The sequence below is a fragment of the Streptomyces sp. NPDC049040 genome (genome assembly GCF_043197715.1).
GTDB lineage: Bacteria > Actinomycetota > Actinomycetes > Streptomycetales > Streptomycetaceae > Actinacidiphila.
The window spans coordinates 1-57,671 of sequence record NZ_JBICTO010000022.1; the positions used below are offsets into that span (position 1 = coordinate 1).

General features: G+C 70.2%; 51 protein-coding genes, 1 tRNA gene and 1 pseudogene (1 of these 53 running past the window's edge). 42 read left to right on the forward strand and 11 right to left on the reverse strand.

All coding sequences use genetic code 11. The features are described from left to right. The first annotated feature begins 488 nt into the window (after positions 1-488). The 4 genes from ACGFMP_RS32625 to ACGFMP_RS32640 are packed head-to-tail and all read left to right on the forward strand — an operon-like array spanning position 489 to position 6,266. Positions 489-1,643, forward strand: a complete 1,155-nt coding sequence (locus tag ACGFMP_RS32625; protein ID WP_393677068.1) for a DNA cytosine methyltransferase — start codon at positions 489-491, stop codon at positions 1,641-1,643. Then, on the forward strand, positions 1,640-3,997 hold the full coding sequence (locus ACGFMP_RS32630; protein WP_393677069.1) for an ATP-binding protein: 2,358 nt from the start codon (positions 1,640-1,642) through the stop codon (positions 3,995-3,997). The genes ACGFMP_RS32625 and ACGFMP_RS32630 overlap by 4 nt, the downstream gene beginning before the upstream one ends. Then, a complete protein-coding gene (locus ACGFMP_RS32635) occupies positions 3,994-5,646 on the forward strand; it encodes a helicase-related protein (RefSeq protein ID WP_393677071.1) in 1,653 nt (550 codons plus the stop codon). The genes ACGFMP_RS32630 and ACGFMP_RS32635 overlap by 4 nt, the downstream gene beginning before the upstream one ends. Next, positions 5,646-6,266 carry a hypothetical protein gene (locus tag ACGFMP_RS32640; protein WP_393677073.1) on the forward strand — a complete coding sequence of 207 codons (621 nt, stop codon included), beginning with the start codon at positions 5,646-5,648 and terminating at the stop codon, positions 6,264-6,266. The genes ACGFMP_RS32635 and ACGFMP_RS32640 overlap by 1 nt, the downstream gene beginning before the upstream one ends. Here ACGFMP_RS32640 and ACGFMP_RS32645 read toward each other — a convergent pair. Then, complete coding sequence (locus ACGFMP_RS32645; RefSeq protein ID WP_393677075.1) at positions 6,217-6,666, reverse strand: very short patch repair endonuclease; 450 nt, start codon at positions 6,664-6,666, stop codon at positions 6,217-6,219. The two genes, ACGFMP_RS32640 and ACGFMP_RS32645, sit on opposite strands and share 50 nt — an antisense overlap. 748 nt (positions 6,667-7,414) lie before the next feature. After that, positions 7,415-8,152, reverse strand: a complete 738-nt coding sequence (locus ACGFMP_RS32650; RefSeq protein ID WP_393677077.1) for a GntR family transcriptional regulator — start codon at positions 8,150-8,152, stop codon at positions 7,415-7,417. Positions 8,153-8,354: 202 nt separating this feature from the next. Here ACGFMP_RS32650 and ACGFMP_RS32655 point away from each other — a divergent pair, with 202 nt between their 5' ends. From ACGFMP_RS32655 to ACGFMP_RS32685, 7 genes and pseudogenes are all read left to right on the forward strand, one after another. Continuing rightward, positions 8,355-8,711 (forward strand): hypothetical protein, encoded by a 357-nt coding sequence (locus ACGFMP_RS32655; RefSeq protein ID WP_393677079.1) that lies wholly within the window; start codon positions 8,355-8,357, stop codon positions 8,709-8,711. Positions 8,712-8,761: 50 nt separating this feature from the next. Then, positions 8,762-10,099, forward strand: a complete 1,338-nt coding sequence (locus ACGFMP_RS32660; protein ID WP_393677081.1) for an FtsK/SpoIIIE domain-containing protein — start codon at positions 8,762-8,764, stop codon at positions 10,097-10,099. 13 nt (positions 10,100-10,112) lie between these two features. After that, on the forward strand, positions 10,113-10,307 hold the full coding sequence (locus tag ACGFMP_RS32665) for a hypothetical protein (protein ID WP_393677083.1): 195 nt from the start codon (positions 10,113-10,115) through the stop codon (positions 10,305-10,307). A 158-nt stretch (positions 10,308-10,465) separates the two neighbouring features. Continuing rightward, positions 10,466-10,714, forward strand: a complete 249-nt coding sequence (locus ACGFMP_RS32670; protein WP_393677084.1) for a hypothetical protein — start codon at positions 10,466-10,468, stop codon at positions 10,712-10,714. Continuing rightward, a complete protein-coding gene (locus ACGFMP_RS32675; RefSeq protein ID WP_393677086.1) occupies positions 10,711-12,066 on the forward strand; it encodes a replication initiator in 1,356 nt (451 codons plus the stop codon). Before ACGFMP_RS32670 ends, ACGFMP_RS32675 begins: the two co-directional genes overlap by 4 nt. After that, positions 12,056-12,255, forward strand: a pseudogene (locus ACGFMP_RS32680) (helix-turn-helix transcriptional regulator). Before ACGFMP_RS32675 ends, ACGFMP_RS32680 begins: the two are co-directional and overlap by 11 nt. Continuing rightward, complete coding sequence (locus ACGFMP_RS32685; RefSeq protein ID WP_393677088.1) at positions 12,252-13,631, forward strand: tyrosine-type recombinase/integrase; 1,380 nt, start codon at positions 12,252-12,254, stop codon at positions 13,629-13,631. Before ACGFMP_RS32680 ends, ACGFMP_RS32685 begins: the two are co-directional and overlap by 4 nt. A 323-nt stretch (positions 13,632-13,954) precedes the next feature. Here the strand turns inward: ACGFMP_RS32685 and ACGFMP_RS32690 are convergent. Beyond that, positions 13,955-14,026: transfer RNA gene (locus ACGFMP_RS32690), tRNA-Arg, on the reverse strand. Between the two features lie 170 nt (positions 14,027-14,196). Between ACGFMP_RS32690 and ACGFMP_RS32695 the strand changes: the two genes are divergently transcribed. The 26 genes from ACGFMP_RS32695 to ACGFMP_RS32820 all read left to right on the forward strand — a co-directional run bounded on the left by ACGFMP_RS32695 (position 14,197) and on the right by ACGFMP_RS32820 (position 43,753). Then, entirely contained in the window at positions 14,197-14,622 is a 426-nt protein-coding gene (locus ACGFMP_RS32695; RefSeq protein WP_393677090.1) for a response regulator transcription factor, read from the forward strand. 287 nt (positions 14,623-14,909) lie between these two features. Then, positions 14,910-15,908, forward strand: coding sequence for an ArgS-related anticodon-binding protein NrtL (gene nrtL / locus ACGFMP_RS32700; protein WP_393677092.1), 999 nt, complete (start codon positions 14,910-14,912; stop codon positions 15,906-15,908). Between the two features lie 31 nt (positions 15,909-15,939). Further along, positions 15,940-17,331 (forward strand): diaminopimelate decarboxylase, encoded by a 1,392-nt coding sequence (lysA, locus tag ACGFMP_RS32705; protein WP_393677094.1) that lies wholly within the window; start codon positions 15,940-15,942, stop codon positions 17,329-17,331. Positions 17,332-17,599: 268 nt separating this feature from the next. Then, a complete protein-coding gene (locus ACGFMP_RS32710) occupies positions 17,600-18,931 on the forward strand; it encodes a homoserine dehydrogenase (RefSeq protein ID WP_393677095.1) in 1,332 nt (443 codons plus the stop codon). 7 nt (positions 18,932-18,938) lie between these two features. Then, complete coding sequence (thrC, locus tag ACGFMP_RS32715) at positions 18,939-20,030, forward strand: threonine synthase (protein ID WP_393677097.1); 1,092 nt, start codon at positions 18,939-18,941, stop codon at positions 20,028-20,030. 556 nt (positions 20,031-20,586) lie between these two features. Further along, the gene (gene thrB / locus ACGFMP_RS32720; RefSeq protein ID WP_393677099.1) at positions 20,587-21,510 is read left to right on the forward strand and encodes a homoserine kinase; all 924 of its coding nucleotides are present in this window, start codon (positions 20,587-20,589) and stop codon (positions 21,508-21,510) included. A gap of 359 nt (positions 21,511-21,869) precedes the next feature. Further along, complete coding sequence (gene rho / locus ACGFMP_RS32725) at positions 21,870-23,882, forward strand: transcription termination factor Rho (protein ID WP_393677100.1); 2,013 nt, start codon at positions 21,870-21,872, stop codon at positions 23,880-23,882. 344 nt (positions 23,883-24,226) lie between these two features. Continuing rightward, the gene (locus ACGFMP_RS32730) at positions 24,227-26,017 is read left to right on the forward strand and encodes a trypsin-like serine protease (RefSeq protein WP_393677101.1); all 1,791 of its coding nucleotides are present in this window, start codon (positions 24,227-24,229) and stop codon (positions 26,015-26,017) included. A gap of 650 nt (positions 26,018-26,667) precedes the next feature. Further along, positions 26,668-28,479, forward strand: coding sequence for a trypsin-like serine protease (locus ACGFMP_RS32735; protein WP_393677103.1), 1,812 nt, complete (start codon positions 26,668-26,670; stop codon positions 28,477-28,479). 122 nt (positions 28,480-28,601) lie between these two features. After that, positions 28,602-29,726, forward strand: coding sequence for an LCP family protein (locus tag ACGFMP_RS32740; RefSeq protein WP_393677105.1), 1,125 nt, complete (start codon positions 28,602-28,604; stop codon positions 29,724-29,726). A 157-nt stretch (positions 29,727-29,883) separates the two neighbouring features. Further along, a complete protein-coding gene (rpmE, locus tag ACGFMP_RS32745; protein ID WP_393677106.1) occupies positions 29,884-30,108 on the forward strand; it encodes a 50S ribosomal protein L31 in 225 nt (74 codons plus the stop codon). Between the two features lie 104 nt (positions 30,109-30,212). Continuing rightward, the gene (gene prfA / locus ACGFMP_RS32750; RefSeq protein WP_393677196.1) at positions 30,213-31,292 is read left to right on the forward strand and encodes a peptide chain release factor 1; all 1,080 of its coding nucleotides are present in this window, start codon (positions 30,213-30,215) and stop codon (positions 31,290-31,292) included. 10 nt (positions 31,293-31,302) lie between these two features. After that, positions 31,303-32,148 (forward strand): peptide chain release factor N(5)-glutamine methyltransferase, encoded by an 846-nt coding sequence (prmC, locus tag ACGFMP_RS32755; protein WP_393677108.1) that lies wholly within the window; start codon positions 31,303-31,305, stop codon positions 32,146-32,148. Between the two features lie 61 nt (positions 32,149-32,209). Further along, positions 32,210-32,857, forward strand: coding sequence for an L-threonylcarbamoyladenylate synthase (locus tag ACGFMP_RS32760; RefSeq protein ID WP_393677110.1), 648 nt, complete (start codon positions 32,210-32,212; stop codon positions 32,855-32,857). After that, positions 32,854-33,528, forward strand: coding sequence for a protein-tyrosine-phosphatase (locus ACGFMP_RS32765; protein ID WP_393677111.1), 675 nt, complete (start codon positions 32,854-32,856; stop codon positions 33,526-33,528). The genes ACGFMP_RS32760 and ACGFMP_RS32765 overlap by 4 nt, the downstream gene beginning before the upstream one ends. 159 nt (positions 33,529-33,687) lie before the next feature. Further along, positions 33,688-35,031, forward strand: coding sequence for an MraY family glycosyltransferase (locus ACGFMP_RS32770; RefSeq protein WP_393677112.1), 1,344 nt, complete (start codon positions 33,688-33,690; stop codon positions 35,029-35,031). A 256-nt stretch (positions 35,032-35,287) separates the two neighbouring features. Beyond that, the gene (locus ACGFMP_RS32775; protein WP_393677113.1) at positions 35,288-35,704 is read left to right on the forward strand and encodes a hypothetical protein; all 417 of its coding nucleotides are present in this window, start codon (positions 35,288-35,290) and stop codon (positions 35,702-35,704) included. Between the two features lie 298 nt (positions 35,705-36,002). Next, positions 36,003-36,809, forward strand: a complete 807-nt coding sequence (atpB, locus tag ACGFMP_RS32780; protein WP_393677115.1) for a F0F1 ATP synthase subunit A — start codon at positions 36,003-36,005, stop codon at positions 36,807-36,809. Positions 36,810-36,915: 106 nt separating this feature from the next. Continuing rightward, positions 36,916-37,161 (forward strand): ATP synthase F0 subunit C, encoded by a 246-nt coding sequence (atpE, locus tag ACGFMP_RS32785; protein WP_205043386.1) that lies wholly within the window; start codon positions 36,916-36,918, stop codon positions 37,159-37,161. A gap of 45 nt (positions 37,162-37,206) precedes the next feature. Next, complete coding sequence (locus ACGFMP_RS32790; protein WP_393677117.1) at positions 37,207-37,776, forward strand: F0F1 ATP synthase subunit B; 570 nt, start codon at positions 37,207-37,209, stop codon at positions 37,774-37,776. Beyond that, positions 37,773-38,588 carry a F0F1 ATP synthase subunit delta gene (locus ACGFMP_RS32795; protein WP_393677118.1) on the forward strand — a complete coding sequence of 272 codons (816 nt, stop codon included), beginning with the start codon at positions 37,773-37,775 and terminating at the stop codon, positions 38,586-38,588. Before ACGFMP_RS32790 ends, ACGFMP_RS32795 begins: the two co-directional genes overlap by 4 nt. A gap of 121 nt (positions 38,589-38,709) precedes the next feature. Next, a complete protein-coding gene (gene atpA / locus ACGFMP_RS32800) occupies positions 38,710-40,281 on the forward strand; it encodes a F0F1 ATP synthase subunit alpha (RefSeq protein ID WP_393677119.1) in 1,572 nt (523 codons plus the stop codon). 4 nt (positions 40,282-40,285) lie between these two features. Continuing rightward, the gene (locus tag ACGFMP_RS32805; RefSeq protein ID WP_393677120.1) at positions 40,286-41,212 is read left to right on the forward strand and encodes a F0F1 ATP synthase subunit gamma; all 927 of its coding nucleotides are present in this window, start codon (positions 40,286-40,288) and stop codon (positions 41,210-41,212) included. A 5-nt stretch (positions 41,213-41,217) separates the two neighbouring features. Next, a complete protein-coding gene (gene atpD / locus ACGFMP_RS32810; RefSeq protein WP_393677121.1) occupies positions 41,218-42,657 on the forward strand; it encodes a F0F1 ATP synthase subunit beta in 1,440 nt (479 codons plus the stop codon). A gap of 111 nt (positions 42,658-42,768) precedes the next feature. Then, positions 42,769-43,143: a F0F1 ATP synthase subunit epsilon gene (locus ACGFMP_RS32815; protein ID WP_393677123.1), complete on the forward strand. Its 375-nt coding sequence runs from the start codon at positions 42,769-42,771 to the stop codon at positions 43,141-43,143. 163 nt (positions 43,144-43,306) lie between these two features. After that, complete coding sequence (locus ACGFMP_RS32820) at positions 43,307-43,753, forward strand: DUF2550 domain-containing protein (protein WP_393677198.1); 447 nt, start codon at positions 43,307-43,309, stop codon at positions 43,751-43,753. 28 nt (positions 43,754-43,781) lie between these two features. On the opposite strand, the gene ACGFMP_RS32825 is transcribed toward ACGFMP_RS32820, so the two are convergent. Beyond that, positions 43,782-44,354, reverse strand: a complete 573-nt coding sequence (locus ACGFMP_RS32825; RefSeq protein ID WP_393677125.1) for a cob(I)yrinic acid a,c-diamide adenosyltransferase — start codon at positions 44,352-44,354, stop codon at positions 43,782-43,784. A 135-nt stretch (positions 44,355-44,489) separates the two neighbouring features. Here ACGFMP_RS32825 and ACGFMP_RS32830 point away from each other — a divergent pair, with 135 nt between their 5' ends. From ACGFMP_RS32830 to ACGFMP_RS32840, 3 genes are all read left to right on the forward strand, one after another. Beyond that, a complete protein-coding gene (locus tag ACGFMP_RS32830) occupies positions 44,490-45,338 on the forward strand; it encodes a 3-hydroxyacyl-CoA dehydrogenase family protein (RefSeq protein ID WP_393677127.1) in 849 nt (282 codons plus the stop codon). Between the two features lie 123 nt (positions 45,339-45,461). Continuing rightward, positions 45,462-45,761: an STAS domain-containing protein gene (locus tag ACGFMP_RS32835; protein ID WP_033176582.1), complete on the forward strand. Its 300-nt coding sequence runs from the start codon at positions 45,462-45,464 to the stop codon at positions 45,759-45,761. A gap of 176 nt (positions 45,762-45,937) precedes the next feature. Beyond that, entirely contained in the window at positions 45,938-48,736 is a 2,799-nt protein-coding gene (locus ACGFMP_RS32840) for an ATP-binding protein (RefSeq protein ID WP_393677128.1), read from the forward strand. A gap of 73 nt (positions 48,737-48,809) precedes the next feature. On the opposite strand, the gene ACGFMP_RS32845 is transcribed toward ACGFMP_RS32840, so the two are convergent. Together ACGFMP_RS32845 and nucS are read right to left on the reverse strand one after the other, a co-directional pair. After that, positions 48,810-49,901 carry a glycoside hydrolase family 11 protein gene (locus ACGFMP_RS32845; protein ID WP_393677130.1) on the reverse strand — a complete coding sequence of 364 codons (1,092 nt, stop codon included), beginning with the start codon at positions 49,899-49,901 and terminating at the stop codon, positions 48,810-48,812. Positions 49,902-50,517: 616 nt separating this feature from the next. Continuing rightward, positions 50,518-51,180, reverse strand: a complete 663-nt coding sequence (gene nucS, locus ACGFMP_RS32850) for an endonuclease NucS (RefSeq protein ID WP_393677132.1) — start codon at positions 51,178-51,180, stop codon at positions 50,518-50,520. 250 nt (positions 51,181-51,430) lie between these two features. Here nucS and ACGFMP_RS32855 point away from each other — a divergent pair, with 250 nt between their 5' ends. Further along, positions 51,431-51,823 (forward strand): SCO5389 family protein, encoded by a 393-nt coding sequence (locus tag ACGFMP_RS32855; RefSeq protein ID WP_393677133.1) that lies wholly within the window; start codon positions 51,431-51,433, stop codon positions 51,821-51,823. A gap of 99 nt (positions 51,824-51,922) precedes the next feature. On the opposite strand, the gene ACGFMP_RS32860 is transcribed toward ACGFMP_RS32855, so the two are convergent. After that, positions 51,923-52,951, reverse strand: a complete 1,029-nt coding sequence (locus ACGFMP_RS32860; RefSeq protein WP_393677135.1) for an LLM class flavin-dependent oxidoreductase — start codon at positions 52,949-52,951, stop codon at positions 51,923-51,925. 173 nt (positions 52,952-53,124) lie between these two features. Here ACGFMP_RS32860 and ACGFMP_RS32865 point away from each other — a divergent pair, with 173 nt between their 5' ends. Then, positions 53,125-53,442, forward strand: a complete 318-nt coding sequence (locus ACGFMP_RS32865) for an ATP/GTP-binding protein (RefSeq protein ID WP_393677136.1) — start codon at positions 53,125-53,127, stop codon at positions 53,440-53,442. Between the two features lie 9 nt (positions 53,443-53,451). Here the strand turns inward: ACGFMP_RS32865 and ACGFMP_RS32870 are convergent, their stop codons facing one another. The 4 genes from ACGFMP_RS32870 to scy form a co-directional block, all read right to left on the reverse strand. After that, positions 53,452-54,225, reverse strand: coding sequence for an ABC transporter permease (locus ACGFMP_RS32870; protein WP_393677138.1), 774 nt, complete (start codon positions 54,223-54,225; stop codon positions 53,452-53,454). Position 54,226: 1 nt separating this feature from the next. Next, complete coding sequence (locus tag ACGFMP_RS32875) at positions 54,227-55,345, reverse strand: ABC transporter ATP-binding protein (RefSeq protein WP_393677139.1); 1,119 nt, start codon at positions 55,343-55,345, stop codon at positions 54,227-54,229. A 157-nt stretch (positions 55,346-55,502) separates the two neighbouring features. Next, complete coding sequence (locus ACGFMP_RS32880; protein WP_393677141.1) at positions 55,503-56,438, reverse strand: cellulose-binding protein; 936 nt, start codon at positions 56,436-56,438, stop codon at positions 55,503-55,505. 105 nt (positions 56,439-56,543) lie between these two features. Continuing rightward, positions 56,544-57,671 carry the 3' portion of a polarized growth protein Scy gene (gene scy / locus ACGFMP_RS32885; RefSeq protein ID WP_393677143.1) on the reverse strand. Its footprint extends 2,436 nt past the window's final position, so 1,128 of the gene's 3,564 nt are visible here — the last part of the coding sequence; the start codon falls outside the window, past its right edge; it ends in the stop codon at positions 56,544-56,546.

A 57,671-nucleotide genomic window follows, 5' to 3' on the forward strand; every position in this document is an offset into this window, starting at 1 on the left:
CACCGACGAAACCGCCCTGCCCACCGAACTCACCGCATAGCCTCGCAACAAGATCACCGAGTGGCCGTCGATACACCACTCCAGCGGACGTGACCGGCCGCTGGACGCCCTGGCGCTGGGCGGGCGACACGTTGAACTATGCCGTTGGCAATTCGCACGCCCAGTCGTTGACTTGCTCATACCAGGCATCGCAGGTGCCAGCAATGTCGTTGAGAGTCCAAGGGCGGCGCGGAGGCGGCCCCGCGCATCCCATCGCCGGATACCTCCGCAACACCGCCCAACCGGGGTGCCAAGTAGTCACAGCCCAGAGGGCGTTGAGAAACCGTGAGTCCTGGCGAGGTCGTCGGATCATGCGGCATCATGATGTTCAGACTATGACTAAGGTTGGAAAGAAGTGCATGTCTGACACTGCGGTTGTTCCTGCGCGCGTTACTGCTCGCCCCCCCTCCCTCCTGTTGATGAGGACCTCGCACGCTCGGCTCGCGAGCGTGGAGTTGTTCGCTGGCGCTGGCGGGCTCGCACTGGGTTGTCAGGAGGCTGGGTTCGACCCTCTGGCGACCCTGGAGTTGGACAAGTGGGCCTGTGACACGGTGCGACAAAACCAGGCCCGGGGGAACGAGCTCGTCGCGAACTGGCATGTCGAGGAGGGCGATGTGCGGGACTTCAACTGGTCCCGCATCACCGACGAGGTCGATCTCGTCGCCGCTGGCCCCCCGTGCCAGCCGTTCTCCATTGGCGGCCGCGGCAAGGCGGACGACGACGAACGTGACATGTTCCCGGCCACGGCGGAGGCGATCGCCCATCTGAGGCCCCGCGCGTTCATCGTTGAGAACGTGAGGGGTTTGGCGCGCCCGAGGTTCGCCGACTATTTTCAGTACATCCAGGCGAGGCTCTCGCTGCCGCTTCTCGCTGCTAGGCCCGACGAATTATGGGGGGATCACCTGCTGCGGCTCCGGGTAGCAGGCAAGGACGTCAGCAACCAAGAGTTGGCCTATCGGGTCACTCCCGCCTTCGCTAACGCGGCGGACTACGGCGTACCGCAGCAGCGCCAGCGCGTCTTCCTCGTCGGTTTTCGTAACGATCTGGACGTACCTTGGGAATTTCCGCGTGTCACACACTCAAGGCGCGCTCTTCTACATGCTCAGTGGACAACTGGCGAATACTGGCAAGAACATGAAGTGCCCAAGGCGCAACGCCCGGAGCGGCCTAACGTCCCCATACCTGCAGAACTGCGGCCAGACGAGGTCCAAGCGCGCTGGCGCACCATACGCGACGCGCTGGCTGGCCTTCCCGAGCCAACGCTGACAGGTATTAAGGGTGTCCTCAACCACGTCCTTCAACCCGGAGCTCGTTCCTACCCTGGCCACACCGGTAGCCCTATGGATTGGCCAGCGAAGACGTTGAAAGCGGGGCGTCACGGGGTTCCCGGTGGCGAGAACATGCTGCGTGCGACGGACGGCTCTATCCGCTACTTCACGGTCAGGGAAAGCGCCCGCTTGCAGACCTTCCCAGACGATTACGAGCTGCATGGCCCCTGGGGCAAGGCGATGCGACAGCTCGGCAACGCAGTCCCAGTCGAGTTGGCACGGGTTGTGGCCGACAGTGTCCAAGCCGCGCTGCGCGCGGAGGGAGCCGAAGCATGACGGAGACGGAGACGCACCCCGGCACCCTCAACCTGACGCCATCTCCACGCATTCTGGAGATGATCGCGGAGGTCGACCTACAACTTCATCAGTGCCTATGCGAGTTGATCGACAACTGTCTTGACGAGCTCGTCGAGGCCGCTGGTGTCGATGAAGCGTTGGAGCCTCGAATAGACATCACTCTGCCCACGGCGAGCAAGGCGAATAGGGTTGCCAAGGTCGCCGTAAGCGACAACGGCCGGGGGATGTCTCAGGCGGAGTTGCGAAGCGCCCTGAGCGCCGGCACTTCGGGTAAGCAGCGATTCGGCAGCCTCGGCCTGTTCGGCATGGGCTTCAATATCGCCACGGCCCGCCTTGGCACGGTAACGGAGGTCCGTACGGGACGGCGTGGCGACGACCAATGGATCACCGCCACCATCGACCTTAGAGAGATGCAGCGGCTGTCGTCGTATGACGTGCCCCTTCGCTACGAGCGGAAGGATGCCGACGAGCATGGAACTCTCGTCTCGGTGACGAACCTCCGCGAAGACGTGGTCGTCAAGTTGAAGTCGCCAAGTTCGATCCGAGAGGTGAGCAGGAACCTAGGGCGGATCTACACTTACATGCTGCGTAATCCCGATGGCCCTCATTCAGGCGCGCAGCTGATGGGCGGTTTGAATCAGCGTCTGTACGTCAACTCTCGCCAGGTAATCCCCCTCGTGCCGTGCATCTGGGACCCGACTCGGTCGGGCATGTACAAGGGCGCGGAGGCGCCTGCTGCGGAACGAATCCACGTGCCGCTCACCAATGCTTTCGCCTGTATGAACTGCGGGCGCTGGTACACCTCAAAGTACGACCAGTGCGTTGATTGCGAGAGTACCGACATCCAGGAGCGAGAGCGCGAGATCGTGGGGTGGTTGGGCGTGCAGAGGTTCGCTGACAAGTCCGACTTCGGTCTGACGTTCCTTCGGAGCGGGCGCGCGATTACGACAAGGGACAAGTCCCTGTTCGACTGGGAGGGGCCAGAGGGGGACACTGAGCTGGAGTATCCGATCGAACTCGGCATGGGTCGCATCGTTGGTGAGATCCATCTCGACCACGCGCCGGTCAACGTTCGCAAGACAAATTTCGACACCTCGTCGTCGGAGTGGCGATATATGGTCGAGAAAGTGCGAGGAGAACTGCCTTTGCGCCCAAATCTCGCCAAGCGCCTGTACAATCGCGAGAACGAATCTCCGATGAGTCGGTTCTTCAACGCCTTCCGGGAGAACAAACCGGGTCTCCGGTACCTAATGCCCGGCAACGGCAACACTGCCATCCACACTGATGCGAAAGGGTGGGCACAGAAGTTCCGCAGCGGGGATCCGGAGTATCAGACTGACGAGAAATGGTACGAGGCCGCAGCTGATCATGATCGAGTCAAGCTTGGACCACCGCCGGAGCCGGCGCCGCCATCTGACGAGGATGACTGGCTCAAGGGGGAGGGGCTCGGACATCTGGGGACGGGGGCGGCCGACGGTCAATCACCGTCCAAAGATCAGAAGCAGCCGGAACCAGACGCAGAGATACGGCCGGAGACAGAAGAGCAACGCTTCGCGAGGTACAGAGAGCACGCGATGCTGCTTCCTGACACTGACCGGGAAGTTCGCCTCGGTACCGCTCAGGCGATCCTTCGCGTCTACGTCACCTCCGGAGTCGAACTGGTCAAGGACGGCGACCGGCAGCCGGGCGTGGTTCGGATCGTGGGTGGAGAAATCGAGATTTACGTGGACTCCGGTACCGCGCTCATTGCGCGGTACGGATGGTCTCCGCTGAACGTCGCGCTCGTCTGCGCGGCACCGCGGTTGAAAGACGTGTACTCCATACCGGGCTCCATCTACGAGTTGGTCACCTCGATCCTGGAGCAGTTCCCGGACCGGCGGGTGAATTCAAGCGCGGTGCGTAGTCGTGCGGAGATGCTGCTCGAGGGCTTACGTGATCGGCTCGCCGACCTCACCTCGAAGGACGGGGCGACGTTCTGGTCCGCACTGTCCGGCCAGTCGAAGCGGTCCGCCGAGTCGTACGCCATCGCGGTTGCGCCGGACGTCGATTGGAAGGCAGCGGTGGAAAACGGCGAGTTCGCGCGCTACGTGGGCGTCGAGGGTGTCCTCGATCTCGTTACGAGCGGTCCCGAGCTGGTGTTGGACGGGGGCTTGTTCCGCACTACTTACGCTGTGCTCGGCGAGGAGACGCAGGCGGACCAAGTCGCCCGTGTTAGCGCCTTTCTCACCGACCTTAAGCGGATGGTGGTGGGCCCACCCCTGCAGAACACCCTGGAACTTTCCCGCCTGCTCCTTACTGCGGACCTACTGGACGCGGAGATCGTTCAGGCATGAACAGATCATTTCTAGAGCCGGCGTTCCTTGTCGAGGAAGGCCCAAAGGGCTTCACGCGCCAGCTGGAGCGGTTGCTCGGCCTGATCTCGTTTACAGACGTGGTCAACATCGATGGTCCCGGGGATAAAGGTGCTGACCTCCTTGGCCGACTAAACGGCGAGGATTGGATCTTCCAGTCTAAATGGAAGAAATCGGGTAGTGTGGATCGCGAGGCCGTTGACGAAACCCACGCGGCTATGCGGCATTACGCGATCCACCGTGCAGTTGTGGTCACCAATCGACTGTTCACCCAGAAGGCCAAGGATCGGGCGGACGCGCTTAGGGACGTCGGAGTTAACGTGACCCTCTGGGACGGACAACGGCTGGCGACGATCTACGATCGCGCTCCGGAGCGAATCGCACCGTTCGTACTCCACCCTTATCAGGACCGTGCCGTGGAAGCGGCCTGGGCCGCCCTAGAGGACGCTGGCGAGGCACTCATCTACCTCGCTACGGGCCTTGGTAAGACAGTGGTCGCCGGCAGGTTGCTGCGACGATTCCTCCTCGCCAATCCGGGAACCAAGGTGCTGGTTACCGCGCACATGATCGATCTCGTGGAGCAACTCGAACGGGCGATGTGGCGGGACGTTCCTAAGGAGGTACCGACCCGTCTGCTGCACGGCGATTCGAAACCCGATTCCCTGCCAGGCGTCACCTTCGGCGTATCGAACACAGCACGTGACTACATCCAAGCGGGCTACGCCCCCGAGTTGGTGATCGTAGACGAGGCGCACCATGTGGGGGAGACCGGGAACTACGCCACCATGATGGGTCTGCTGCCCAAGGCCAAACGGATGGGTGTGACGGCCACGCCCTGGCGAGGCGATCGGTACGACATTGAGCGGACCTTCGGCGAACCAGTCGAGCGGGTGTCCATCTCGGAGGGCATGAGACTGGGCTACCTCGCGGACGTGAAGTACTGCGTGTTCGCTGACAACATTGACTGGGACTTCGTCCGTCATGCCTCGGAGCACGGCTACTCCATCAAGGACCTGAATAAGCGTCTCTTCATCCCCGAGCGCGACGAGTCGGTTCGGGGACACCTCGAGCAGGTCTGGGATCAGACCACGAACCCGCGGGCCATCGTCTTCTGTCAGACGATCGAGCACGCTGAGCGGATGCGCGACCTGCTCGCCCGACGTCCTGGCTGGGAGCGGTCCGAGACGCTGCATGCCAAGCTCAAGACACGGGAGCGGCGGGCACGGCTGCTCAAGTTCCGTACCGGAGAGGTGCCCATCCTCGTCGCCGTGGACATCCTCAACGAGGGCGTCGACGTACCCGACGTCAACATTCTCTGCTTCGCCAGGGTGACCCATAGTCGACGCATCTTCGTGCAGCAGCTCGGCCGCGGGCTCCGCCTTCGCAGGGGGAAGACCCACGTGGAGGTACTGGACTTCGTCAGCGATATCCGAAGGCTGGCCGAGGTATACAACATGCGAGAACAGGTATCCGATGGCGAGATCGAGCAGGTATCGGTCGGACGGAACCAGTTCGAGTTCGAGGACTTGAGGGTAAAGGGACTCCTGGACCAGTGGATGGCCGACGTGGGTGACCTCGGGGGAGCCGACGACAGCGTCCGTTTAGAGTTCCCGCCCATTGAGGGGGTCTGATGGGGACCCTTCCGGAACCGATCCGTTTGGAGATCTTTGCGGATCTAACTCGCCACTTCGACGCCATGCGGTGGGAGGAGGTCTCTTCGCCGGCGGCGACTGAGATGTACGACCGGTTCGTCAAGGATCCCAAGATCGGCGGGCGACTCGCTATGTTCATGCCCATGGAGAAAATACGCCCGTGGATCAAGGACGGACCAGCGAAGCAGTACCGTCGGGCGCTCGAAGGAGTCGGGCCGATGGCTCAGATGACGATACGCGAGTACCCCGGTCCGCAGTCAGTCGTTCGGCTGGCCATGGGCTCGGAATGGACCCTTCGTCCGCAGACACTGGACGTCAAACCGATGCGTGGCCTCGCCGATGGACCTGATGGTGAGTCGGCCTTCATCACTTGGGGCCCACCGAGCGGCCTGCAGGGGATGGTCTGGCACGCTTGCCTACGCCGGGCGGTGTCGGAGTCGCAATTGATCACTATCGCCGTCACCAAGCCCAACACCGCACCACTACCCGACGACGATTGGCACCTCGTGCTTGCCCTCGCCACCATCTTGAGGGCACGATGCGAGCAAGTCACCTACGCGGTCTCTCGGAAGGTGACCGCCGACTCACAAACCGCCTGATCACCTCGTCTTCGATCTTGTCGGCTACCTCGAGCGGGTCAGCGTGTTCCCAAAAACGAAGAACGGTCCATCCCGCCAACGTGAACGCCCTGGTGGAGTCCTGGTCACGCCTTTGATTCTCAGCGACCTTGGTCGCCCAAAACTCCCTCCGATCTCCCTTGGCCGGCCGAAAGTGCTCCGGACAGCCATGCCAGAAGCATCCGTCGATCAAGACAGCGACCCGTTGTCTTGTGAAGGCAATGTCGACCGTCCGCTTCAATGTGGACACGGGTTTGAAATTCACGCGGTAGCGGAGGCCGCGCCGATGCAACTCCCGACGCACTTTCATCTCCGGTACGGTGTCGCGCCCTCGGATTCGGGCCATACGCGCACTGACGACCGGGTCAACACCCGCAGACATCTGACCTCTCCACTCGAACCTTAGTTTCCAGCGGCATCCTCGAAAATCCCTACGTCCCTCAAGGCGTCACGAGATCTACCATACAAAGTTCGCGATGAGGTCGACACCCGAGGCTCATCAGTCGCCGGTCGTATGTGGCGAAGCGAGGAACCCATCGTCAGGCTTCCTCTGGCGCTGAAAGTCAGCCTGCAAGTGAACCGCTCTGAGCTGGGGGAGGTGGTCTGCGTGCCCCCGTGTACTCGGTCGGGCTCTCGAATTGGTCCGGTGGCACTAGAGGCACGTGAGATGCCGATCCTGAGCCCAAATCCCACTACCCCAGCTCCCATCCCGTCTGCCGTCGGCCCGCACTCCCGTGGAGCGGGCGTGGTTCAGGGCGTCAAGGTGGAGCGCGCTACTGTACGAACGACCTTGACGCCCTGGGCCGCGACTGCTCGGCTTGCCCGGGCTGATGGCAGGTGGGATGGGAGCTCCCCCATCCGCCCACGATGCTCGCGCGGTCGCTGGCCGGGCCTGGTCCATCCTGGAGCCTGAGCGCCCCCGCCGGAGGCATCGTCGTGACCTCGGCTGTGCGGTATCACCTCATGTTGCCGGCCAACCCACCCGCGGGCGCGCGCGGCGCTGGCCGTGCCGAGCGGGGCGGAGACATAAGCGACGGCGCGGCCAAGCGCCGGACGCGCGCCCGGCGGAGCGACAGCGACGCCGGGTGCCTTGAAGACGTAGAGAAAGTTTGAGCCAGGAGCCCCGCGTGTCAGAGGGGGTAGGCGAGTTCGAGGTCGTCGCCGGGGAGTTGGAACTCCTCCAGGGCGAGGGGCTTGTCGTGATCGTTCAGGGTCACGCGAAGGATGATCAGGACCGGGACGCCGTCAGGCAGGCGGAGAGCCTGCGCCTGGTCGGGGAGGGGCATCCGTGGGCGTAGGTACTCCGTGAAGTGGAGTTCGTGGCCCAGGTCGGCGAGCGCGGTGTAGAGCTGGGGAGCCGGCGGGGGCGCTTCTTCCTCGTACTTTGTGCCGATCAGGATGGAGAACGGCACGTAAGTGCGGTGGAGTTGGCGGAGGCCAGGCTCGGCTGTCTGCAAGGCGTCGTACGTGTAGAGCGGTTCGCCCGGTGGGATGCGGAGGAGATCGGCTAGTGCGAGCGGGGCGTCGGTACGGACGGCGATCGGTTCCTCTGGCTCCGTCCACTTGATGCCGTCTGCCTCGGCGAACGTTCCATCTGGGCTGCGACGGACACCGCGGGGGCGGGTCACGCTGGGGCGGCTGTGGGGCGATCGGACGAAGGTGCCGCGGCCCATGATGGCCTCGACCAGGCCGGAGGCCCGTAGCTCCGTGAGCCCCTGACGAACCGTGGGGCGCGTCACGCCGAACTGCTTCGCCAGCGCTTCCTCTGACGGGAGCGGCTGGCCGGCCGGGAACGTGCCGTCCAGGATGCCGCGTCGCAGGTAGTCGGCAATCTGCCGGTACTTGGGCTGCGTGTTCTCGGCTGGCATCTGCTCTCCGCTGCTGACTCGGCTGGCCTGTCGTTCGTCCTGCGGGACGCACGTACGTCCCGCAGAACGAACAGCGTCTCGCGTTCCAAGTCACTTGACAACCCGTACTACGGGTCGCACTCTGGATCCGCGCCCGTACTACGGGTTGTAAATCAGTGTGGGAGATCGCCTCCCGCCCGTCACCCCAGAGGAGTTCAGAACAGTGGCAACCCTTCCGATCGACACCGCCAAGTACACGGCGATCATCTGCGCGGTCCCTCCGTCCCCGCGCGTCGCCAACCGCGAGACCGGACAGCTCCGCGTCGACCGCGACACCGGACGGACCGTGTTTCAGGTCGGCCTGTGCCTCATGTCCATGGGATCGGCCGACGTGGTGAACGTGAGCGTGGCCGGTGAGCCGAGCGGCATCCAGCTCGGGATGCCCGTGCAGGTCCGCGACCTCGTGGCCGTCCCGTGGGAGAACGAGGGACGGCACGGCATCGCCTTCCGGGCATCCGAGATCCGGCCGCTCTCCGCCCCGCCCGCGTCCGCTCCCGCGAGCAAGGGGGCCAGCCAGTGAATCGCTTAGCCGAGTCCTCGCCAGCGCACACCTGGCCGACGCTCCTCCTGATGGTCGTACTCGCAACGGTCGCGGGACTGATCATCTCCGGCCCGGTGCTGCGTCGCCGGTTCCCGGCCGCGTGGTGGCTGCTCCTCGGGTTCCCGGTGGCGGCCGTACGCGTAAGCCGCACATGGCGGCCACTGATGGCCGGCTGCGGGCTCGCCGTAAGCCGCAAGGCCGCACTGACGGTCGTGTCCGGGCTCGTCGGCAACGGTGCGCCTCCACCGCAACCGCGTGTTCCTCGCCGGGGTCCGGTTCGCCCGACGGCCGGCGGCTTCTGGTTCGTCGTACGGCTGCTGCCCGGCCAGGTACCGCAGGACTTCGCGAAAGCCGCGCCTGCGATAGCCGAGACCTGGCAAGTGCACGCGGTGCGTGTGACGTCGTGGAAGCCGGGATTCGTACGAGTGGCAGCCTCGGCTGCGGACCCGTTGGCGGCGCCGCGAATACCTCCGCAGCGGGGGAGCGGCGTTCTGCTGAACGTGGCCGTGGGCGTGCTGGAGACCGGCGCCGAGTGGGTGATGGATCTCCGGCAGATTCCGCACTGGCTCATCGTCGGCGACACGCGATCAGGCAAGTCCACGCTGATCAACACGCTCGTCGCGGGCCTCGCACCGCAGCCGGTCGCCATGGTCGGGATCGACTGCAAAGGCGGCATGGAACTGTCGCTCTACGAGCCCCGGTTGTCGGCGCTCGCCACCAACCGCACGCAAGCGGTCCGGCTGCTGGCCTCGCTCGTTGACCTCACCACTGACCGCATGGAGATCTGCCGTGCCGCCCGGGTGCGGAACGTCTGGGGTCTGCCTGACGACCTACGGCCGGTCCCCGTCGTCGTGATCGTGGACGAGTTGGCGGAGCTGTTCCTCATCGCCAACCGCGGCGAGAAGGACGAAGCGCACGCCGCAGGTACCGCGCTCATTCGGCTGGCCCAACTCGGGGCCGCCCTCGGGGTGTTCCTGGTCGTTGCCGGACAGCGGGTGGGCTCCGACCTCGGTCCGGGGGTCACGGCGCTGCGGGCGCAACTCGGCGGGCGCGTCTGCCATCGGGTCGCCGACCCAGGCACGGCGGAGATGGCTCTCGGGGATCTCAACCCTGGTGCCCTCAAGGCCGCACAGGCGATCCGTCCCGACCAGGCCGGCACCGCGGTACTCGCCTCCGGCGACGGCTGGGAACGTGCGCGCTCGCACCTGGTCTCGGAAATGGACGCTGAGACGACCGCAGCCCAGTACGCCCACCTGACCCCCGATCTTCCCGAACTGCGCCATGCCGTGGGCACCTTGCGCACCGCGAAGTCCTCGGCGGCAACGACGGTCGTGGTCGAACGCCTCGACCGCGACGACGACGGCTGAGGGGGGACGAACTGTGGTTGTGTCCATGTCGGCCGTGGTCCTCCTCGGCCTCCTGATCTGGTTCCTGCTCCGCATTCGCTACCTGCGGTGGCCGGACGTCCTGCTCAGCGGAGCCTTCGGGTTCCTGCTCGCCGCGACCGGCGCAGCTCCAGTCATCCGCACTGCGCTCGTCGGCCTGAGCACCTTCCTCGGCCAACTGAGCTTCTGACCAACCCTCCCCGCACGACGAAGGGGACAGCCATGTCCAGATCCAGCCCCGCGCATCTCCGCGCGAAGGGCTCCCAGCGGGGCGCGAAGTCGCCAAACCCGACCCCGCCGGGAGCCCGCCCCATCCGCCACATGAGCAGTGAAAGGAGCACCCACACTGTGTCCACCGCCAACCGACCGCGCAAATCGCGCCTTCCCGAATGTGAGTCACGCGAGCCGGAGCGTCCCACCTGCGTCGGTCGTGAACAGGTCGTCCTCGTCGGCCTGGACGGCTTCGAGCGCTGGCTGTGCCCGGGACACGCCGCCGCGCTCTGGCTGACTGACCCGACGCTGAGGTTCAGCGCCAAGAGCCGGCCGGAGGCCATTACGGCCGTGATGCGGCAGGCGTTCGGCGGCGGGCGGCCATGACCTCGACTCCGAAGGACGTGGCCGCGCTTCTCGCGAGGGCGATGGAATCCGACTTCTCCGCGTGGCGGCGCAACATCGTCCGTCTGAACGGCTGCACCAACCCGGTTCACCTCGTGGGGGCTTCCTCCTTCGTCGACGCGGCGAGCGGAGAGGTGCTGTGGTCATACGGCTCGCAGGCGTACGGCGGTCGGTTGCTCGTCGCTTGCGGCAATCGTCGGGCGAGCGTCTGCCCGGCCTGTGCTCGGGTCTACCGGGCCGACACGTACCAGCTCATCCGGGCTGGGCTGGTCGGTGGCAAGGAGACTCCGGCCAGCGTCGGCGGACACCCACGGGTCTTCGCCACGCTCACGGCTCCTGGTTTCGGGGCGGTCCACACCCGACGAGAGCGGGACGGGCGGGTACGCGTCTGCCGTCCGCGTAGGGCGGGGGAGTGCTGCCCGCACGGGGTGCCGGTGGGCTGCGGCGAACGTCATCACGTGGACGACTCCCGGCTCGGCGAGCCGCTGTGCCCGCGCTGCTACGACTACGCGGGTGCCGTGCTGTGGCAGGCGTCGGCCGGTCGTCTATGGCACCGGTTCGCGTTGGAACTGCGGCGGGAGCTGGCCCGGCGGGTCGGGGTGTCCCGTGCGGAGTTCGCCGAGTCGGCCCGGCTGTCGTACGCGAAGGTGGCCGAGTACCAACGGCGTGGGCTCGTGCACTTCCACGCGGTGGTCCGCTTGGACGGGCCGGAGGGTCCGGCGTGGGCTCCGCCCGGGTGGGCGACGACTGAACTCCTCGCCGACGCTGTGCGGGAGTCGGTCGGCCTGGTCCGGCTGGACGCTCCGGGGACGGGGGTCGTCGGCCGGCGAACGCTGCACTTCGGGACTCAGGTGGACGTGCGGCACATCGCTGAGTTCGGCGTCGGTGATCTCACCTCGGCTGCGGTGGCGGGCTACATCGCCAAGTACGCCACCAAGGGTGCGGAGGCCGCCGGGGCCGTGGACGGCCGTATCCGCCATGCCCGGGAGCTGGTGGTCCTGCCGGTTCGGCGGCATGTGCTGCGGATGATCGGTACGTGCTGGTGGCTCGGGGGGCTGCCCGACTTCGAACCGCTCGGGCTGCGTCGCTGGGCTCACATGCTCGGCTACGGGGGCCACTTCTCGACCAAGTCGCGCCGGTACTCAACCACCCTCACGGCGTTACGGGACGCACGTACCGAGCATCGCGCGGAAGAGCAGCGGGCGGCGCTGGGCCTCGACGGGCGGGCGACGGTCACGGCCGGGCACTGGCGCTACGCCGGGCGCGGCTACTCGCCGGAGGCGGCTCTCCTCGCTGCCTCGGTGCGGGAGGGCGGTGACCGTCATGGCGCGTGAGCGGATGACCGGACTGCTCACCGTGCGGGAGGTCCTGGAGGAACTGGGCGGCATCTCCCGCCGTACCTTCTACCGCTGGCGCGAGTTGGGACTCGCTCCGGCGTGCATCCGGCTGCCGAACGGGGAGCTGCGGGTGAGCGGGCCGTGCTCAATGCCTGGCTGGACGACCGGGCGGAGGGGGCGACGTGAAGTCGTACAAGGTCTCCGTCTGGAAGCTGAGCGTCAACAAGACGACGAAGAAGCTCACGTACGTGGTGCGGTGGGTGGTGGACGGGCAGACGTTCAGCGAGTCGCACAAGTCCACCGCGCTGGCGGACAGGTTCCGGGCGAAGCTCCTGCGAGCGGTGGAGAAGGGCGAGCCGTTCGACACCGTCTCCGGGCTCCCGGACTCCCTCCGCGGGGGTAAGGCAGCGCTGTCCTTCCTCAACCTGGCGGTGAAGTACCTCGACCACCGTTGGGCGGAGGCATCCGCGAAGCATCGCGACAGCATGACCGACGCCCTTGCCGGGGTCGTCCCGGTGCTCACCAAGCCAGGCCGTGGGCGGCCGTCACCAGAGGTGCTGCGGAGGGCGCTCCGGTCGTACGTGCTCGCCCCGCCGCGTCGGGAGAGGGAGCGGCCCGCGGAGATCGCTACTGCGGTGAAGTGGCTGGAGAAGGCATCGTTGCCTGTGGCGGAACTCCAGGAGATGACTCGGGTGCATGAGCTGATCGATGCCCTCGGGCGGAAGCTCGACGGCAAGCCCGCGGCCACGCAGACCTACCGGCGACGCCGAGCGGTGGTGTTCAACGTGCTGGAGTACGCCGTGGAACTTGGGGTGCTGCCGGCAAACCCGCTCACCCGGGTCCAGCGGAAGCGGGGCAAGCGGGCGGTACAGGAGGTCGACCGCCGAGTCGTCGTCAACCCCCGCCAAGCGCGGGAACTGCTGACCGCGGTGACGTACGTCGGGGCCTACGACCGCGCCTCTGGTCGACGTCTGCGGGCCTTCTTCGCGTGCCTGTACTACGCGGCCATGCGGCCGGGGGAGGCGCTGGGCCTCCGCCGTTCCGACTGCACCCTGCCGGAGACCGGATGGGGCCGTCTCGAACTCTCCGAGACTCGGCCCTCCGCAGGCAGGGCGTGGACCGACTCCGGCGAGGCGCATGACCGGCGCGGCCTCAAGCAGCGGGACAGGAGTGAGGTGCGGACTGTGCCGATCCCGCCCCCGCTCGTCGGTCTGCTCCTGGACCACATCGAGGAGTTCGGCACTGCGGATGACGGTCGGCTCTTCCAAAGCGAGTACGGCAACGTCGTGGCGGCCTCGTCGTACTCGCGGGTCTGGAAGCAGGCCCGGACGGTGGCTCTCCTGCCCGGCCAGGTCGCCTCGGTCATGGCGGCCCGACCGTATGACCTCCGCCACGCTGGCGTCTCTCAGTGGCTCAACTCCGGCGTCCCGGCTCCGGAGGTGGCGGCCCGCGCGGGACATTCGGTAGACGTGCTGCTCAGGATCTATGCCAAGTGCATTGACGGCCAGGAGTCCGAGATGAACGACCGCATTCTTCAAGGGCTTGGCGAGAAGGACGAATGATGGGTCTGCGCCAGTCGACTGGCGCGACAGGCGGTGTCGGGGGGAGCCCTCCGGCGCCGCCTGCCTCTTCCTCACGCAAGTTGACTTGCGTGAGGAGCAGACCGAAAGTCAGCAGCGTTCCGGTGCGGAGGCGAGGGGTGGAAACGTCCCCCGACGTGCGTCGATGGCACTCAAGATCAACACGCTATTACAACGTGATCACTGTCATGGAGCCGCGTACGCTCGCGTCCGGTTGCACAAGACCTGTGAGAGCAGAAAACCCCGCGCTCAGCATTTCTCCTGGTTACGGGGTCCTTGAATGCCTAGCGCTGGTGTCGCCTAAGTGCCCCCGGCAGGATTCGAACCTGCGCACACGGCTCCGGAGGCCGTTGCTCTATCCCCTGAGCTACGGGGGCGACGGGAAGAACACTACCAGTCCGGGGAGGGTGGGCTGGACAGGGTTTTGGTGGGGCGGCGGGGGCGGTGGTCACCCTTGGCGGGGAAGAAATGGGCAAAACGCCGACGCGTCAGTAGCTGCCCGCCTACGCTTCGGGGTGTGGCGGGTGCGTCCGGCCGGGTGCTTGTTGTGGATGACAACAAGGTGATCCGGCAGTTGATCAGGGTCAACCTGGAGCTGGAGGGCTTCGAGGTCGTGACCGCGGCTGATGGTGCCGAGTGCCTGGAGATCGTGCACAGCGTGCGGCCCGATGTGGTGACGCTGGATGTGGTGATGCCGCGGCTGGACGGGATCCGGACGGCGGCGCGGCTGCGGGCGGACGCGGATCCGCGGACCCGGGATGTCGGCATCGTGATGGTCAGCGCCGGGACACTGCCCGAGGGCACCGGGGGCCCACGTGGGGTCGACGCGTACGTGGGCAAGCCCTTCGAGCCGGCCGAGCTCGTGGAGACGGTACGGCGGCTGATACGGCGCGGCTCCGTACCGCCGGAGACGTCGCCCAAGCCGGACGCGGAACAGCAGGGCCAGGCCGCCGCCGCCCCCGGGGGCACGTAGCCGCCTGCGCTCGGCTCAGCGGACCTCGGGCCCGGCAGGCTGGCAGGCCACCGACCCCGGCACCCAGCCGCAGCGTGGGCGGGGCCCCAGCCACCTCGCCGCCCCGCGTACCGCACGGGCCCGCCCCGCCCGCGGGCAGCCCGCCCGCGCCCCCGGGGGCACGTAGCCGCCCGCGCCGCCGCCCGCAGCCCGCCGGGCCCCAGCAGCGAGGTTCCCGGCCCGCAACCCCCCCCGGCGGGGGAAAACCCGGTCGCCGGAGGGACCCCCTTCTCGCCTACGCTTTCCCCGTGACCCCCGCCGAACTGTCGTGGACCGTGCTGAGCACGGTCCGCCGTGCCGTGGCGGCGGACGAGCTGCGGGTCGCGGTGCCGGAGAAGGTGGTGGTCCAGCGGCCGCCGCGGCCCGGGTGCGGGGACTACGCGACCAACGTGGCCATGCAGCTCGCGGGACAGGCCGGGCGGACCGCCCGGGAGGTCGCCGAGATCCTCGCGGTGCGGCTCGCGAAGGAGCCGGGCATCGCGCAGGTCGAGATCGCCGGCACCGGCTTCCTGAACATCACGCTCAGCGCGCGGGCGTACGCCGACGTCGTCCGGCAGGTGCGTGAGCAGGGGGCGGACTACGGGCGCGGTGACGGGCTCGCGGGCGAGACCGTCACGGTGGTGCCCGAGCCGCCGCACGCCCCGCGCGCCGCGCTCGTCGCCGAGGTCGTCAACGGGCTGCTCAGGGCCGCGGGCGCCGAGACCGCGGCCGGCGGCCGCCTGGAGGGTCTCAGTGCGGCGGAGCCCGCCCAGGACCCCGGCGCCCGGGGCCTCGGCCCCGACGCCACCCGGTGGTCCCTGCTCCGGCCGCCCGCCGAGGACACGCCCCGCCCGGGTCCCGCCCTGCTGGACCAGCGGGAGGCGAACCCGCTCTTCCGGGTCCGCTACGCCAACGCCCGTACCCGCGCGCTGTTGCGCAACGCCCATGACCTGGGTGTTCGCGTGGAGGCCGCGGCCCGTGACCCGTACCGGCACCCCGCCGAGACGGAACTGCTCGGGCTGATCGCCGATTTCCCCCGGGTCGTCGAGACCGCCGCCCGCCGCCGCGCGCCCGATCGGCTCGCACGGCATCTGGAGCGGCTGGGCGACGCCTTCCTCCGGTTCCAGGACGAGTGCCCCGCGCTGCCGAAGGGGGACGAGAAACCCTCGGCCGTCCACGCCGCCCGGGTGCGCCTCGCCGACGCGACCGGGATCGTGCTCGCCGACGGCCTGCACCTGCTCGGCATCAGCGCACCCGACCACCTCTAACGCGACAAGAACAAGAACGAGAGAGCCAGCCGTGAGCCGATCCGCACATCCCGCAGGCCCCCGCCACGCGGACGTCCTGCCCGAGGGGCACTACGCCGCCCCGCCCGCCGACCTCAACGTGCTGGACGCGCACATCTGGTCCCGCACCGTCACCCGCAACGCGGACGGCGCCGTCCAGGTCGGCGGGATCGACGTACGGGACCTGGCCGCCGAGTTCGGCACCCCCGCCTACGTGCTCGACGAGGCGGACTTCCGGGCCCGCTGCCGGGCGTGGCGGGCGGCCTTCGGGCCCGACGCCGACGTCTTCTACGCGGGCAAGGCGTTCCTGTCCCGCGCCGTGGTGCGCTGGCTGCACGAGGAGGGGCTGAACCTCGACGTGTGCTCGGGCACCGAACTGGCCGTCGCGCTCGACGCCGGCATGCCCGCGGAGCGGATCGCGATGCACGGCAACAACAAGAGCGCCGCCGAGATCGACCGGGCGGTCGGTGCCGGTGTCGGCCGGATCGTGCTGGACTCCTTCCAGGAGATCGTCAGGGTCGCGGCCGCGGCGGAGCGGCACGGGCGGCGGCAGCCGGTGCAGATCCGGGTGACGGTCGGCGTCGAGGCGCACACCCACGAGTTCATCGCGACCGCGCACGAGGACCAGAAGTTCGGGCTGGCGCTGGCCGGCGGCCAGGCGGCCGAGGCGGTACGCCGGGTGCTGAAGCTGGAGAGCCTGGAGCTGATCGGCATCCACAGCCACATCGGCTCGCAGATCTTCGACATGGCGGGCTTCGAGGTGGCCGCCCGCCGCGTGGTGTCGCTGCTGGCCGAGATCCGCGACGAGCACGGGGTGCAGCTTCCCGAGATCGACCTGGGCGGCGGCCTCGGCATCGCCTACACGGCGGACGACGACCCTGCGGAGCCGTACCAGATCGCCAAGTCGCTGAACGAGATCGTCACCCGCGAGTGCGAGGCGGCGCGCCTCGACCCGCCGCGGCTGTCCGTCGAGCCGGGCCGCGCCATCGTGGGCCCGACCGCCTTCACGCTGTACGAGGTGGGTACGGTCAAGCCGCTGGAGGGCCTGCGCACGTACGTCAGCGTCGACGGCGGGATGTCGGACAACATCCGTACCGCGCTCTACGACGCCGAGTACACCGTCGCGCTGGTCTCCCGCCGCAGCGACGCGGCGCCGATGCTCAGCCGGGTGGTCGGCAAGCACTGCGAGAGCGGCGACATCGTGGTCAAGGACGCCTTCCTGCCGTCCGACCTGGCGCCCGGCGACCTGCTCGCGGTGCCGGCCACCGGGGCGTACTGCCGCTCGATGGCCAGCAACTACAACCACGTGCCGCGGCCCCCGGTGGTCTCGGTCGCGGAGGGCAAGCCGCGGGTGATCGTCCGCCGCGAGACGGAGGAGGACCTGCTCCGGCTCGACGTCGGCTGAGGGCTGCCGTCGACATGGGGACGGCGCCGTGGGCCGGGCCGGGCGGGGGGACGAGGATCTGCGGCGGGCAACCGCCGGGCGCGACGAAAAGCCGCAAGATCGCCGGGTGGACGGAAAATCTCACGGTCCGCCCGCACGGTCTCGAAATCCGGACACGGCGTGGCTTCTCCCATCCGGTGGGTGAGACTGGTTCCCTCCACGCCGTACGGGACCGGGGACCCGGAACCGTACCCACGCGACACGAGAGCTGTACGAGAGACGAGGTCGGATGATGCGTACGCGTCCGCTGAAAGTGGCGCTGCTTGGCTGCGGTGTGGTGGGCTCCGAGGTCACGCGCATCATCACGACGCAGACGGCGGACCTCGCCGCCCGGATCGGCGCGCCGATCGAGCTGGCCGGCATCGCGGTCCGCCGCCCCAACCGGGTGCGTTCAGGGGTCCCGGCCGAGCTGCTCACCACCGACGCCACCGCGCTGGTCAAGCGCGGCGACATCGACGTGGTGGTCGAGGTCATCGGCGGTATCGAGCCGGTGCGCACGCTGATCACCAGCGCCTTCGAGCACGGCGCCTCCGTGGTGTCGGCGAACAAGGCGCTGCTGGCCGCCGACGGCGCGAGCCTGCACGCCAAGGCCGTCGAGCACGGCGTCGACCTCTACTACGAGGCCGCGGTCGCCGGTGCGATCCCGCTGATCAGGCCGCTGCGCGAGTCGCTGGCAGGCGACAAGGTCAACCGGGTGCTGGGCATCGTCAACGGCACCACCAACTTCATCCTCGACAAGATGGACTCCACCGGCGCCGGCTACAGCGAGGCGCTGGACGAGGCCACCGCGCTGGGATACGCCGAGGCCGATCCCACCGCCGACGTCGAGGGCTTCGACGCCGCCGCGAAGGCAGCGATCCTGGCGGGCATCGCCTTCCACACCCGGGTCACCATCGACGACGTCCACCGCGAGGGCCTGACCGAGGTCACCGCGGCCGACATCGCCTCGGCGAAGAAGATGGGCTGCACGGTCAAGCTGCTGGCCATCTGCGAGCGCGCCCGCGACGGCCGCTCGGTCACCGCCCGAGTGCACCCGGCCATGATTCCGCTCAGCCACCCGCTGGCCTCCGTACGCGGGGCCTACAACGCCGTCTTCGTCGAGGCGGAGGCGGCGGGGCAGCTGATGTTCTACGGTCCCGGCGCCGGCGGTGCACCCACCGCCTCCGCCGTCCTCGGCGACCTGGTGGCCGCCTGCCGCAACAAACTGGCGGCGACCACCGGTGCCGGCGAGTCCGCTTACACGCAACTGCCGGTGAGCCCGATGGGGGATGTGGTCACCCGCTACCACATCAGCCTCGACGTGGCGGACAAACCGGGCGTCCTCGCGCAGGTCGCCACGGTGTTCGCCGAGCACGACGTGTCCATCGACACGGTGCGTCAGCAGGGCAGAAATCAAGGCATCGGCGACGACGCCGCCGTCGAGAAGGAGGGCGGCGAGGCCTCACTCGTCGTCGTCACCCACCGCGCGCCGGACGCCGCCCTCTCGGCGACCGTGTCCAGCCTGCGGAAACTCGACACCGTACGCGGCGTCGCCAGCATCATGCGTGTGGAAGGGGAGTAGACCCGCGATGAACGGAACAATCGACCAGCCCCGAATGTCGGGCACCCACCAGTGGCGCGGCATCATCGAGGAGTACCGCGACCGGCTCCCGGTCGGCCCGGACACCCCGGTGGTCACGCTGCTGGAGGGTGGCACCCCGCTGGTACCGGCCCAGCTGCTGTCGGAGCGGACCGGGTGCGACGTGTACCTCAAGGTCGAGGGCGCGAACCCGACCGGGTCCTTCAAGGACCGCGGTATGACCATGGCCATCTCCAAGGCCAAGGAGGACGGCGCGCAGGCCGTCATCTGCGCCTCTACCGGCAACACCTCGGCGTCCGCGGCGGCCTACGCGGTACGCGCCGGCATGGTCTGCGCGGTGCTCGTGCCGCAGGGCAAGATCGCGCTCGGGAAGATGGGCCAGGCACTGGTCCACGGCAGCCGCATCCTCCAGGTCGACGGCAATTTCGACGACTGCCTCGACCTCGCCAGGGGGCTGAGCGAGAAGTATCCGGTGGCCCTGGTCAACTCGGTGAACCCGGTGCGGATCGAGGGGCAGAAGACGGCCGCTTTCGAAATCGTCGACGCGCTCGGCGACGCGCCCGATCTGCATTTGCTGCCGGTCGGCAACGCGGGGAACATCACCGCCTACTGGCGCGGCTACCGCGAATACGCGGCGGACGGGATGGCCACCCGCAAGCCGCGGATGTGGGGCTTCCAGGCGTCGGGTTCCGCGCCGATCGTCAACGGCGCCCCGGTGCGCAGCCCGCAGACGATCGCCACGGCGATCAGGATCGGCAATCCGGCCTCCTGGCAGTTCGCGGAGGAGGCACGGGACGAGTCCGGCGGCGTCATCGAGGCGGTGACGGACCGCCAGATCCTGTCGGCCTACCGCCTGCTGGCGGCCAAGGAGGGCGTCTTCGTCGAGCCCGCCTCCGCGGCGTCCGTCGCGGGCCTGCTCAAGGCGCTCGAAGAGGGCCGGATCGACCCGGGCCAGCGCATCGTCTGCACGGTCACGGGCAACGGCCTCAAGGACCCGGACTGGGCGGTCGCGGGCGCCCCGCAGCCGCTGACGGTGCCCGTCGACGCCGACGCGGCCGCCGAGAGCCTCGGGCTCGCGTAGACCCCACGGGGGCGCGGGGCGGCGCCGGGACCTGTCGCAGCGGGCCGAAATGCCCGCTGCCGACCACCGGTCGGTGGTCCGGCCGCGACAGGCACTGCCGATCGTGGCAGGCGCCGGCCCGCGCTCCCGCCGGGTGTCTTCCGCACGTTCCCTGCGCTCCCGGCGGGTGTCTTCCGCACGTTCCCGGCGCTCCCGGCGGGTGTCTTCCGCACGTTCCCTGCGCTCTCTCGCGGGCCCGCCCGCCGAGGCGTTCGCCCCCGTGGCGGGCGCCGGTTCCCCGCGCTCCCGGGGCGTGGTGACGCCCGCCCGCGCGGGGCGGCCGGGTCCTCGCGGCCCGGCGCCGGGCGAGGGGCGCACGCGCCGGGGGCGACACGCACCAAGCGCTGTGTGTGCGCCCTATGTCGCAGGAGAACCTTCCTTCGATAAGCTGGAACCAGCGGCACCGCAGTGTGCCCCGAATCCGGCGGATGCCACCCCGCATCGCCACTCCCCGCCCCGCCGCCCGGCAATGGTGCCGCGCCCGCAGGGCGAACCGCACAAGGAGATTCGTCGAACGATGGCCGGTCCCGCGTTCCGCGCTGCCGCAGTACGAGTGCGCGTCCCCGCGACCAGCGCCAACCTCGGGCCCGGGTTCGACGCCTTCGGGCTGGCCCTGGGCCTCTACGACGACGTCGTGGTGCGGGTCGCGGACGCCGGCCTGCACGTCGACATCGCCGGCGAGGGCGCCGACACGCTGGCGCGGGACGAGAAACACCTCGTCGTACGCTCCCTGCGCACCGCCTTCGACCTGCTCGGCGGCCAGCCTCGCGGCCTCGAGGTGGTGTGCGCGAACCGCATCCCGCACGGCCGCGGCCTCGGCTCGTCGTCGGCCGCGATCTGCGCGGGCATCATCGCCGCCCGCGCGGTGACCATAGGCGGCCCGTCCGTCCTGGACGACACCGCGCTGCTCGAACTCGCCACCGAGATCGAGGGGCACCCCGACAATGTCGCGGCGTGCCTGCTCGGCGGCCTGACCGTGGCCTGGAGCGAGGGCGGCGCGGCCAGGGCGATCCGGCTCGACCCGGCGGAATCGCTGGTCCCTGTGGTCTTCGTGCCCGCCACGCCGGTGCTCACCGAGACCGCGCGCGGGCTGCTGCCGCGTACGGTCCCGCACGTGGACGCGGCCGCGAACGCGGGCCGTGCCGCGCTGCTGGTGGAGGCGCTGACCAGGCGTCCCGAGCTGCTGCTGCCGGCCACGGAGGACCGCTTGCACCAGGACTACCGGGCGCCGGCGATGCCCGAAACCCTGGCGCTGGTCAACCGGTTGCGGAACGAGGGCGTCGCCGCCGTCGTGTCGGGCGCGGGACCCACGGTCCTGGCGTTCACCGACGAGGGTGCCGCCGACAAGGTCTCCCGGATCGCGGGCGAGGGCTGGGCGGCGACCCGTCTGGCACTGGACGCGTCCGGGGCGTGTGTACTGCCGCTCGCCGGGGGGCAGTGACACGATTGCCGGTCGTGAGAGGGGGAATGTTTGTTGGATCCGGTAGTGTTAACCTCAAGCCTGCATTCGATGCCCGATGGGCGCGATGCACCGTGTCCCTTCCGTGGGACCGCTTTTCTTCCGGGAGCCTCCCACATCGCATAAGGCAGGTCCGAGCAGTCGGATTTCCGCCCGAGCGATGTTGAGCACGCTCCGGAGTTTCGGTACGAGTTCCCTCCGTGCCGAAGTCACGTATGTATTTCTGCCGCCATCAGGCGGACCACCGCCCCGGTTCTGAGCAGCGGAAACGCCCAGACCCGGACAGCACGACCGGTCGCCGAGCCAGACAGGCCGACGCCCGCTCCAGGGAAGGACCCTTCGTGAGCGACACCACCGATCTGATGGGCGTGCGCGCAGATGACACTGTCGCCTCGTCCGACGCCGCCGCGCCTGCTACCGGTGCTGCCACGGCCAGTGCGTCGCGGCGCCGCCGGACCGGGACCGGCCTGGACGGCATGGTGCTGGCCGAACTGCAGCAGCTCGCCTCAGGCCTCGGTATCAAGGGCACCGCGCGCATGCGCAAGAGCCAGCTGATCGAGACCATCAAGGAGCGCCAGGCAGGCGGCGGCGCGTCCGCGCAGGCCGCCCCCGCGGCCGCCGAGGGCGCCGTCGCGGACAAGCCCAAGCGGCGTACGACCTCGAAGGCCCGCATCGAGCAGTCCGCCGAGGAGTCGGCCCCGGCCGCGGCCGCGACGGCCACCGCGGCGCCCGAGCAGCGGCAGGAGCAGAAGCAGATCGAGATTCCCGGCCAGCCGGCCGGTGAGCAGGCCAAGGCCGCGAAGACCGAGCGGGCCGACCGGGCGGCCGAGGCCGCCGCGGACACCGCGGAGGCCAAGGGCGACGGCAAGCAGCAGGGCGGCGGGGACGACCGCCAGGACCGGCAGCGTGGCCAGCGCGGCGACCGCAGGGAGCGGCAGCGGGACCGCCAGCGCAACCGCGAGGACGGCGGCGGCGACGGCGGCAACCGGCAGGGCCGGGACCGCGGCGACCGCCAGCAGCAGGGCGGCGGCGGCCAGGGCGGTCAGGGCGGCCAGCAGCAGGGCGGCCAGGGCGGTCAGGGCGGCGGCGCGCAGGACGACGACGAGTTCGGCGACGGCCGCGGCCGGCGCAGGGGCCGCTACCGCGACCGCAGGGGCCGCGGCAGCAACCGCCGCGAGGAGTTCGGCGGCGGCGGCGAGCCGCAGGTCGCCGACGACGATGTGCTGATCCCGGTGGCGGGCATCCTCGACATCCTCGACAACTACGCCTTCATCCGCACCTCCGGCTACCTGCCGGGCCCCAACGACGTGTACGTGTCGCTGGCGCAGGTCCGCAAGAACGGGCTGCGCAAGGGCGACCACGTCACCGGCGCGGTGCGGCAGCCCAAGGACGGCGAGCGCCGCGAGAAGTTCAACGCGCTGGTCAGGCTGGACTCGGCGAACGGCATGGCGGCCGACTCCGGCCGCGGCCGTCCGGAGTTCAACAAGCTCACCCCGCTCTACCCGCAGGACCGGCTCCAGCTGGAGACCGACCCCGGCGTGCTGACCACCCGGATCATCGACCTGGTCTCGCCGATCGGCAAGGGCCAGCGCGGTCTGATCGTGGCCCCGCCGAAGACCGGCAAGACCATGATCATGCAGGCCGTGGCCAACGCGATCACCACCAACAACCCCGAGTGCCACCTGATGGTGGTGCTGGTGGACGAGCGTCCTGAAGAGGTCACCGACATGCAGCGGTCGGTGAAGGGCGAGGTCATCTCCTCGACCTTCGACCGCCCTGCCGAGGACCACACCACGGTCGCCGAGCTGGCCATCGAGCGCGCCAAGCGCCTGGTGGAGCTGGGCCACGACGTGGTCGTGCTGCTGGACTCGATCACCCGGCTCGGCCGCGCGTACAACCTGGCGGCGCCCGCCTCCGGCCGCATCCTGTCCGGTGGTGTGGACTCCACCGCGCTCTACCCGCCGAAGCGGTTCTTCGGCGCGGCGCGCAACATCGAGGACGGCGGTTCGCTGACCATCCTGGCCACCGCGCTGGTCGAGACCGGCTCGCGGATGGACGAGGTGATCTTCGAGGAGTTCAAGGGCACCGGCAACATGGAGCTCAAGCTCGACCGCAAGCTCGCCGACAAGCGGATCTTCCCCGCGGTGGACGTGGACGCGTCCGGCACCCGCAAGGAGGAGATCCTGCTCGGCGGCGAGGAGCTGGGCATCGTCTGGAAGCTGCGCCGGGTGCTGCACGCGCTCGACCAGCAGCAGGCGATCGAGCTGCTGCTGGACAAGATGAAGCAGACCAAGTCCAACGCCGAGTTCCTGATGCAGATCGCGAAGACCACGCCGGGCCAGAACAACGACTGACCCGTCACCCGCGGTATCGCGCACGGCCCCGCCCGCCGGTTCCTCCGGCGGGCGGGGCCGTTTCGCGTGCCGCTTCCGCGGCGGTCGGGCCGCTGTTCGCCCACTGTTGGGATCGTCGACACCTGAAGGGGCGCCGGAACGTCCCATACCGCTCGTACGATCTCCCAGCCGTGGGTGGGGGGGAAGCCATCTCCGGGTCCAAGCCCTCGGAGGGTGGCTCTGTCGTGCCCACCCGTGCCCTGCGGCTCCCGGTCTGCCATGCCGCCACTCCTGCGCGCGCTCTGCCGCCGTCCCGGCGAATCCGCCGGTGGCGGTGGCATGTCTCTCGACGACAGGAGTCGTGGATGTTCCCTGCTCGCAAGAGCACCGGCCACCGGCGGCGGCGTGGGCCGCTCGCCGCTGTGGTCGCGCTCGGCGCCGGTGCCGCTGGTGTGCTGTCGATGTCGCCGGCCCATGCCGGTGCCGTGCAGCCGCCGGTGTTCCATGCCGCCGCGCACCCCCAGGCGCCGGCCCCGGCCGCGCTGAAGGCCCGTATAGCCGGCGCGGTCAAGGCCGACCACGGCCGTGCCCGCGCCGAACTCGCCGCCCCGACGACCACGTCGGGCACGGGGTCCAAGGCAGGACCGAAGATCATCGGCGGTACGACGACGACGATCTCGGCCGCGCCCTGGATGGCCCAGCTCTGGTACTACGACGACAACGGCACCCCGGACGACGAAACGGACGACACCGGCTTCTTCTGCGGCGGCACCGTGGTGTCCCCGTCGAAGATCCTCACCGCCGCGCACTGCGTCCAGGGCTACGACTGGCAGCAGTACGGCGTCATCGTCACCGGCACCGACCAGCTGCCCACCACCGACGCGAACGGCGACGCGGACCTCCACGGGGGCACCGTCACCAACGTCTGGCGGCAGTGGAACAACCCGCTGTACACCACGGCCGGCTACGACAACGACGTGGCCGTGCTCACCCTGGACGGCACCGTGGACGCGCAGCCGCTGCCGCTGGCGGCCGCCGACGACACCGCCTCCTACACCGTGGGCACCGCGGCGACCGTCTACGGCTGGGGACGCACATCCTCGACCAGCGACGACCTGGCGCAGACGCTGAAGGAGGCGTCGCTGCCGATCGCCGCGGACAGCGCGTGCGGCGCGGTGTTCGGCGGTCCCTACGTGGCCGGCCACATGGTCTGCGCCGGCACTCCGGCGACCGGAAGCGACGACGGTACGACGTCGGCGTGCAACGGCGACTCCGGCGGCCCGCTGGTGGTCAACGGGCGGATCGTCGGCGTGGTGTCCTGGGGCGCCGACGGCTGCGTCGCCGCGGGCTCCTACAGCGTCTTCAGCCGGGTCAGCGCCTTCGCGGGCGGGATCGACCCCCGGCTGGACGACACCAACATCACCGGGGACGACAAGGCGGACCTGTTCGCCGTGGCCGCGTCGGACGGCGAGGGCTACGTGTACGCCTCGCAGGGCAGCTCCTTCGCACCCCGCGAGGACGCCGACAGCTTCGCCGGGCTGAACCTGGTCCGGCAGGCCGACCTGGACCGGGACGACTACCAGGACCTGCTGGTGCGCACCACCGGCGGCCAGCTCTACACGCTGCCCGGCACCGGGGATTCCGAGGTGCTGGTCGGCGGCGGCTGGAACTCGATGAAGTCCATCGTGGTGCCTGGCGACCTCAACGGCGACGGGAAGCCCGACCTGGTCGGCACCGACACCGGGGGCACCTCCTGGCTCTACCCGGGCAACGGTGCGGGCACCTTCGGCGCCCGCACCTCGATCGGGACCGGCTGGGACATCTACAGCGGCGTCGTCTACGGCAAGGGCGACCTGACTGGCGACGGCAGGCCCGACCTGGTGGCGCGGGACAGCTCCGGCACCCTGTGGCTGTACAAGGGCACCGGCAAGGGTTCCGCGGTGTGGGCGGCCCGTACGAAGATCGGCGCGGGCTGGAACATCTACAACGCCTTCGCCGCCGTCGGCGACGTGAACGGCGACGGCCACGCCGACCTGCTGGCCCGTGACACCACGGGCACGCTGTGGCTGTACAAGGGCACCGGCTCCGCCACCGCGCCGTACGCGACGCGGGTGCAGATCGGTCCCGGCTGGACCGGTTACTCGCTCTTCGGCTGAGCACGGCCGAGCAACCCGTCGTCGCCCCGTGCGGCGTCACAGGCGCCCGCGCACTCCCGCTCCCGGGGTGCGCGGGCGCCCGCGTTTCCCTGCCGGGCTCCCGGGCCCGGCCCCGTCGTGCGCCTCCTGCCGCCACGTCCGGCAGGCCCGCGCCCGGCCCCGGTCGGCACCTCCGGTCGGCACCTCCGGTCGGCACCTCCGGTCGGCACCTCCGGTCGGCACCTCCGGTCGGCACCTCCGGTCGGCACCTCCGGTCGCCACCTCCGGTCGCCACCTCCGGCCGCCACCTCCGGCAGGCCCGCGGCAGGCCCGCGGCAGGCCCGCGGCAGGCCCGCGGCAGGCCCGCGGCAGGCCCGCGGCAGGCCCGCGGCAGGCCCGCGGCAGGCCCGCGGCAGCTTCCTTTGCCCAAAGTTGCCGACCGCAAAACCCATGACTGCTGGTACGTACTCCATTGGTGGTCATATGATCACCCAGCCGCAGGTGGGGGGATTCCATCTCCGGGACGGCCCGTCACCGGGCGGCGAATCCGGCCGCAGGCGACCCGCGGCCCCCGGTCGTGTCGTGTCACCGCTCCTGTGCGTGTTCCCGTCGCCGCTCGCTGTGTATTCGCTGTGGGCGGCGGCTCGTGTTCTCGACGACAGGAGTCGTGGATGTTCCCTGCTCGCAAGGGTGCCGGCCACCGAAGGCGGCGGCGCGGTCCGGTCGCCGCCGGCGTGGCCGTGCTCGGCGCCGGTGCCGCCGGTGTGCTGCTGCTCTCGCCGGCCCACGCCGGCACCGTGCAGCCGCCGGTGTTCCACGCCGCCGCGCACCCCCAGGCGCCGGCCTCGGCCGCGCTCAGCGCCCGAATAGCCGGCGCGATCAAAACCGACCACAACAGCACCCGCGGCTCGCTCGCCGCGCCGACCGCCCCGGCCGCCGCGTCGGGCCAGGCGACCACGAAGGTCGACCCGAAGATCATCGGCGGTACGACGACGACGATCTCGGCCGCGCCCTGGATGGCCCAGCTCTGGTACTACGACGACAACGGCACCCCGGACGACGAAACGGACGACACCGGCTTCTTCTGCGGCGGCACCGTGGTGTCCCCGTCGAAGATCCTCACCGCCGCCCACTGCGTCCAGGGCTACGACTGGCAGCAGTACGGCGCCGTCGTCACCGGCACCGACCAGCTGCCCACCACGAATGCGGACGGCACGGGGAACCTCCACGGGGGCACCGGAACCCACGTCTGGCGGCAGTGGAACAACCCGTCGTACAGCTCGGTCACCTTCGACAACGACGTGGCCGTACTGACCCTCGACGGCACCGTGACCGCCAAGCCGCTGCCGCTCGCCGCGGCGGACGACACCGCCTCCTACGTCGCGGGTACCGGCGCCACCCTCTACGGATGGGGCCGCACATCCTCGACCAGCGACGACCTGGCGCAGACGCTGAAGAAGGCGTCCATGCCGATCACGTCGAACGCCGCGTGCTCCGCCGCGTGGCCCGGTGACTTCGTCGCCGGCCACATGGTCTGCGCGGGCCCGCCGTCCTCGGGTGCCGACGCAGGCACCACGTCGGCGTGCAACGGCGACTCCGGCGGCCCGCTGGTGGTCAACGGGCGGATCGCGGGCGTGGTGTCCTGGGGCGTCGACAACTGTGTCGCGAAGGGCAAGTACAGCGTCTTCAGCCGGGTCAGCACCTTCGCGGGTGCGATCGACGCCCGGCTGGACGACACCAACCTCACCGGGGACGACAAGGCGGACCTGTTCGCCATCACCCCGGCCGGTGCCGGCTACTACTACGCCTCCAAGGGCACGACCGTCGCCAACCGGGCGAGCGCCGGCGACTTCGGCGGCATCACCATGGCCCGGCAGGCCGACATGAACCGGGACGACTACCAGGACCTGCTGGTCCGCACCACCGGCGGCCAGCTGTACTTCCTGGACGGCGGCCCCACCGGCGGCCAGACCCTCATCGGGGGCGGCTGGAACGCCATGCGGGCCATCTCGGCCCCCGGTGACCTCAACGGCGACGGCTGGACCGACCTGGTGGCCACCGACACCAGCGGGAACTCCTGGCTGTACCCCGGCGACGGCACCGGCACCGTGGGGGCCCGCCGCGCGATCGGCGGCGGCTGGGGCGTCTACAGCGGCGTCGTCTACGGCAAGGGCGACCTGACCGGCGACGGCAGGCCCGACCTGGTGGCCAGGGACGGCTCCGGCGTGCTGTGGCTCCACAAGGGCACCGGCTCGGGACGCACCCCCTGGGCGGCCACCCGCACCCGGATCGGGGGCGGCTGGAGCGTCTACAACATGATCGCCACTGTCGGTGACATCACCGGCGACGGCCACGCGGACCTGGTGGCCCGCGACCGGTCGGGCGTGCTGTGGCTCTACAAGGGCACGGGTTCGGCCACGACGCCGTTCGCGTCCCGCGTGGAGATCTGCGGCGGCTGGAACATATACAACCAGCTCGGCTAGCAACACCTTCGTCACCCCGCGTGACGAAAAATCCGTCCGCGTACCCCCTGACCTGGGGGTACGCGGACGCGGTGCGTTTCCCCCGGATGCCGACCGGGGCACAGGCGGCGCACGATGGAGGAATGTCCGGTACAGGCGACCCCCAGCCGCCGGCCGGCGCCACGTCCCTCGGGGCACGGCGCCGGCGCCGCGGCCTGCGGATCACCGCGTGGGTCGCGGCCGGCGTGGTGCTGCTGGGAGCAGGCGGCGCCGGATACCTGTACTTCCGGCTCAACGGCAACATCCACAGCGTCGACATCGACTCGGCGCTCGGCGCCGACCGCCCGGTCAAGCTCGGCAACGGCTCGATGGACATCCTGGTGCTCGGTTCCGACTCCCGCTCAGGGGCCAACCGGGGCTACGGCCACGACAGCGGCACCGCCCGCTCGGACACCGCGATGATCGTGCACCTGGCCAAGGGCCACAAGAAGGCCAGCGTGGTCAGCATCCCGCGGGACACCCTGATCAACCGGCCGCTGTGCGCCAAGCCCGGCGGCGGCACCGCGCCTGCCGTCCGGCAGGCGATGTTCAACAGCGCCTACGAGGTCGGCGGCCCGGTCTGCGCGGTCAAGACGGTGGAGTCCATGACGGGCCTGCGGATGGACCACTACGTCGAGGTCGACTTCACCGGCTTCAAGGACCTGGTCAACGCACTCGGCGGGGTGCCGCTGACCACCACGGCGGCCATCAACGACAGCAAGAGCCATCTGACGCTGGCCGCCGGCACCCACACCCTCGACGGCGACCAGGCGCTCGGCCTGGTGCGCACCCGGCACGGCGTCGCGGACGGCAGCGACCTGGGGCGTATCCAGCTCCAGCAGGCGTTCCTGAAGGCGCTGATGGACCGGATCGCCGGGGTGGGGGTGCTGACCAGCCCCAGCAAGCTGTTCTCCGTCGCCGACACCGCGACCAGTGCGGTCACCACCGACACCGGGCTCGGCTCGGTCGGCAGGCTGATGGGCCTGGCGCAGTCCGTCCGCAGCCTGAAGTCCGGCCACATCCACATGGTCACCCTGCCGGTGCGCTACGACCCCGCCGACCGCAACCGGGTGCAGCCCATCGAGGCCAAGGCCGCCATGGTGTGGGCCGCGCTGCGCGCCGACAAGCCGATCCCGGCCGCCGCGGTGCAGGGCTCGGCCGCCGACCGGGTCGACGCCGGCAAGGTCGTCGGCCCCTCGGATACCCCGAGCCCGCCCGCACGCCGCTGACCTGCACAGACGCCAAATCGTACGGTTGGGGAATGATCCCGTTCCCGACCTGGTTTTGGGAGATGCGGCCAGTGCTGGCAGACTGGTCCGCTGGCCCCGGTTCACGTGACGCAAACCCGCGGAGCGACCCGGCGCCCTCCCGAACCTAGGAGCACCCTTGAAGCGCGAGATCCACCCCGAGTACTTCGAGACCCAGGTCACCTGTACCTGTGGCGCCTCGTTCACCACCCGCAGCACCGAGAAGAGCGGCCAGATCCGCGCCGAGGTGTGCTCCGAGTGCCACCCGTTCTACACGGGCAAGCAGAAGATCCTCGACACCGGCGGCCGCGTGGCCCGCTTCGAGGCCCGCTTCGGCAAGGCCGCCGGGTCCGCGAAGAAGTAGCGACCCGAAAGCGCCGGTTCCCGGTCGCCCAGCCCAGGGCGACCGGACCGGCGCTTTGTCGTCCCACCTACTCCTTCCAGACTCCTTCCAGCTAGGGATTGATGATGTTCGAGGCGGTCGAGGAACTGATCGGCGAGCATGCCGACCTCGAGAAGCAGCTTGCCGACCCCGCGGTGCACGCCGACCAGGCCAACGCCCGCCGGCTCAACAAGCGCTACGCGGAGCTGACCCCCATCGTCAGCACCTACCGGGCCTGGCGGCAGACCGGCGACGACATCGAGACCGCACGTGAACTCGGCGTCGACGACCCGGACTTCGCCGCCGAGGTCAAGGAGCTGGACAAGGAGCGCGGCGAGTTGACCGAGCGGCTGCGGCTGCTGCTGGTCCCCCGCGACCCGAGCGACGACAAGGACGTGATCCTCGAGGTCAAGGCGGGGGAGGGCGGCGAGGAGTCCGCGCTGTTCGCAGGCGACCTGCTGCGGATGTACCTGAGGTACGCCGAGCGCGTCGGCTGGAAGACCGAGATCCTCGACGCCAACGAGTCCGACCTCGGCGGCTACAAGGACGTCCAGGTCGCCGTGAAGGCCAAGGCGAGCCATGAGGCGGGGCAGGGCGTCTGGGCCCGGCTCAAGTACGAGGGCGGCGTCCACCGGGTCCAGCGGGTGCCCGCGACCGAGTCCCAGGGGCGTATCCACACCTCGGCCGCAGGCGTGCTGGTCACCCCGGAAGCCGAGGACGTCGAGGTCGAGATCGGCCCCAACGACCTGCGGATCGACGTCTACCGCTCGTCCGGCCCCGGCGGCCAGTCCGTCAACACCACCGACTCCGCGGTCCGCATCACCCACCTCCCCTCCGGCCTGGTCGTCTCGTGCCAGAACGAGAAGAGCCAGCTGCAGAACAAGGAGTCGGCGATGCGCATCCTGCGCTCCCGGCTGCTGGCCGCGGCCCAGGAGGAGGCCGAGCGGGAGGCGTCCGACGCCCGCCGCAGCCAGGTGCGCACCGTCGACCGCTCCGAGCGGATCCGGACTTACAACTTCCCGGAGAACCGCATCTCCGACCACCGGGTCGGCTTCAAGGCGTACAACCTCGACCAGGTGCTCGACGGCGACCTCGACGCGATGATCCAGGCCTGCGTGGACGCCGACTCCGCCGCCAAGCTGGCCGCGGCCGGCGACGCGAGCTGAGGAGGCGCACGTGAACCTGCTGCTCGCCGAGGTGGCCCAGGCCGCCCAGCGGCTCGCCGACGCCGGGGTGCCGTCACCGCGTTTCGACGCCGAGGAGCTGGCCGCGTACATCCACGGGGTCAAGCGCGGTGAGCTGCACAGCGTCGCCGACGCCGAGTTCGACGCGCGCTACTGGGAGGCCATCGCCCGCCGCGAGGCCCGCGAACCGCTCCAGCACATCACCGGCCGCGCCTTCTTCCGCTACCTGGAACTCCGGGTCGGACCAGGGGTGTTCGTGCCGCGTCCGGAGACCGAGTCGGTGGTCGGCTGGGCGATAGACGCGGTCCGGGCCATGGACGTCGCGGAACCGCTGATCGTCGACCTGTGCACCGGCTCCGCCGCCATCGCGCTCGCGCTGGCCCAGGAGGTGCCGCGCTCCCGGGTGCACGCCGTGGAGCTGTCGGAGGACGCGCTCGACTACGCCCGCAGGAACGTCGAGGGCAGCAAGGTCGACCTGCGCCAGGGCAACGCGCTGACCGCCTTCCCCGAACTCAACGGCCAGGTCGACCTGGTCATCTCGAATCCGCCCTACATCCCGCTCACCGAGTGGGAACATGTGGCACCCGAGGCCCGCGACCACGACCCGGAACTGGCACTCTTCTCCGGCGAGGACGGCCTCGACACCATCCGCGGCATCGAGCGCACCGCGCACCGGCTGCTGCGGCCCGGCGGGGTCGTCGTCATCGAGCACGCCGACTCGCAGGGCGGCCAGGTGCCGTGGATCTTCAAGGAGGACGCGGGCTGGGCGGACGCGGCCGACCATCCCGATCTCAACAACCGCCCGCGCTTCACCTCGGCCCGCAAGGCCCTGCCGTGACCAGGCGGGCCGACCGGGCGCCGGACCCGGCAGCACCACAGCATCTTTCGGAGGTCATCTCATGGCACGGCGATACGACTGCTCGGATGCGACCGACCGGGCGACCGGCCTGCGCGAGGCCACCTCGGCGATCAAGCGCGGCGAACTCGTCGTGCTGCCGACCGACACCGTCTACGGCATCGGCGCCGACGCCTTCGACCCCGAGGCGGTCGGCGACCTGCTGGAGGCCAAGGGCCGCGGGCGCAACATGCCCTCGCCGGTGCTCGTCGGCTCGCCCAACACCCTGCACGGCATCGTCACCGACTTCTCCGAGCAGGCCTGGGAGCTCGTCGACGCCTTCTGGCCCGGCGCGCTGACCCTGGTCACCAAGCACCAGCCGTCGCTGGCCTGGGACCTCGGTGACACCCGCGGCACGGTGGCGGTGCGGATGCCGCTGCACCCGGTCGCGATCGAACTGCTCACCGCCACCGGGCCGATGGCCGTCTCCAGCGCCAACCTCACCGGCATGCCCTCACCGCAGGACTGCGACGCCGCCCAAGGCATGCTCGGCGACTCCGTGGCGGTCTACCTGGACGGCGGCCCCACCCCCGCCGCCACGCCGTCCTCGATCGTCGACGTCACCGGCAAGGTCCCGGTGCTGCTGCGGGCCGGTGCGATCAGCGCGGAGGAGCTGCGCAAGGTCGTACCCGACTTGGAGGAGCGCAGTTGACGACGCCCGACGGGCGCGGCATACGGGGGCACACGCAGTACGTACAGCGCGTCGTCCCGGGGGACGGCGGCGACGTGTTCCGCATCCTCCATGTCTGCACCGGCAACGTCTGCCGCTCGCCGATGGCCGAGCGGCTGACCCGGCACGGGCTGGCACGGCGGCTCGGCGCGGGCGCCGCGGGCATGCTGGTCGAGTCGGCCGGCACCTGGGGGCACGAGGGCGCCCCGATGGAGGCGCACGCCGCCGCGGTGCTGGCCGAGTACGGCGCCGACCCGTCCGGCTTCACCGGCAGGGAACTGCTCGACGACCACGTGATCGACGCCGACCTGGTGCTCACCGCGACCCGCGACCACCGGGCCCAGGTCATCTCGATGGGCCACGCGGCGGGGCTGCGGACCTTCACGCTCAAGGAGTTCACCCGGCTGGTGCGGGCCATAGACACCACCACGCTGCCCGAGGGCAGCGTCACCGAGCGGGCCAGGGCGCTGGTCCGTGCGGCCGCCGCGCTGCGCGGCTGGCTGCTGGCCCCCAGCCCGGACGCCGACGAGGTCCACGACCCGTACGGCGCCCCCATCTCGTACTTCCGCAGCATCGGTGAGGAGATCCACACCGCGCTCGACCCGATGGTGACCGCGCTGACCGGTGTCGGCGCCACCGTCCGACCGTCCTGAAGCCCCCGCCGGTCCCGCTGCAACCGCAGCGCGAGCCTGTGAGTCTCATCAGGTGTTCGCCGACCCGGCCCGGCCACCACTAGGGTGTGACGCTGTGAGGTACCACCCCCGGACGTGTGCGCAGCACCGCTACGCCCCCGAAACCGTCGGAGGCGGCTCGTGCGCGAGTATCTGCTGACCCTTTTCGTCGCCGCTGCGGTCACGTATCTGCTGACCGGACCGGTACGGAAGTTCGCCATCGCCGCCGGCGCGATGCCGCCCATCAGGGCGCGCGACGTGCACCGCGAGCCGACCCCGCGGCTCGGCGGCATCGCGATGTTCGGCGGCCTGTGCGCGGGCCTGCTGGTCGCGGCGCACCTGTCCAACATCGGCGACGTCTTCGCGCTGTCCAACGAGCCGCGCGCGCTGCTGTCGGGCGCCGGGCTGATCTGGCTGCTCGGCGTGCTGGACGACAAGTGGGGCGTGGACGCGCTGATCAAGCTGGGCGTCCAGATGATCGCGGCCGGTGTGATGGTGCTCCAGGGCCTCACCATCCTGTGGCTGCCGGTGCCCGGCATCGGCCCGGTCGCGCTGACCCCGGTGCAGTCGACGCTGCTCACCGTGGCGCTGGTGGTGATCACCATCAACGCCGTCAACTTCGTGGACGGCCTCGACGGCCTGGCGGCGGGCATGGTGTGCATCGCGTCGGTCGCGTTCTTCATGTACGCCTACCGCATGTGGTACGGCTACGGCGTCGAGGCGGCCGCGCCAGCGACGCTGTTCAGCGCGATCCTGATCGGGATGTGCCTGGGCTTCCTGCCGCACAACATCCACCCGGCGCGGATCTTCATGGGCGACTCGGGCTCGATGCTGATCGGCCTGGTGCTCTCCTCGTCCGCGATCTCCATCACCGGGCAGGTCGACCCCGACGCGATCACCTCCTTCACCGGATCGACCCGGGAGACCGTGCACTTCATGGTGCCGGTCTACATGCCGCTGCTGCTGCCGCTGACGATGATCGCGATCCCCGCCGCCGACCTGGTGCTCGCGGTGGTCCGCAGGACCTGGAAGGGCCAGTCGCCGTTCGCCGCCGACCGCGGCCACCTGCACCACCGGCTGCTGGAGATCGGGCACTCGCACAGCAGGGCCGTGCTGATCATGTACTTCTGGTGCGCGCTGTTCGCCTTCGCCGCGGTGGCCTTCTCCGTCAACTCCTCGAGCCTGTGGATCGTGCTGGTGATCGTCTCGCTGAGCGCGGTCGGCCTGGTCGTCCTGCTGCTGCCGCGCTTCAAGCCCGCCGCGCCCGACTGGGCGGAGTCCGTGGTCCCGCCGCGCTACCGGCGCCGCCGCCGGCGGCTCGCGGCCGGAGCGGCCGCCGCCGAGCGGGAGATGCGCTCGCCCGACCGTCCCGCGCTGCACGGATCGACCGCGATCGGTGACCGTCCGCAAGCGTCCGATCGCAGGTGGGACCGCAAGTCGGACCGCGGTTCCGACCCGCGAAGCCCGGTCGAGACCGGCCGCTGAGGGCCCGCAGGCCCGATCCTGCCCGGCACAACCCAGGAAAATCGGACGGCGTGTCGGCAGCACAGTCCTGTGACAGGCAGCACACGTTCATGGTAAAGACCGCATCAAATACTTTGTGATACCGTTCACGAAAGCAGGGAACGTGCCGAAAGACCGGAAGAGCGGTCTTGCGGCGTGAGGTCACACCTCGGTCCCTGACTACGCTCGTCTCCGACGACACCCGCTTGCCCCAACTCCCGCCGGAGGAGCCGTCACCATGCAGCAGAACGACGCCCGAATCCTCAAGGGAGCCGCGCTCATCGCCGGCCCCGTCGGAGCGGTTGCCACCGTCCTCAGTGCCGTACTCGCAGGCGAAAAAGGCCTCGTCGGCGGTCTGGTGGCGATGCTGGTGGTCGGGGTGTTCTTCGCCTTCGGCTCATGGGTGCTGATGACCATGACGGAGGACCGGCCCCAAATCGCCATGGCGGCGGGGATGTTGGTCTACGCGGTGCAGATCCTGATGATCGGCGTCTTCATCGTCGTGTTCAAGGAGACCACCCTCTTCAACGGACGGGCCTTCGGCCTCACCCTCCTGGTGACCGCGCTGTCCTGGGTGGGCGGCCAGGTCAAGCAGAGCCTCACCTCCCGCATGCTGTACGTCGACCCGGTCCCGTCCGTACCCCCGGTCGAATGATGCGCGGTGCCAAGGGGCGGGTAAAGAGGCTGCAATTCCATCTGCTATCGTCCGGAAACGCATCTGGACGTGGAGGCCCCTCTCACCAGGAGAAGGTGCTGCCCCCGCGCCCATCGGTGTACTCGGAACCGGCGCCGCACATACGGCGCGGAGCCCGGGCGTCCGATCTTCGATGCGGGCTCCCAACGGACCGTGGTGACTTCGCCACGCCTCGTCCGCCGTGCCGACCAGCGGCCTCACCAGCCGCGCTGACACACAAGGTTGCCGTTACTTATGCGTCACGACGAAGGAGTCACGGGTGAGTGCCCACACGCTGCTCGCTGAGGCTGGCTGTCACATCAAGCAGGACTGTGGTTTCCCTGCTCCGGGCCTCCACTCGTTCGACTTCAAGCCGATCTTCAGCATCGGCAGCTTCGACTTCACCAAGCCGATGCTGCTCGCGATCATCTGCATGGTGCTGGTGGTCGGCTTCTTCTGGGCAGCCTTCAACAAGCCCAAGCTGGTCCCCGGCAAGATGCAGCTTGTCGGTGAGATCGGCTACACGTTCGTGGCCCGGAGCATCGCCCGCGAAGTGATCGGCAAGAAGGGCGACAAGTACGTCCCCTTCCTCGCGTCGATCTTCTTCTTCGTGTGGTTCATGAACATCATGTCGATCATCCCGTTCGCGCAGTTCCCGCCGGCCTCGCGGTTCGCGTTCCCGGTCGCACTCGCGGCGCTGGTCTACATCACGTACATGTACCTGACGTTCAAGACGCACGGCTTCCGCGGCGGCGTCAAGAACCTGGTCTGGATTCCGGGCCTGCCCAAGCCCCTGATCCCGCTGATCGTGCTCCTGGAGTTCATCCAGAACTGCATCACCCGCCCGTTCACCCTCGCGGTCCGGCTGTGGGCGAACATGTTCGCCGGCCACATGCTGATCGTGATGTTCAGCGTGGCGACCTGGTACCTGCTGACGCCGACCTGGCTGACCGCGGTGTCCGCGGGGTCCTTCGGACTGGCCATCTTCATGACGGCCTTCGAGGTGCTGATCCAGTTCCTGCAGGCGTACATCTTCACGCTGCTCGCCTCGATCTACATCAGCGGCGCGCTCGAAGAGGGTCACTGACCGGCGGCTCCGGCCGACGTCGCGACCTGAAACACGCTCCACCCCCACCACCAGACCTCCGCTGGGAAGCCCCCCAACGGACCGCATCACAAAGGAAGACAGAGATATGTCTGCCGAGCTCGTCAACCTCGCCGCCGCCACCACCGCCGGCCGCCTGGGCGCGGTCGCCTACGGCCTCGCCGCCATCGGCCCGGGCGTTGGCATCGGTCTGGTCTTCGGTCACTCGATCGAGGCCATGGCCCGCCAGCCCGAGGCCATGCCGATCATCCGCACCAACATGTTCCTCGGCTTCGCCCTCTGTGAGGTGCTCGCGCTCCTCGGCCTGGTCGTCCCCTTCATCTTCCAGAGCTGATCCGGGCACCACCCGGAAGCCAGCCACTCGACGAAAGGTTCAGACATGATGGCCTTCCTTGCGGAGGAGGGGGCGCAGAACCCGCTCATCCCCGACACCGCGGAACTGGTTATCGGCCTGCTCTGCTTCTTCATCGTCTTCGGCCTCCTCGGCAAGAAGCTTCTGCCGAACATCCAGAAGACCCTCGCGGAGCGACACGACGCGATCGAGGGTGGCCTGGAGCGCGCGGAGAAGGCGCAGACCGAAGCCAACCGCACGCTTGAGGAATACAAGGCGCAGCTCGCCGAGGCACGCCACGAGGCTGCCCGGATCACCGAGCAGGCCCGCGAGCAGGGTGCCGTGATCATCGCGGAGATGCGCGAGGAGGGTCAGCGCCAGCGCGACGCCATCGTCGCCGCGGGCCACGCCCAGATCGAGGCGGACCGCAGGCAGGTCACCGTCACCCTGCGCCAGGAAGTCGGCAGGATCGCCACCGACCTGGCGGGCAAGCTGGTCGGCGAGTCCCTTGAGGACAGCGCCCGGCAGAGCCGCACCATCGACCGCTTCCTCGACAGCCTCGACGGCTCGGCCGACGCCGGAGCCGGCAACGGGGCGGGCGCCGGGGCAGCCCGATGAACGGCGCGAGCCGCGACGCACTCGCCGCCGCAAGGGAACGGCTGGACGCGCTCACCGACAGTACGTCGGTGGACGCGACCGGGCTGGCCGACGAGCTCGCCGCCGTGACCGCGCTGCTGCACCGCGAATCGACGCTTCGCCGCGCCCTGACCGACCCGGCGCAGTCCGGTGAGGCCAAGGCGGCACTGGCGCAGCGCCTGCTCGGCAGCCAGCTCGGCGCGGACAGCATCGACCTGGTCAGCGGGATGGTGCGGGCGCGCTGGTCGCGGTCCCGCGACCTGGTGGACGCCCTGGAGGAACTGGCCGACACCGCCGACCTGACCGCCGCCGAGCGCGACGGAACGCTCGACGAGGTCGAGGACGAGCTGTTCCGCTTCGGCCGGATCGCCGCGGGCAGCCCGGACCTGCGGGCCGCGCTCACCGGGCGGGCCGGAGACGGCGGCGCCAAGGCCGGCCTGCTGCACACCCTGCTCGGCGGGCGTGCCAAGCCGGCCACGGAGCGGCTGGTCACCCGGCTCGTCACCGCACCGCGAGGACGTAGCCTTGAGGGCGGGATCGAATCCCTGTCCAAGCTGGCCGCGGCCCGCCGCGGCCGGACGGTCGCAGAAGTGGTCTCGGCGATTCCGCTGAGCGAGACGCAGAAGCGTCGGCTCGGAGACGCCCTGGCCCGGATCTACGGCCGCCCGGTGCATCTGAACCTGGACGTGGACCCCGCGGTCCTCGGCGGGGTCAGGGTCCGCATCGGCGACGAGATCATCAACGGCTCCATCGCGGACCGCCTCGACGAGGCGTCCCGGCGGATGGCCGGCTGACCACGGCATCGACGGCAGCACCATCAGTAACCCGAGTAGCACTGCAAGCACTGACGGCCCGCGTTGGGCCGACGCCCCACTGAGAAGACTTCGGGCCCAACAAGGAGAGCAGGGAACCCAGATGGCGGAGCTCACGATCCGGCCGGAGGAGATCCGGGACGCGCTGGAGACGTTTGTCCAGTCGTACCAGCCGGACGCGGCCTCGCGCGAGGAGGTCGGGACGGTCAGCGTTGCCGGAGACGGCATCGCGAAGGTCGAGGGCCTGCCCTCGGCGATGGCGAACGAACTGCTGCGGTTCGAGGACGGCACCCTCGGCCTCGCACTGAACCTGGAAGAGCGCGAGATCGGCGCGATCGTCCTGGGCGAGTTCAACGGCATCGAAGAGGGCCAGCCGGTGCACCGCACCGGTGAGGTGCTCTCCGTGGCGGTCGGCGAGGGCTACCTGGGCCGGGTCGTCGACCCGCTCGGCACCCCGATCGACGGCCTCGGCGAGATCGAGACCGACGGCCGCCGCGCCCTCGAACTGCAGGCCCCCACGGTCATGCAGCGCAAGTCGGTGCACGAGCCGATGCAGACCGGCCTCAAGGCCGTCGACTCGATGACCCCCATCGGCCGCGGCCAGCGCCAGCTGATCATCGGCGACCGCCAGACCGGCAAGTCCGCCCTGGCGATCGACACGATCATCAACCAGCGCGACAACTGGCGCAGCGGCGACCCGAAGAAGCAGGTCCGCTGCATCTACGTCGCCATCGGCCAGAAGGGCTCCACCATCGCCGGCGTGCGCGCCGCGCTGGAGGAGGCCGGTGCCCTGGAGTACACGACCATCGTCGCCGCCCCGGCGTCCGACCCGGCCGGCTTCAAGTACCTCGCCCCCTACACCGGCTCGGCCATCGGCCAGCACTGGATGTACCAGGGCAAGCACGTCCTCATCGTCTTCGACGACCTGAGCAAGCAGGCCGACGCCTACCGCGCCGTCTCCCTGCTGCTGCGCCGCCCGCCGGGCCGCGAGGCCTACCCCGGCGACGTCTTCTACCTGCACTCCCGCCTGCTGGAGCGCTGCGCCAAGCTCTCCGACGACCTCGGCGCCGGTTCCATGACCGGTCTGCCGATCGTGGAGACCAAGGCCAACGACGTGTCGGCGTTCATCCCGACCAACGTGATCTCCATCACCGACGGTCAGTGCTTCCTCGAGTCCGACCTGTTCAACGCCGGTCAGCGCCCCGCGCTGAACGTCGGCATCTCGGTCTCCCGGGTCGGCGGCTCCGCCCAGCTGCGCGCGATGCGCAGCGTCGCGGGCCGGCTGCGCGTGGACCTCGCCCAGTTCCGTGAGCTGGAGGCCTTCGCGGCCTTCGGTTCCGACCTGGACGCGGCCTCCAAGGCGCAGCTCGAGCGCGGCCAGCGCATGGTCGAGCTGCTCAAGCAGGGCCAGTACGCGCCGTACGCGATCGAGGACCAGGTCGTCTCCATCTGGGCCGGCACCACCGGCCAGCTGGACGACGTACCCGTCGAGGACGTCCGCCGCTTCGAGCGCGAGCTGCTCGACTACCTGCACCGTGAGAACAAGTCGCTGCTCACCGGCATCGTCGAGACCGGCAAGCTGGAGGAGGGCACGGTCGACGCCCTGACCTCCGCGGTCGGCGCCTTCAAGAAGCAGTTCGAGACGTCCTCCGGCGCGCTGCTGGTCGAGGGCTGATCGCATGGGCGCACAGATTCGGGTTTACAAGCGCCGGATCAAGACCGTCTCCGCCACGAAGAAGATCACCAAGGCGATGGAGATGATCGCCGCCTCGCGCATCGTCAAGGCGCAGCGCCAGGTGGCGGCCTCGTCCCCGTACGCCGACGAACTGACCCGTGCGGTCACGGCGGTCGCGACCGGCTCCAACACCAAGCACCCGCTGACCACCGAGTCCGACAACCCGTCCCGTGCCGCGGTCCTGCTCATCACGAGCGACCGCGGCCTGGCCGGCGGCTACTCGGCCAACGCGATCAAGGCAGCCGACCGGCTCACCGAGCGGCTGCGCGCGGAGGGCAAGGAGGTCGACAGCTACATCGTCGGCCGCAAGGGCCTGGCCTACTTCGGCTTCCGCGAGCGCAAGGTCGCGCAGTCCTGGACCGGCTTCTCGGACAGCCCGTCGTATGCCGACGCCAAGGCGGTCGCGACACCGCTGATCGAGTCGGTGCTGGCGGACACGGCCGAGGGCGGGGTGGACGAGCTGCACATCGTCTTCACCGAATTCGTGTCGATGATGACCCAGAGCCCGGTCGACCGGCGGCTGCTGCCGCTGGCGATCTCGGACAAGGCGGCAGGCGGCGAGGGGGAGCTCTCCAAGCAGCCCCAGGCCAAGCCGCTGTACGAGTTCGAGCCGTCCGCGGAAGGCGTGCTGGACGCGCTGCTGCCGCGGTACGTCGAGAGCCGCATCTACAACGCCATGCTGCAGGCCGCTGCCTCCGAGCACGCGGCCCGCCGCCGGGCGATGAAGTCGGCCACCGACAACGCGGAAGATCTGATCAAGTCGCTCACGCGGCTTGCCAACGCGGCCCGACAGGCCGACATCACCCAGGAAATCAGCGAGATCGTCGGCGGTGCCAGCGCCCTGGCCGACGCGAACGCGGGGAGTGACTGACCACTATGACCACCACTGTTGAAACCACCGCCACCGGCCGGGTGGCGCGGGTCATCGGCCCGGTCGTCGACGTGGAGTTCCCCGTCGACGCCATGCCGGAGATCTACAACGCGCTGCACGTCGACGTCGCCGACCCGACCCAGGCCGGCGAGACCAAGACGCTGACCCTCGAGGTCGCGCAGCACCTCGGCGACGGCCTGGTCCGCGCCATCTCCATGCAGCCCACCGACGGCCTGGTCCGCCAGTCCCCGGTCACCGACACCGGCAACGGCATCACCGTGCCCGTCGGCGACGTCACCAAGGGCCGCGTGTTCAACACCCTCGGCGCGATCCTGAACGAGCCGGAGGCCGAGTCCGAGGTCACCGAGCGCTGGCCGATCCACCGCAAGGCCCCGGCCTTCGACCAGCTCGAGTCCAAGACCGAGATGTTCGAGACCGGCCTGAAGGTCGTCGACCTGCTGACCCCGTACGTCAAGGGCGGCAAGATCGGCCTGTTCGGCGGCGCGGGCGTCGGCAAGACCGTGCTCATCCAGGAAATGATCATGCGTGTGGCGAAGCTGCACGAGGGCGTTTCCGTCTTCGCCGGCGTCGGCGAGCGCACCCGTGAGGGCAACGACCTCATCGCGGAGATGGCCGAGTCCGGCGTGCTCCCGCAGACCGCGCTGGTCTTCGGCCAGATGGACGAGCCGCCGGGCACCCGGCTGCGTGTCGCGCTGGCCGGCCTGACCATGGCGGAGTACTTCCGCGATGTGCAGAACCAGGACGTGCTGTTCTTCATCGACAACATCTTCCGGTTCACCCAGGCGGGTTCCGAGGTCTCCACGCTGCTCGGCCGTATGCCGTCCGCGGTGGGTTACCAGCCGAACCTGGCCGACGAGATGGGCCAGCTGCAGGAGCGGATCACCTCGACCCGCGGTCACTCGATCACCTCGATGCAGGCGATCTACGTCCCCGCGGACGACCTGACCGACCCGGCTCCGGCCACCACCTTCGCCCACCTCGACGCGACGACCGTGCTCTCGCGGCCGATCTCGGAGAAGGGCATCTACCCCGCGGTGGACCCGCTGGACTCCACGTCCCGCATCCTGGACCCGCGCTACATCGCGCAGGACCACTACGAGTGCGCCATGCGCGTCAAGGGGATCCTGCAGAAGTACAAGGACCTCCAGGACATCATCTCCATCCTCGGCATCGACGAGCTGGGCGAGGAGGACAAGCTCACCGTCTTCCGCGCCCGCCGCATCGAGCGCTTCCTGTCGCAGAACACCCACGCGGCCAAGCAGTTCACCGGTGTGGACGGTTCCGACGTGTCGCTCGACGAGTCGGTCGCGGCGTTCAACGCGATCGCCGACGGCGAGTACGACCACTTCCCGGAGCAGGCCTTCTTCATGTGCGGTGGCCTGGACGACCTCAAGGCGAACGCCGCCAAGCTCGGCGTCAGCTGACCCCGAGCCGTGGCGTGAGGGGGGCAGACGGTCTCTGCCCCCCTCTCGCAGCCCTTATTCTTTGTCCTACGCACCCCCCTCACCCGGTGGGTGCCGACCCGAGGAGCCGTCTTGGCCGATATTCACGTCGAGGTGGTGGCCGCGGACCGCAGCATCTGGTCCGGGGAGGCCGCCATGGTCATCGCCCGTACCATGTCCGGTGACATCGGCATCATGCCGTCGCACGAGCCGGTGCTCGGAGTTCTCCAGTCAGGCCCCGTGACGGTCCGTACCGCCGACGGCGGCACCGTGGTGGTCGCCGTCCACGGCGGCTTCCTGTCCTTCGCGGACAACAAGCTCTCGATCCTCGCCGAGATCGCCGAGCTCGCCGAGGAGATCGACGTCGCACGGGCCGAGCGGGCGCTCGAGCGCTCCAAGTCCGAGGCCGACGCGGCGGCCGAGCGCCGCGCCGAGGTCCGGCTGGCCGCCGCGGCGGGCGCGCACTGAACCACCACCGGCGGAGCGCCCCTGGCGGCGCCACCGCGGGAGCAGGACAAAGGCGCCGCGGGCTGCCCTCAGGGGCGGTCCGCGGCTCCGGCACAGCAAGGGCAGCACACACAGGGCGCGCGGCACGGGCGGCAACCAGTCCCAGGAGAGGAGATCGGTGGACGTGATCCTCTCGGTGGAACTGGTCGGCGCGGTCGTCGGCGCGGTTCTGCTCGCGCTCTTCATCCTCGGCCTGCGCCGCCGGCTGATCCAGCGCCCGGGCGGCACTTTCGACTGCAGCCTGCGGGTGGCACTGCCCGAGGACGCCGAGCCCACCGGCAAGGGCTGGGTCTACGGGGTGGCCCGCTACAACGGCGACCGCGTGGAGTGGTTCCGGGTCTTCTCCTACGCGCCCAGGCCCCGCCGGGTGCTGGAGCGCCCTTCGATCGAGGTCGAGGGCCGCCGGGAGCCGCGCGGTTCGGAGGAGCTGGCGCTGCTGTCCGACGCGGTCGTGCTGACCTGCGAGCACCGCGGCCTGCGGCTCGAACTGGCGATGAGCGACGACGCCCTCACCGGTTTCCTCGCCTGGCTGGAGGCGGCACCGCCCGGCCAGCGCGTCAACGTGGCCTGAGCGGTCCTCACCCCTGGGCGCAAACCGTTCAGCGGTTCTCGCCCGGCACCCACAGCACGTCCCCGCGCTCCTTGTTCGCCGTCCTGGCCAGGATGAAGAGCAGGTCGGAGAGCCGGTTGAGATACGTCGCCGTCAGCGGGTTCATCACCTCGCCGTGCTCGGCGAGCGCTGCCCAGGTGGAGCGCTCCGCCCGGCGGACCACCGTGCAGGCCTGGTGCAGCAGCGCGGCGCCCGGGGTGCCGCCGGGCAGGATGAAGCTGCGGAGCTTGTCCAGCTCCGCGAGGAAGCTGTCGCAGTCCGCCTCCAGCCGGTCCACGTAGGTCTGCTCGACGCGCAGCGGCGGATACTCCGGGTCCGCCTTCACCGGGGTCGCCAGGTCGGCGCCGACGTCGAAGAGGTCGTTCTGCACGCGGACCAGGACGGCGGCCACGTCATCGGCGAGCGCGCCGAGCGCCAGGGCGGTGCCGATGACCGCGTTCGCCTCGTTGACGTCGGCGTACGCGGCGATCCGGGTGTCGGTCTTGGCGGTACGGCTCATGTCGCCGAGCGCGGTCGTACCGTCGTCGCCGGTGCGGGTGTAGATGCGGGTGAGGTTGACCATGGCGTCGAGCGTAGGGCCTGCGCGGGCGGTGCCGTGCGACCAAGGACACACGGTGACGCGCCCGACATCATGCTGCGCCGGGGCACGAACCGGCGCTAGGGTCCGGCGAGATACCCCAACGGAGAGGTGTGAACCGTGGCGAAGAAGCTCGCCGTCGTAGGAGCCGGCCTGATGGGCTCCGGCATCGCGCAGGTGGCGGCCCAGGCCGGCTACGAGGTGATCCTGCGGGACGTCACGGACGAGGCGCTGGCGCGCGGCACCGACGGCATCAAGGCGTCGTACGACCGCTTCGTCGCCAAGGGGAAGCTCGAAGCGGCCGACGCTGAAGCGGCGTTGGCCAGGATCTCCACCACCACCGACCTGGAGGAGGTCGCCGACGCCGACCTGGTCGTGGAGGCGGTCTTCGAGCGGATCGAGGTCAAGCAGGAGATCTTCCGCGCCCTCGACCGGATCACCGCGCCCGGCACCGTCCTGGCCTCCAACACCTCGGCCATCCCGATCACGAAGATCGCTGCGGTGACCGAGCACCCCGAGCGTGTCGTCGGCACCCACTTCTTCTCGCCGGTGCCGATGATGCAGCTGTGCGAACTGGTGCGCGGCTACAAGACCAGTGACGACACGTTGGCCCGCGCCCGGGACTTCGCCGAGAGCGTCGGCAAGACCTGCGTCGTCGTCAACCGCGACGTGGCCGGCTTCGTCACCACCCGGCTGATCTCGGCGCTGGTCGTCGAGGCCGTCAAGCTCTACGAGTCGGGCGTCGCCTCGGCCGAGGACATCGACACCGCCTGCAAGCTGGGCTTCGGCCACGCGATGGGCCCGCTGGCCACCGCCGACCTCACCGGCGTCGACATCCTGCTGCACGCCACCGGAAACATCTACGCGGAATCGCAGGACGAGAAGTTCGCCCCGCCGGAGATCATGCGGCGGATGGTGGACGCCGGAGACCTGGGCCGTAAGAGCGGTCAGGGGTTCTACCCGTACTAAGCAACGTCACTCACAGGAGTGAATTCGGTATCGGTTCGCTCACAGACGGCAACTTCTCTTTGCGACGGACCGTCAGTTGTGTGAAGACATACGGACGGGTGCCGCAATTCTTCGGGAGCGACTATGCACATCAGGGGCGACCATGCCGAGCTGGTCGTCGGGGGCCGCCTCGACGTCCGGAGCGCGGCGGACGCCCGTACGGCCCTGCACACCGCGGTCGACTCGGGCCGCGGCGATCTCGTACTCGACCTGACCGAGCTGGATTCCTGGGACGCGACGGGGCTCGGAGTGATCATGGGCGCCCACCGCAGGGCCGGCCGGGCCAACCGCCGCCTCGTGCTGCGCAACGTCCCCCCGCAGATGCAGCGGCTGCTGGTGGCGACTCGGCTGCACCGGATCCTCGCGATCGAGGCCGAAAGGTGACGTAAGGGCTGCCGGGCACCCCTGCGCTTCATTGATAGCGTTCGAGCCCTTACAGTTTGGACTCGGATTGCCCGCAGGCGTGCCACCCCGTACGCCGGACCAGGGGAATCGGGCCGGCCGCGTACGGACGGCGGCCCGGCGGCGCCCCTGACGTGACGCTCATGGGGGCGTAGGACATGGACCAGCACATCGGCGAGCCCGGCGAGCACCCAGGGCAGGACGAGCCGTTCGACGCGTTCGGTGTCAGGAGCGGCGGCAGCGGCGGAACCGACCGCGGCGCCCTCGTGCCCTACGAGCCGCCCGCGCCCGACCCCTACTTCGACGCACCGCTCGACGGCGGCTTCGACGCGGCCGCCGACCCCACCGCCTTCGACGGGCTCCGCCCGGTCGAGCCCTCGCTCTTCGACGCCGCCGCCCCGCTGCCCAAGGCGGTACGCCCGGCCCGCGAGCCGCTGGAGCTGACCGCGGGCACCGGCACGCCGAGCGGCGGCAACGCCCGGGTTCGACGGATCGTCACGCCCGACTTCCTCCTCACCGTCAACCCGGTCGACGGCACCGAGGTCAGCGTGTGCCCGCCGGACGAGCGCAGGACACCGGTGGCCCGCACCCGCGAGGAGCGCGACGCCCACCTCGCCGCCAACCGCTCGACCCCGCCGCCCGGCCCGCCCGCGCCCGAACTCCCGCTGCTGGAACGGGACGAGGAGCGCGAGCGGCTGATCCGGCTGCTGGCCCGCGGCCGGTCCGTACGCGTCACGGGGCCCTCGGGCGCCGGCCGAACCGCCCTGCTGGAGTCGGTCGCCAACGCCTGCGCCGACCTCGCGCCCGACGGGGTGCTGTGGCTGTCCGGCTACCGGCGCACCGCCGGCGACGTCCTGCACGCCCTCTACAGCACCGTCTACTCCGGCGACGACTACCGCCCGAGCCGCGCCGAACTGCCCGCGCTGCTGCGCGAGACCGGTGCCGTCGTCGTCGTGGACGACCTCGAATTCGGCGGGGCCGCGGTGGAGGAACTGCTCGCCGTCGCCCCCGAGTGCGCCTTCCTGATGTCCGCGACCCCCGACGTGGCCGCGCCGCCCGCCGAGTCGATGGTCGAGGAGGTCTTCCTCTCCGGGCTCACCCGGGTCGCCTGCGTCGACCTGCTCACGCTCGCCGCGGGACGCACCCTCGAAGAGGACGAGACCGCCTGGGCGGCCGACCTGTGGTTCGAGTCCGAGGGGCTGCCGCTGCGCTTCGTCCAGGCCGGCGCCCTGCTGCGGCAGCGGGACGCGCTGCGCTTCCCGCCGGAGCCGGACTGGGACGACTCGGTGTGGGAGAACGGCAGCACCCCCGCGGCCGGTCCGCCCGCGCCCGTGCAGGACCTGATACCCGACCTGACCGGCTTCGACGCCCCCGTGGAGCCCGACCCCGCGGCGCCGCTGGAGATACCCCCGGTCACACCGCTGCCCGCCCGGGTGCCCACCGCCGACGTGCCGCTGCCGTCGCTCGCGGAGAGCGCCGCCCCCGCCGACCTGCTCGCCTCCCGGCTGAGCGAGTCCGCACGCGAGGCCCTCGCCTTCGCGGTCGCCCTCGACGGCGAATGCCCGCACCCCTCGCACCTGCCCGCCCTCGTCGGCGACACCCACGGGGACGCCGCACTCGGCGAGATGACCGCCGTCGGCCTGGCCGTCCCGGTCGCCGCGCACTACCGGCTCGCCGCCGGTGTCACCCCGCAGCTCGCGGCCGCGTTCACCGCCGAGGGCGAGCTGAGCGAGGTCCAGGCGCACACCGCCGCCCTGCACTACGCCTGGTGGACCGGGCACCCCTCGGTCACCCCGGCCCGCGCCGCCACCGAGTCCGAGGCGATCATCGCCGCGATGACCGCCTGCCGCGACAACGGCAACCCCACCGCCGCGGTCCTGCTGGCCCGCACCGTGGCCCCCGTCTTCGCCGCCGCCCTGCACTGGGGCGCGTGGGAACGCGCGCTGCGGATCGGCCAGGAGGCCGCGCGGCTGTCCGGCGAGGTCGCCGAAGAGGCCTACTTCCACCACGAGTTGGGTGTGCTGGCGCTGTGCAACGGCACACTGGACCGCGCACGGGCCGAGCTGGAGGCGTCCATCGCGCTGCGGGGCGCACTCGCCGACCGCCAGGGCACCGTGGTCGGCCGCCGCACCCTCGCCCTGGTCGACGACCTCGTCCCGGCCGCGCCCCTCGAACTCCCGCCGGCCGCCGCGGAGGACGACCCGGCCGCTTCGGCGCCGCCGCCGCTGGCCGTCATCCAGCACCGGCCCGCGGCGCACGCGGCGTCCTCGCCGGGACCCAAGCGGCTCGCCATCATCGGTACCCGCCGCAACCTGGTCGCGGCCGGCACCGGTGTGCTGCTCGCCGCGGTCCTCGGCACGATCGTCACCCTGGGCGCGACGTCGGGGGCCGGCGACAACCCCGACCAGAAGAACCAGGTCAAGCCGCTGGAGTCGGCCCAGCAGGACGCCCCGGACGACTCGTCCACGACCGCCCCCGAGACGACCTCGCCGACGGGGACCGCCCCCACCACGCAGCCGCCCTCCGCGACGACGACGGCGAGCGCGTCGACCACCCCGACGAGCGGCACCCAGGGCGGCACCCAGGGCGGTGCCCAAGGCGGTACGTCCGCCCCGCCGCCGACCTCGGGCCCGCCGCACCACTCGACCGGCGGCGGCTCATCGTCCGGCGGTTCGTCCTCGTCCGGTGGTTCGTCGTCCGGCGGTTCCTCCACTGGCGGTGGCGGCACCAACGGAGGCACCACGGGCGGTGGCGGTACCACCAGGCCGCCGACGACGCCGCCCACCACACCGCCGACGACCTCGCCCACCACATCTCCGACGACGTCCACCTCGCCGTCGACCAGTCCGCAGTCGCAGTCCGTCCCGCCGCCGGCCGGTAGCGGGTCCGCGGGCGCGCCGACCGACGCGGGGAGCCCGGCCACTGCGGACAGCGGGACGCCGACCACGGCGCCGTAGGGCGCCGGGTCGGCGGAGGATCGCGGCGCGGCGGCCGGAACCGCCGCGCCGGTGGTGCGGGTCGTGCGCTGGGTCAGTTCGCCTGGCAGGAGAAGGATGGCCAGGTCGTGCGGCCGTTCTTCTGTATCGTCAGCCCCCAGTTGTTGCCGCTGCCGTTGGATTTGGCGACCAGCTGGTATTGGCTCGGGTAGCTGGCGCTGATGTTCCAGGTCGACATGACCACCTCGGGCGAGGGGAGGTTCACCGTCACGGTCCAGTTGCTGGAGCCGGAGACCGAGACGTTGAGGTTGTAGCGGTCGCTCCACTGGTCGCCCGCGGTCACGTTCGCGGTGCAACTGCCGCCGCCACCGCCGGTGGTGCCGCCGTTCGTGGTGCCGCCGTTCGTGGTGCCGCCGTTGGTCGTGCCGCCGTTGGTGGTGCCGCCATTGGTCCCGCCACTGCCGCCGCTGCCGACGGTGATGTTGGAGCTGCCGGAGGAGTGGTAGCCCTCGGTGGCGAGGATCTCGTAGTTCGGGGTGCCGAGGTTCAGGCCCGCCTGGGACCACGCGTTGAACATGTTGGACACGGTGATGGTGCCGCCGGTGCGCTTGGCCTGGCGGACGGCCCAGTACTGGTAGAACGTCGCGGTGCCCTGGATGGAGGGCTGGTTGACGCGCTGCGTGCGGTACAGGTCGTACGTGCTGCCGTCACTGTTCACCGAGCCCAGCCGGGTGGCGCCGCTGCTGGGGTTGTAGTTGCCGTAGTTCTCGACGATGTAGTACTCGATGAGCGGGTTCGTGGTCCAGCCGTACAGCGACAGGTAGCAGTTGCCGCTGCAGTTCCACGAGCCCGAGTAGGTCACGGCCCCGGTGTTGCCCGGGTTCCAACCCTTGCCGGCGACGAAGTTCTCGACGTTGTTCCACTGGGTGCTGTACTGGCCGCCGGAGCCCATGGTCATGGAGGCCTGGCCGCTGTTCTGGCTCCAGAACGAGTAGAAGTACCCGTTGTTGGTGCCGGTGCTGTTCGAGTTGACGGTCGTGTCGGCGTTGGCGGTGCCGGGCATGACCAGGGCGGCCACGCCGACCAGGGCAATGGTGACGATGCTGCTGATGAGCAGCCGGAACCGGTTGAGCACCCGGAAGCGACCGCCTCTGCGGCTCTCCGGCGGGGCGGGGGGATTGGTCATGTGCGTGGGTCCTCCTCATTGAGGGCTGGCGGGGCAGCCCGGCGTCCTGACACGGCCCCGTGGCCGGCGGGGCGTTGTGCTCTGTCGACGGCGACAGTGTTGAACCGGCCAGACGCACTGTCAACACTTTCGGCGAGAATCCCGAAAGCGTCGCATCGGTCAACAGTCCTGTGAGAAGGGGTTGTTGCAGGTCAGCGGGCCTAGTTGACCATCGGACTTCCTCAGGGATCGACTAGAGCGCGATCCAGGCTCCCGTTGCGAGGTCAAGAGCATCGAAAGTTTCGAAAATCTCCCCGGATCTTGCAGTCACCACTCGCCGAGAGCGGGACCAGCCGCGGACCGGCCCCGGACCAGCCGCGGGACCTCCGGGGGCGGTCCGGCCCGGGCGCGGGGAATTCCGGCGCGGTGGCAGGGGAAAGCGGTGGCTCCGCGGATTCGGCGGCGGCCCGAATTCACCGGCCGTGGTGCGCGACGATTCCCCCGCCGGCCGGGTGGGCGCACTTTTGTTGGCGCTGACCTGCGCGAGGGGCATGACACGGCCCCGCCGGCGGTGAATCGGAGTGCGCGCGGGCAATACCGGTTCAGCGGGCCTGCGGGGCCGGTGGATATGCGGGCGTCAGAACAGCCGGAGTTTGTCGTCCTCGATGCCGCGCATCGCGTCGTAGTCGAGCACCACGCAGTCGATGCCGCGGTCGGTGGCGAGCACGCGGGCCTGCGGCTTGATCTCCTGCGCCGCGAAGACGCCCTTGACCGGCGCCAGGTGCGGGTCGCGGTTGAGGAGTTCGAGGTAGCGGGTCAGCTGCTCCACGCCGTCGATGTCGCCGCGCCGCTTGAGCTCGATGGCGACCGTGCGGCCGGCGGCGTCGCGGCACAGGATGTCCACCGGGCCGATCGCCGTCGGGTACTCGCGGCGGATCAGGGTCCAGCCGTCGCCCAGCACTTCCATCCGGTCGGCGAGGAGTTCCTGGAGATGCGCCTCGACACCGTCCTTGATCAGGCCCGGGTCCACGCCGAGCTCGTGCGAGGAGTCGTGCAGGACCTCCTCTATCGTGATGATCAACTGCTCGCCCCCCTTGTTGACGACCGTCCAGACGCCGTCCTCGCCCTCCTTGAGGGTGCACGGCGGGGACATCCAGTTGAGCGGTTTGTAGGCACGGTCGTCGGCGTGCACCGACAGGCTGCCGTCGGCCTTGATCAGCAGCAGCCGGGTGGCGGACGGGAGGTGGGCGGACAGCCGGCCCGCGTAGTCGACGGAGCAGCGGGCGATCACGAGGCGCATGGGGAGTCACGCTACTGGACGCCCAGGGCGCTCCGCGATCCGGGCCCGGGGCCGCCGGGACCGTACGAGTTCGGCCGACTACGGCCCGGCGTCGAAAAATGGCCGGTTGTGCGTGCTACCTCCTGGTGCGCGCAGCATTACAACCCTACGGTTGAAGGCCGGAGGTCCGACGCGCGGGAGACGCGGCTGCGGGCTCCGGATCCCGTCCGTGCGACCCCGTGCGTCCACGGGGTCACCGAGAGGAGTACCCATGTCGCTCGACGTCTCTCCGGCCCTCCTCGAACAGGCCGAGCGAGGCGAGGTCGACGAGCAGGAATTCGTCGACTGCGTCAGGACGTCCCTCCCCTACGCGTGGGAGCTGATCAGCTCATTGGTGGCACAACTCAAGGTCGATGGGGGGAATTTCGCGGACAACCAGGTGCCGCCGCCGAGCGAGAAGGAACGCGGCCAGCTGCTCCGCGCGCTGGCGAGCGATGCGATACGCGGGGCACTGCAACGGCACTTCGGAGTGCGGTTGGCCTTCCAGAACTGCCACCGGGTGGCGGTCTTCCCGCTCGACCCGGCGGTCGCCGAGAGCTACGGCCGATTCACCTCGGTGCGGTCGCAAGTGCTCAACCAGTCACCGGAGTTCCGCGACTGCTGACCGGCCCGCGTCTCCCGTGCCGCACGCGCGGGAAGCCGTGGCCGACCGACGCCGGCGACACAACGGGGCGTGCTTCCGCGACGGGCCGTGCGCATGTGATCAGGCCAGTTCCGGGAGTACGTCACCGCCGAGCCGCGCGACGTTGTGCAGTGTCGCGTCGAGGTCGCCCGAGCCCTCCACGAGCAGGGCGAACCGGGTGATGCCGGTGCGTTCCGCGGTCGCCGCCAGGCGGTCGGCGCACAGCTGCGGCGGGCCGACGGGGTGCAGCGCGCAGAGCAGCTCGGTGTACGCGTGCGGGTCGCGCATCGCCCGCGGCCTGCCGTCGACCGTCCGGTGCGCGCCCAGGCCCTGCTGGAGCCAGCCGGGCATCGCCTTGAGCAGGGTCTCGACCGCGTCCGCGCGGGTGTCGGCGACCTGGGCCACCCCGGCAGAGACGTGACCCGCGGCGGCGACCGCCTCGGGGGAGTGCCCTGCCGCCAGCGCGGTCCGCCGCCACAGGGCGACCATCGCGGCCTTGTCCTCGTCGCCGCTGTGCATGCCGAGCAGCATCGGCAGCCCGCGCTCCGCGGCCAGGCCGACCGTGCCGGGCGAGGTGCATGCCACCACCACCGGCGGCCCCTCGCCTGCCGGCTCCAGTTCGTCGGGCCGCGGCACCACCGCCACCTCGCGGAAGGTGTACCGCGGCCCCCGCGCGCCCACCGAGGGCTCCCGCAGCCAGCGCAGCAGCAGGTCGAGCGACTCGGGCAGGCCGTGCTCGTAGGCGGCCGCCCCGGCGCCGAAGACCTCCAGGTCCACCCATGGCCCGCCGCGCCCCACCCCGAGGGTGAAACGGCCGCCGGAGGCCAGGTGCAGCAGCGCCGCCTGCTCGCCGAGCGCCACCGGGTGCGCGGTCGGCAGCACGCTCACCGCGGTGCCGACGCCGATCCGCCGGGTCCTGCCGAGCAGCAGCGCGGCCAGGGTCACGGCCGACGGGCACACCCCGTACGGCACGAAATGGTGCTCGGCCAGCCAGACCGCGTCCAGCCCCGCGGCCTCCGCGGCCTCGGCCGTCGATATCGCCCGGTGCAGCGGCTCTGCCTGGCCCTGACCGGGGAACTGAGCCGCGAGTACGAACGTCCCAACGCGCATCGCCCACTCCCTCCTTGCCATGACCAACGCCTGGCACGTGCCAAAGGCACGGCCTTCTGCGGCGTTTTCATGATTTTCGCCGGTCCTGCGGCGGATCCGCCCGTTCGGGTACCCGGAGCCGGTACGCGTACGCTGGATGCCGTCCGCGAAGCCAGCAGAGCGCGAGGTGTACCGTGTCGCCGCGACGTAACCACCCGCACGGCGCCCAGCGCCCCGTGGAGAGCAGCCAGGAGTCGGGCGTCGGCGGCGCCGGCACCGAGGAGTGGCAGGGCGAGGAGTGGGTGGTGCGGCCGATCGCCGGCGCCGCGTCGACCAAGCACTACCGCTGCCCCGGCTGCGACCAGGAGATCCCGCCCGGCGTCGGCCACGTGGTGGCCTGGCGCGAGTACGACGGGCTCGACGACCGCCGGCACTGGCACCGGGCCTGCTGGAACGCCAAGGACCGCCGCACCAGCAGGGTGCAGCGGTCCCGTAACGCGCCCAGGTACTGAGCGGGGGGCTCAGGCGTCGCGCTGCCTGAGCACCAGGTAGCCGCCGATCAGGGCCACCACGACCCACACCGCCATGATGCCGAGGCCGCCCCACGGCCCGTACGACGTGTGGTCGTCGCCTGACGGCACGACCTGCATGATCTTCTGGCCGGCCTGGTCGGGGAAGTAGCGCGCGACGTTCTTCACCTTCGGCACCGCCGACAGGATCGGCGAGACCAGGAAGAAGAACGGCATCAGGATGCCGAGGCCCAGCATCGGGCTGCGCAGCATCGCCGCGGCGCCCACACACAGCAGCACCAGCAGCGTCATGTAGAGGCCGGCGCCGACGACCGCGCGCAGCACGCCCGGGTCGCCGATCTGCGCCTTGTGCGAGCCCAGCAGCGACTGGCCGAGGAAGAAGACGATGAAGCTGGTCGCCATCCCGACCACCAGCGCCAGCGCGCCGGCCACCGCGACCTTGCTGGTGTAGAAGGCGCCGCGCTGCGGTACCGCGGCGAGCGAGGTGCGGATCATCCCGGTGCTGTACTCGCTGGAGATGACCAGCACGCCGAAGACGATCAGCGCGAGCTGGCCGAGCGTCATGCCGAAGAAGCTGGTCGCTGTCGGGTCGAAGGTCGCCTGGTCCTCGGACGACAGCGAGTTCCAGGTGTTGTTGAACACGAGGCAGATGACCGCGCCGAGGGCCACGGTCACGATGAAGGCAAGGGCCAGCGTCCAGATGGTGGAGCGGACCGACCTGATCTTCGTCCACTCCGATTGGAGGACGGCGGAAGGCGCAGCCATGTCAGCGACCCTTTCCCGAGCCGGGGTTGCGCCACTGGGCGCCCCACTGCTGCCCGCCGGACTGCGGCGGCTGACCGGGCTGCGCGGGCGGCTGAGCGCCCGGCTGGGGCTGCTGGGGCGGCGGTGGCGCCGCGGCCTGCTGTCCCTGCTGCCCGTGCTGCCACTGCTGCTGTCCGGGAGCGGCAGGCACCGGCACGGAAGCGCCCGGTGTCACCGCGCCGTGCGCGTGGTATTCGACCGACTCGGCGGTCAGCTGCATGAACGCTTCCTCCAACGACGCCCGCTGCGGGCTCAGTTCGTGCAGCACCAACTGGTGCTGTGCGGCGAGTTCACCGAGGTCGGCCGCGTCGGTGCCGGTGATCTCGAAGGCCCCGTCGCCGGTCGTCACCACGGTGTGGCCCGCGGCGGTCAGCACGTCCTTGAACCGCTCGGGCTGCGGGGTGCGCACCCGCACGTAGGAGCGCGAGTTGCGCTCGATGAAGTCCGCCATCGAGGTGTCGGCCATCAGCCGGCCGCGGCCGATCACGATCAGGTGCTCCGCGGTCAGCGCCATCTCGCTCATCAGGTGGCTGGATACGAAGACCGTGCGGCCCTGCGCCGCCAGGCCCTTCATGAGGTTGCGGATCCAGTGGATGCCCTCCGGGTCGAGCCCGTTGACCGGCTCGTCGAACATCAGGATCTCCGGGTCGCCCAGCAGCGCCGCCGCGATGCCGAGCCGCTGGCCCATGCCCAGCGAGAAGCCCTTGGAGCGCTTGCGCGCCACCGCGGTGAGCCCCACCGTCTCCAGCACCTCGCCCACCCGGTGGGTCGGGATGCGGTTGGACTGCGCGATGCACAGCAGATGGTTGTACGCGGTGCGCCCGCCGTGGATCGACTTCGCGTCCAGCAGCGCGCCGATGTGCTTGAGCGGTTCGCTGAGCTGTGCGTAGTGCTTGCCGTCGATACGGACGTCACCGCTGGTGGGCGAGTCCAGGCCGAGCAGCATCCGCATCGTGGTGGACTTGCCCGCGCCGTTCGGCCCGAGGAAGCCGGTCACCACGCCGGGGCGCACGGTGAAGGTCAGATGGTCGACTGCGGTCTTGTCCCCGTACCGCTTGGTGAGCCCCTGCAACTCAATCATGGGGGCGAGGCTAGCAAGACACGGCGGACCCCCCGCACGCAAGCGTGTGAGGGGTCCGCGAAATCCGGTCGAACAGCGCGCCGTCCCCGTACTGCCGGGGCCGGCGGGACAGCCGGGGAGCACGGGCCTGCCGTGGTGCGGCCGGCCCGCTCCGGGGTCAGCGGGACTGCTGGGCCGGGACGCCCCGCGAGATCGGCTCGTCGTCGGGGGAGCCGGCCGCGGCGACGGCCGCACCGGTGAGCGTGGCCAGCATCTCGCGGACGTTGGTCAGCTGGGCGTTGATGCTGTCGCGGCGGTTGGTGAGCGCCGCCAGCTCGCGCTCGGATTCGCTGCGGATCCGGTCGGCCTTCGCGTTCGCGTCCGCGACGATGTCCTCGGACTGGCGCTGCGCGGTCTCGACCGTCTGACGGGCCCGGCGCTCCGCGTCCGTACGCAGCTTCTCCGCCTCGAGGCGCAGCTGCTCGGCGCGGTGCTCGATCTCCGCCAGGCGCTTCTCCGCCTTCGCCTGACGCGACGCCAGGTCGCGCTCGGACTGCTCGCGGCGCTTGGCCAGGTTGGTCTCGAAGTCCGCGGCGGCCTGGGCGGCCTTGGCGCGGGTCTCCTCGAAGAGCGCGTCCGCCTCCTCGCGCTTGGCCTGGGCGTCCTTCTGGGCGTCGCTGCGCAGCTGCGTCGCGTCGCCCTTCGCCTTGTCGACGATCCGGGCGCCCTCGTCCTCGGCCTTGGCCTTGCGGTCGGACGCGAAGGCCTCAGCGTCGTTGCGCACCTGCGACGCGGAGGACTCCGCCAGCTCGCGGTGCTGCTCGGCGGCGCGGCGGGCCTCCTCGCGCAGGTCCTTGGCCTCTTCCTCGGCCAGCCGGAGGATCTTCTCCACCCGGGCGCCGAGACCGGCGTAGGACGGCTCGGAGTCGTTGACCTGAGCAGCGGCGTTCTGGGTTTCGAGGTGCAGTTCCTCGATGCGCTTCTCCAGCGCGGTGATGCGCGTCAGGGCACTGTCACGGTCGGCGACGAGCTTGGTGATGCGGTCGTCCACCTGTCCGCGGTCGTATCCGCGACGCACCAACTCGAAGCCGAAAGGGGAGGAAGTGTCGCTCATGGGGTTCCTGTCGATGATTCAGACCGGTGAGGTGATAGAGGGAATCCTAGGGGGCTCAGCGGCGTGTCACCGAGCCATTGCGCATTCGGCATGGAGAATGTCCGCTCAATCGAGTGGAGCATCGTCGTTGCGCTTGCCACCTGTCCGGGCGGAACCGGCGGCCGCTCCCGCGGAGACCGTACTCTTCGCGGATTTCGCCGCGCCACCCGGTGCTTCGAACGACTCCAGCGCCTCCAGCACGTCCTGGACGCGGCCGATCTCCGCATTGATGTCCTCGCGCCTGCGGACCAGGGTGTCCAACTCGCGCCGGCCCTCGGTCACGATGCGCTCGGCCTCCGCGCGCGCCTCCCCCTTGACCCGCTCCGCCTCCCGCTCGGCCTCGGTCTTGTTCTGCTCGGCCTCCTTGAGCAGGCCCTCGACCTTCTTGACCGCGGCGATACGGACCTTGCTCGCCTCCGAGGTGGCGGTCGACTTGATCTCGGCGGCCTTCTGCTCGGCCTCGCGCAACTGCTCGGTCGCCGCGGCCACCAGCTTGTCGACCCGCTCGCCGACGACCCGCATCGCCTCCGCGGCCTCCTTGCGGGACCTGTCGTGCAGCGCCTCCACCTCGGACTCCACCCGGCGGCGCAGCTCGTCGGTGCGCTCCCTGATCGTGGTGGCGTCCCTGCGGGCCTCGCCGAGCAGCGTGTCGGCGTCCGTACGGGCCCGCTCCACATGGCCGTTGCCCTCCGCGGTGCCCTCGGTGACCAGGCGCTCCGCCTCGGCCCTGGCCGCCGCGATCATCGTGTCCGCGCTGTCCTCCGCGGCCGCCGCGAGCCTGCGGGCCTCGGCCTGCGCCTTGCCGACCAGCTCGTCGGCCTGCTCCGCGGCCTCGCTGCGGCGCTTGTTGGCCGCCTCCCTGGCCTCGTCGAGCACCCGCTGCGAGGCGGCGCGGGACTCCTCGGCCTCCCGCTCCGCGCCCGCCAGGGTGTCCCTGGCCATGGTGCCGAGCCGGTCCGCTTCCTCGCGGGCCTTGCCGACCAGCTGGTCGGCCTGGTTCGCGGCGTCCGTACGCATCCGGTTGGCGTCGTCGCGGGCCTCCGACCGCAGCCGGTCCGCCTCCTCGATCGCCTCGTTGACCGTGCGGTCGGCCAGCGACCTGGCGGCCTCCGACTCCTCCTGTGCCTCGCTGCGCATCCGCGCCGCGTCCGCCCCGGCGCGCTCGCGCTCGGAGTTGGCGTCCGAGTGCAGCCG

What these genes read in the sequence shown, in the direction of transcription:
- thrC (WP_393677097.1), top strand. Translation starts at nt 18,939, where the DNA reads ATGAACGGAACAATCGACCAGCCCCGAATGTCGGGCACCCACCAGTGG.
- ACGFMP_RS32645 (WP_393677075.1), bottom strand. Translation starts at nt 6,666, where the DNA reads ATGTCTGCGGGTGTTGACCCGGTCGTCAGTGCGCGTATGGCCCGAATC.
- atpD (WP_393677121.1), top strand. Translation starts at nt 41,218, where the DNA reads ATGACCACCACTGTTGAAACCACCGCCACCGGCCGGGTGGCGCGGGTC.
- ACGFMP_RS32855 (WP_393677133.1), top strand. Translation starts at nt 51,431, where the DNA reads ATGTCGCTCGACGTCTCTCCGGCCCTCCTCGAACAGGCCGAGCGAGGC.
- ACGFMP_RS32860 (WP_393677135.1), bottom strand. Translation starts at nt 52,951, where the DNA reads ATGCGCGTTGGGACGTTCGTACTCGCGGCTCAGTTCCCCGGTCAGGGC.
- ACGFMP_RS32675 (WP_393677086.1), top strand. Translation starts at nt 10,711, where the DNA reads ATGACCTCGACTCCGAAGGACGTGGCCGCGCTTCTCGCGAGGGCGATG.
- atpE (WP_205043386.1), top strand. Translation starts at nt 36,916, where the DNA reads ATGTCTGCCGAGCTCGTCAACCTCGCCGCCGCCACCACCGCCGGCCGC.
- ACGFMP_RS32775 (WP_393677113.1), top strand. Translation starts at nt 35,288, where the DNA reads ATGCAGCAGAACGACGCCCGAATCCTCAAGGGAGCCGCGCTCATCGCC.
- ACGFMP_RS32825 (WP_393677125.1), bottom strand. Translation starts at nt 44,354, where the DNA reads ATGGTCAACCTCACCCGCATCTACACCCGCACCGGCGACGACGGTACG.
- ACGFMP_RS32710 (WP_393677095.1), top strand. Translation starts at nt 17,600, where the DNA reads ATGATGCGTACGCGTCCGCTGAAAGTGGCGCTGCTTGGCTGCGGTGTG.
- ACGFMP_RS32790 (WP_393677117.1), top strand. Translation starts at nt 37,207, where the DNA reads ATGATGGCCTTCCTTGCGGAGGAGGGGGCGCAGAACCCGCTCATCCCC.
- ACGFMP_RS32835 (WP_033176582.1), top strand. Translation starts at nt 45,462, where the DNA reads ATGCACATCAGGGGCGACCATGCCGAGCTGGTCGTCGGGGGCCGCCTC.
- ACGFMP_RS32760 (WP_393677110.1), top strand. Translation starts at nt 32,210, where the DNA reads ATGGCACGGCGATACGACTGCTCGGATGCGACCGACCGGGCGACCGGC.
- nucS (WP_393677132.1), bottom strand. Translation starts at nt 51,180, where the DNA reads ATGCGCCTCGTGATCGCCCGCTGCTCCGTCGACTACGCGGGCCGGCTG.
- atpA (WP_393677119.1), top strand. Translation starts at nt 38,710, where the DNA reads ATGGCGGAGCTCACGATCCGGCCGGAGGAGATCCGGGACGCGCTGGAG.
- ACGFMP_RS32735 (WP_393677103.1), top strand. Translation starts at nt 26,668, where the DNA reads ATGTTCCCTGCTCGCAAGGGTGCCGGCCACCGAAGGCGGCGGCGCGGT.
- ACGFMP_RS32795 (WP_393677118.1), top strand. Translation starts at nt 37,773, where the DNA reads ATGAACGGCGCGAGCCGCGACGCACTCGCCGCCGCAAGGGAACGGCTG.
- ACGFMP_RS32650 (WP_393677077.1), bottom strand. Translation starts at nt 8,152, where the DNA reads ATGCCAGCCGAGAACACGCAGCCCAAGTACCGGCAGATTGCCGACTAC.
- ACGFMP_RS32875 (WP_393677139.1), bottom strand. Translation starts at nt 55,345, where the DNA reads ATGATTGAGTTGCAGGGGCTCACCAAGCGGTACGGGGACAAGACCGCA.
- ACGFMP_RS32660 (WP_393677081.1), top strand. Translation starts at nt 8,762, where the DNA reads ATGGTCGTACTCGCAACGGTCGCGGGACTGATCATCTCCGGCCCGGTG.
- ACGFMP_RS32845 (WP_393677130.1), bottom strand. Translation starts at nt 49,901, where the DNA reads ATGACCAATCCCCCCGCCCCGCCGGAGAGCCGCAGAGGCGGTCGCTTC.
- ACGFMP_RS32805 (WP_393677120.1), top strand. Translation starts at nt 40,286, where the DNA reads ATGGGCGCACAGATTCGGGTTTACAAGCGCCGGATCAAGACCGTCTCC.
- prfA (WP_393677196.1), top strand. Translation starts at nt 30,213, where the DNA reads ATGTTCGAGGCGGTCGAGGAACTGATCGGCGAGCATGCCGACCTCGAG.
- thrB (WP_393677099.1), top strand. Translation starts at nt 20,587, where the DNA reads ATGGCCGGTCCCGCGTTCCGCGCTGCCGCAGTACGAGTGCGCGTCCCC.
- ACGFMP_RS32740 (WP_393677105.1), top strand. Translation starts at nt 28,602, where the DNA reads ATGTCCGGTACAGGCGACCCCCAGCCGCCGGCCGGCGCCACGTCCCTC.
- ACGFMP_RS32630 (WP_393677069.1), top strand. Translation starts at nt 1,640, where the DNA reads ATGACGGAGACGGAGACGCACCCCGGCACCCTCAACCTGACGCCATCT.
- ACGFMP_RS32730 (WP_393677101.1), top strand. Translation starts at nt 24,227, where the DNA reads ATGTTCCCTGCTCGCAAGAGCACCGGCCACCGGCGGCGGCGTGGGCCG.
- ACGFMP_RS32870 (WP_393677138.1), bottom strand. Translation starts at nt 54,225, where the DNA reads ATGGCTGCGCCTTCCGCCGTCCTCCAATCGGAGTGGACGAAGATCAGG.
- ACGFMP_RS32635 (WP_393677071.1), top strand. Translation starts at nt 3,994, where the DNA reads ATGAACAGATCATTTCTAGAGCCGGCGTTCCTTGTCGAGGAAGGCCCA.
- ACGFMP_RS32840 (WP_393677128.1), top strand. Translation starts at nt 45,938, where the DNA reads ATGGACCAGCACATCGGCGAGCCCGGCGAGCACCCAGGGCAGGACGAG.
- ACGFMP_RS32640 (WP_393677073.1), top strand. Translation starts at nt 5,646, where the DNA reads ATGGGGACCCTTCCGGAACCGATCCGTTTGGAGATCTTTGCGGATCTA.
- ACGFMP_RS32880 (WP_393677141.1), bottom strand. Translation starts at nt 56,438, where the DNA reads ATGAGCGACACTTCCTCCCCTTTCGGCTTCGAGTTGGTGCGTCGCGGA.